Below are 45,280 nucleotides of genomic sequence, written 5' to 3' on the forward strand. Positions count from 1 at the left end.
AGCGCCCGGCCGTCGCCCGTCCACCCGAGCGCCTGATGATCGGCCGTCTCGTCGATCGGAAGCAGCGTCCGCTCCTCTTTGGTGGCCAGATCGAGCACGCCGACGCCTCCGTGGGCGTAGTCCCAGGTCCGCGTCACCGCGAGCCGGCGCCCGTCCGGACTCCAGCGCACGGTGGTGCACTGGCCGCCGTCATGGCCGCCGACACGCTCAACGTCGGCGCCGTCCGGCGCGAGCCGGTAGACGTCGTAGACGCCGGACGCGGCGCGCTCCGCGGCGAACGCAAGCGATCGACCGTCCGGCGACCACCGCATGCTGCGATAGGCGACGCCCTCGGTCGTGGTGATCGGCCGCGGACGGCCGTGGGGGAGGGGCTGGAGGAAGAGGTTCGGCTTTTCGTTGCCGCCCCGATCCTGCGTGAACAACAGCCACCGGCCGTCGGGCGACGGGCGCGCGAGCGCCGTGCGCTCGTCGGACACGGTCAGCTGGACCGGCCAGCCGCCGCGGCGAGGCACCTGCCAGATGTTGAAGCGTCCCGTGACGTTCGTTTCGAAGAAGAGTCCCCCGCCGTTCGCGGACCACTGGACCCCCGCGATCCGCCGGGTGAAGAACAACGTCTCGAGGTCGAGCGGCGCGCCGCGCGGGGGCGGCGGGGTGAGCGGTTCACTGTGCAGACGGGCGGCAGGCGTCGGAATCATGCCGTCGACTTCTTGCCCGGCCCGCGTGCCTTCCTGGTACCGTAGAGGACATGGCGACGCTCCCCCGGACCGCTCCCGACGCCGGCGTCGCGCCCGGCCGCTGGGGCGCCTTGGCGCTGATCGCGGCGGCGCAGATCGGCGCGATGAGCACCTGGTTCAGCGCGGCCGCGGTGGGGCCGTCCCTGGCACGGGATTGGGGGCTCGCGACCGCGCAACTCGCGCTGCTGACCGTGGGTGTGCAACTTGGGTTTGTCGCCGGCGCGCTCGGCCTCGCCGTGAGCGGGCTCAGCGACGTACTGTCGGCACGGACGGTGTTCGTCGCGTCCGCGGCCGGCGCCGCGGCGGCCAACGCGCTGCTGCCGCTCGCGGCGGGACGTCTGCTGCCCGCGGTGTGTCTGCGGATCGCGCTGGGGGTGCTGCTCGCGGGCGTGTATCCGACCGGGATGAAGCTCATGGCCGGCTGGTTTCGGGAGGGCCGCGGGCTCGCGATCGGAACGCTGGTCGGGGCGCTGACCCTCGGATCGGCGCTGCCGCATCTCATCGCCGCGCAGGCGGTCGGGGCCTTGCCCTGGCAGGCGGTCATCGCCGCGACCAGCGCCGGGGCGGTGCTCTCGGCGATGATCGTGGCCGGCTTTGTGCGGCCGGGCCCGTTCGATGCGCCCGCGGCCGCCCTCGACCTTCGCTGGGCCTTGCGTGCCCTCCGCGATCCGGCGCTGCGGCTCGCCAACTTCGGCTACTTCGGCCACATGTGGGAATTGTACGCGATGTGGACCTGGATCCCGGCGTTCCTCGTCGGGAGCTTCCAGGCGTCGGGCGGTCTCGGCGACGCGGACGCGGTGCGCCGCGCGGCCGGCCTCGCGGCATTTGCCGTCATCGGACTCGGTGCGGGCGGCTGCATCGCGGGCGGACTGATGGCGGACCGGATCGGGCGGACGGTGACGACCGCGGGCGCGATGGCGCTCAGCGGAGCCTGTGCGCTGGCCGCGGGTTTCCTGTTCGGCCGGGCCCCCGCGCTCGTCGTCGCGGTCGCGGCGGCCTGGGGGGTGACGGTGATCGCGGATTCCGCGCAGTTCTCCGCGGCAATCAGCGAGCTCGCCGATCCGCGCCGGGTCGGCAGCGCGCTTGCCCTGCAGACGTCGCTCGGGTTTCTTCTGACCGCGGTGAGCATCCAGCTTCTTCCGTTCGTCCTTCGCGCCGGCGGGTGGCGGCTCGCGTTTGCCGTGCTGAGCGTGGGACCGGCGCTGGGCTGCGTCGCGATGCTGAGGCTGCGCGCGCGGCCGGAGGCCGCGCGGCTCGCCGCGGGGCGCCGCTAAGGCCAGGGACCGCGCGCGGTTGTCGTCGAAGAGGTCGCAGCGCTACAATGCTTGGGTCTCCGGCGCCGTTGCGGGGTCGGGGTGCCGGGAGGTACACGGAGTGAACGCAGACATCAAGGACCCCGGCCTGGCGAAGGCCGGCTGGGATCGTATCGCGTGGGCCGACGGCGAGATGCCGGTGTTGAGAGCGATCCGCGAGCGCTTCACGCGCGAGCGGCCGCTCGCGGGGACGCGGATCGCCGCCTGCCTGCACGTCACCACCGAGACCGCGAATCTGATGCGCACGCTGCACGACGGCGGCGCGCAGGTGGCGCTGTGCGCCAGCAATCCGCTCTCTACGCAGGACGATGTGGCCGCGGCGCTCGTATCGGAGTGGCATCTACCGGTGTTCGCCCGCCGCGGCGAGGACCGCGACACGTACTACCGCCACATCAACCAGACGCTGGATACCAAGCCGAACTTCACGATGGACGACGGCGCGGATCTCGTCTCTACCATCCATAACTCGCGGCCGGAGCTGCTGCGCGAGGTCCGCGGCGGCAGCGAGGAGACGACGACCGGGGTGATCCGCCTGCGCAGCATGGCCAAGGCGGGCGTGCTCAAGTATCCGATCGTCGCGGTGAACGACGCGCTGACGAAGCACCTGTTCGACAACCGCTACGGGACCGGCCAATCGACCCTTGACGGACTCCTGCGCGCCACCAACCTGCTGCTCGCCGGCCGCTTGGTCGCGATCGCCGGCTACGGCAACTGCGGCCGCGGGCTCGCCCTGCGGGCGCGCGGGATGGGCGCCCAGGTCATCGTGACGGAGGTCGATCCGGTGCGCGCGCTCGAGGCGCACATGGACGGCCATCGGGTGCTGCCGATGCTGGACGCGGTGCGCGTCGCCGACGTGGTCCTCACCGTGACCGGCAACACGTCGATCGTCCGCCGCGAGCACTTCGAGGTGATGAAGGACCGGGCGATCGTTGCGAACTCGGGGCACTTCGACGTCGAGCTCGATCTCGCCGCGCTCGCGGATCTCGCGGAGTCCCGCCGGTCCGTTCGGCCGAACGTCGAGGAGTTTCGGCTGCGGGACGGCCGCCGGATCTACGTCCTGGCCGAAGGGCGCCTCTTGAACCTGGCCGCGGCGGAGGGGCACCCGGCCGCGGTGATGGACATGAGCTTCGCCAACCAGGCCCTCGTGATGGAGTATCTAGCCAAGCGCGGCGGCACGCTCAGCCCCGACGTCTACGGCGTGCCGGCCGAGATCGACCAGCAGGTCGCGACGCTCAAGCTCGGCGCCGCCGGCGTGGCGATCGACGCGCTGACGCCCGAGCAGTCGCGGTACCTGGCGAGCTGGCAGGAGGGCACTTGATGCCCGGCGCCCCGTTCGCGGACCGGATGGCTCAGCTCGGCACAGAGACGGCGTTCGAGGTGCTGGCGCGCGCCCGCGCGCTCGAAGCGCAGGGGCGCTCGATCATTCACCTCGAGATCGGCGAGCCTGACTTCGACACCCCGGAGCACATCAAGGACGCGGCGATCAAGGCGCTGCGCGACGGCTACACCCATTACACACCGGCGGCCGGGATTCTGGAAGCGCGCGAGGCGATCGCGGAGGACGTCGCCGCGTCGCGCGGCATTCCCGTGCACCCGGACCAGGTCGTCATCACCCCGGGCGCCAAGCCGGTGATGTTCTTTACGATGCTCGCGCTGCTCAACCCCGGCGACGAGGTCATCTTCCCGGATCCCGGGTTTCCGATCTACGAGTCGGTGGCGCGGTTTCTCGGGGCGCGGACGGTGCCGTGGGTGCTGCGCGAGGAGCGCGAGTTTCGCGCGGACCCGGAGGAGCTGCGCGCGCTGATCACCCCGCGCACGCGGCTCATCATTCTCAACTCGCCGCACAACCCCACCGCGGGCGTGCTCTCCCGCGCGGACCTCGAGGCGATCGCGGGCATGGTGCGCGGCCGGCCGATCACCGTGCTGTCGGACGAGATCTACGGACGGATCCTCTACGGCGCACAGTTCGCGAGCATCGCGTCGGTGCCGGGGATGGCCGACCAGACGGTAATTCTGGACGGCCTCAGCAAGACATACGCGATGACGGGATGGCGCATCGGGTACGGCGTCGCGCCCCGCGAGGTGACCGCGCGTCTCGTGCAGCTGATGGTCAACTCCAACTCCTGCACCGCCGCGTCCACACAGATGGCCGCGATCGCGGCGCTGCGCGGGGATCAGGGCTGCGTGGAGCGGATGGTCACGGAGTTTCGCCGGCGCCGGGACGTGATCGTGAAGGGGCTCCGCGCGCTGCCCGGCGTCGGCTGTCTCGTGCCGGCCGGCGCCTTCTACGCTTTCCCGAACGTCCGCGCGATCGATCCGGATGGGGGGGCGCTCGCGGCGCACCTGCTGAACGACGCCGGCGTGGCGGTGCTCGCCGGGACGGCGTTCGGCGCCCACGGCGGGGGATATCTGCGGTTGAGCTACGCGAATTCCGTCGAGGCGATTACCGAGGCGCTGTCGCGGATGCGCGCGGCGCTGGAGCGCTACACGCCCAAGGCCACGGCCTGATCTCCCGTCCTACCGGCGGTCCGCGCGTGGCGTCCCCGCGCCGGCCTGCACCGGCACGTAGGCATAGGCATCGACCGCGCGGCCGTCGCTCGTCTGCACCCGCACGGTGACGCGCCGGTACTCCGGGCCCTCGTAGGCGTCGAGCGCGGCGAGGGCCGTCTGGTCGACGCCGTCGAGGAGCCGCCCGTCTACGCTCGCGCCGGCCAGCGGATGCACGATGGGATAGCCGATCGACGCGTCCAGCGTGCGGCAGTAGCCCTCCAGCACCGCCGGCTGCCACGGCAGCCGGCGTCCGAGCAGCCGCTCGACGAGGTGTTCGTCCCGCAGGGTGCCGTAGGCGAAGAGGCGCGAGGTCATCAGGCGCGGGCGCGCCGGTGCAGCCACTCCCGCAGCGCGCCGAGCGCCGCCTCCCACCCGAGACGGAACGCCTCCTGCGCGGCCGCCTCGCGCGACTCGTCGAGCGGCCGGGGCGGGGGCCCGGAATCGGCGCGCCGGCCGGCGGCGGCCAGGCGGGCCTTCGCGGTCTCCGCGGCTTCCTCGAAGCGCAGGTGCTCGAGCGCGGAGCGCAGTTCCTCGGGCGCGATGCCGCGGCCGACTTCCACGGGCAGATGTTCGAGGCGGTGCAGCAGCTCGAGGTGCCGCTGGACCGCCTTCGCGTCGGCGCCCTCGAACGTCTCGCGCAGGCGGTCGACCGGATCCTTCACCGGCCGGTCGCGGTAGCCGTCGATAAAGAACGCGGGCGGCTGATTCACCGCCTCGCACAGCCGCAGAAAGGTCTCGAATTTCGGCAGCGCCTTGCCGCGCTCCCAGTCGCCGACGGCCACGCCGCTGCGCAGCCCGAGCACGCGCGCGAGCTCGGTCTGGCTCAGGCCCGCGTCGCGCCGGGCGTCGTGCACGCGGCGGCCGAACGCGCGGCGGAGATCGGCGACGGTTCGCTTTTCCATGGGCCCATTATAACCAAGCAACGGGGGGTCAGAACAGCCGCTGCTGCTGGCGCGGCCGGTGCACGCGGCGCACCGCTTCGCGCGCCGCGTCGAACGTCATGCCTTCCACCGTCATCAGCCGGTGCACCATCTTGCCGCTGTGTCCGGGAAGAAACCGCGCGTCCGGCGCGGCGACATGCGCCCCGCACCCGCACAGACACGCGCCGCCCCGGCCGTTGAGCACGGCGCGGCCGTTGCCCGCGCCGCCGTGCCGGTGGCGCCGGATCCAGCGCCGCAGGTCCTCTTCCTCGACGCGCCACGCGCGTCCCACGCGCACCGACGGAAGATCGCCCCGCCGCAGGAGGCGCAGCACCACCGACGGCGACACGCGCAGTTCCGCGGCGACTTCTTCGGGCGTGAGGAAACCCGTCTGGCGCCGCGTCGATCCCGCGGCGGGTGAGACCGGCTTTGATTTCATCGTGGCCGGCGAGTCCGCCGCTAGGCGGCCCGCCGGCGGCCGGGTCGTCATCGTGCCATGTTGTTGGCCTCGGGCGCCACGTCTCCTTCCGACCCGGCGGCCGGAGGTCCCGCATCGGACGGAGCGAATCACGCAGCGATGCGCCGGACGATGCAGACGATCGACTGTCACGCCGCGGGCGAGCCGCTGCGGGTCGTGACCGCGGGCCTGCCGCCGCTGCGGGGCGACACGATTCTCGCCCGGCGCGCGTACATGGCGGAGCACTTCGACCACGTGCGGCGCTTCCTGATGTGGGAGCCGCGCGGACACGCGGACATGTACGGCTGCATCGTCACGCCGCCGGTCTCGCCGGGCGCGTTCTGCGGCGTGCTCTTCATGCACAACGAGGGTTACAGCACGATGTGCGGGCACGGGATCATCGGCCTCGTGACCGTGTTGATCGAGACGGGACAGCTGCCGGCCGCGGAGCGGGAGGTCTCGGTCGCGCTCGACACGCCCGCCGGACTCGTGCGCGCGCGGGCGTCGGTGGAAGGCGGCCGCGTCCGGGAGGTCACGATGCGGAACGTCGCGAGCTTCGTGCTGGACCGGCGCGTCGTGCCGGTCGACGGGCTCGGCGACGTCGCCGCGACCGTGGCCTACGGCGGCGCGTTCTACGCGCTCGTGGACGCGCCGCGCGCCGGGCTCGGTGCACGGCCCGGACCGCTCGGCCGGCTGGTCGAGGCCGCCGCGGCGATCAAAGGGGCCGTGCTCGGCGCCGGGACGATCGCGCATCCGATCGAAGCCGGCATTGACGGGCTCTACGGCGTCGTGATGGGCTGGCCGCCGCAGCGCCCGGGCGCGGATCAGACGAGCCTGACGGTGTTTGCCGACCGCGAAGTCGACCGGTCGCCCTGCGGCACCTGCACCTCGGCGGTGATGGCGGCGCGGTGGGCGGACGGGCGCCTGCCGCTCGGCGCGCCGTTCGTCAACGAGAGCCTAATCGGGACGCGGTTTTCGGGGCGGCTCGTCGAGGAAACGCGGATCGGCGCCCACCGCGCGGTGACCCCGGAGGTGAGCGGCGCCGCGTCGATTACCGGCTATCACACCTTCGTGCTCGACCCCGGCGACCCGCTGCCGGACGGATTTCTCCTGCGCTAGTCCCCAACCTCGCGCTACGGCGCGCCGGTCGCGGCCTGATACGCGCTGACGAGGCGCAGGTTTCCGTCCGCCTGCGTGATCGCCGCGGCGCGGATCGCCGGCGCCAGGTTGGCCACGCCCAGGGTGACGGCGGCGACGTATTCGCTGTGCGCGACGAAACTGGTGTCGGCCAGGCCCTTCGTGGCGATCGTCGCGGTGCCGAAGCCCTCGGTGGGCCCAACCATGCGGAACTCAAGACGCGCGCCGAGATACATGCCGGAAAACAGCAGCGTTGTCTGCCGGCGGTCGGTCGTCATGAGGATCAGGCCGCTCTTGACCGCGCCGGCCGCCGTCCTCAGCGAAAACTCACCGCCGCCCGCGCCCGCGCTCGCGCCCGGATGCAGGGTCACGGTGGCCGATTCGATCGCGAGCCCGCCGAGTGTGCCGCGGATCAGACTCGTATAGAGCAGATGCTTGTCCCCCCGGTCGTCTATCTGGTAGCCGGTCAAGACCGGAGGGATCTCAAGAGAGTAGTAGAGGGGGTACAGGAATGCGGCGCGCGCCGCTCGCGGCGACGCGGCCGCCCCGAGTGCAAGGGCGAGGCAGAGCACGACGGCCGCGGCGCGCCGCGGAGGCCGGCGGCGGAGAGGGGTGTGTATCATCGACGCACCGTTTGTTCGCGCCGCCGGGAACAAGACCCTTTCCGCCGCGGCCGCGCCGGCGCGGCCGCGTAGGCGTATAATCGGCACCACGATGGGCACACGCAGCCGCCTGATGATCGCCGCCGCCGTGTTTGCGGCGGCGGCCTGCGCGCCTCGGGCGGCGGTGCAGAGCACGCCGCCGCTGCCCGCGGCGCCGCATCCTGCCGTCGGGGGCCCGTCGGTGGCCGCGGTGCAGCGCAGCGGCCGCCTTCGGGTCGCCGCCGACCTTTCGGTTCCTCCGCTGGCGTTTCGCGACGCGTCGGGTCCCCGCGGGTTTGACGTGGATCTGGTCGGGCTGGTGGCCCGGGCGCTCGGCGTCCGCGTTGAGATCACCGATACGCCTGCCGCCGCGATGCGCGAGGCGTTTCCGCCGAACGCGGACCTCGCCGCCGGCGCGCTGTTCCACGGCATGACGCCGGGCGTCGCGACCGACCCGTACGGCGACGCCTCGCCGGCCATCGTCTGGGGCGGCAAGACGCCGGGAAGCGGCCTCACCGCGCTGCGCGGGAAGCGGGTCGCGGCCGCCCTCGGCAGTCCGGGAGAACGGCTGGCCCGCGACGCCGGCGCGACGCTCGTGACGACATATCTCACGGAGCAGAGCCTGGCGCTGGTCGCGGATGGGCGGGTCGACGCGGCAATCGCGGATGGACCGCAGGCGCTCGGGTTTGTTTCGGGAAGAGCCGGCCTGCGGACGTCCGCGGCCGGAGGCCCCGCGGTGCCCCTCGTGTTGATCGCGCGCCCGGACGCGGCGGACCTCGCCGCCTACGCGTCGGCGGTGATCCGCGAGTTGCGGTCGGGCGGCGGATTGCAGCAGTTGCGGCTCCGGTGGCATCTGTAGGCGACCGTCGCAACTCGGTGGGGAAGATTCTGCCGAGCGTCCGGAGGAGCGGCGAGGCCGGAGGGCGTACAGTAGCGCCAGACGCGGTCGCCCGGGCGGCGGCCGTCCGGAGAGGCGGGACGGTGTGGCGGAGCAGGTACGGGGAGAGACGCTCGCTCAGCGCGCGGAGGACATCATCCGCAGATTGCGCGGTGTGTCCGCCGTCCGCGTCGATCTGGCGCAGGGTGGGGTGATCGATCGCGTCCACGTGCTGGGCACGGCCGAGCGAAGCCCGCGTGTCATGGCCGCCGAGATCGTCGCCGCGCTGGCCGCGGAGCTCTCCGTTGAGATCGAGCAGAACCAGGTCCGGATTGCGACCAAGCGGTCCGAACAGCCGGATGCCGGCCAGCTCCCGCTCGCCCGCCTGAAGTTCGTCGGCATGACCGTGGCGACGCTGCACGCGACCGCCGAGGTGAAGATTCAGCTCGAGCACGACGGCGCGATCGTCGAGGGAACGGCCGCCGGGCCGAACGCCGCGGCGCACCGCCTGCAGCTCGTCGGCGCGGCGACGCTGCGGGCGGTCGAGGCGCACCTCCGCTCGCAGGGGCTGTTCCTCCTGGAGAGCGCCGCGATCGCCCCGCTCGGCGCGCGACAGGTCGCGCTGGCGGTCGTCGCGTGGCTCGGTCCCGAAGAGGACGTGCTCAGCGGGTCCTCGCTCGTGCGCGACGACCCGCGCGAAGCCGTCGTGCGCGCCGTGCTCGACGCGGTCAACCGTCCGGTTGCGTGGCTGAGTCCCCGCTGATCCCGGCTTCGCGGGACGGTACGGCCCGTCTGCGCTTCGATCCGATGACCGTCCATCGCCCGCACCTCATCCTGCTCGCGGCGGCGCTCGCCCTCGCGCTTGCGCCCACGCCGGCCATGCCCGCGGGATCCGGATCCGCGGGCTGGCGCGTTCCCATCCTGATGTATCACATGGTCGACACGGACGTGTCCGCGCGCGACCTGATCACACTGCACCTCACGGTGATGGCGCCCGCGTTCGAGGCGCAGCTCAAGCTGCTGCGGAGCGCGGGGTACCGGCCGCTCAGCCTCGACGACGTGTGGGCCGGCCTCAACGGCCGCACGCCGCCCGCGCGGGGGGCCGTCCTGACGTTTGACGACGGCTACGAGGACAACTACACGATTGCATTCCCTCTGCTGAGGAAATACGGCTGGACCGGCACATTCTTCGTGGTCACCTCGACGATCGGCACGCGCGGGCACATGACCAAGGCGCAGCTCGACGAGATGTCGCGGGCCGGCATGGCGATCGAATCCCACGGACAGCATCACATCGACTTCTCGCAGCTGCCGCTCGGCGCGGCGAGGACGGAGCTCAGTCAGAGCCGGCAGATCATCGCCGGATGGAGCGGGAAGCCGGTGGAGTTCTTCGCGTATCCGGCCGGGCGGTTCACGCCGGCGCTCGGACGCCTGCTCGGCGACCTGGGATACCACGCGGCCGTCACCGAGGTCCCCGGCTTCGCCACGTCCGCGAGCCGGCCGTTTGCGCTCGAGCGCGTCCGCGTGGATCACGACGACTCGCCGGCCGCGTTCGCCCGCAAGCTGAACATTCCGCTGCCCTAATACTCCGCCCGCGGGGCCGCCGCCGGGCACGAGGGCCCGCCAGAGCCGCCTCGCCGGGGAGTCGGCGCGGTCGATCCCGTCGTTTTCCCCAATGGGGCCGTGTGGTTGCACGACCGCTTATAATGGTAAGAAGATTCTGGGTTGCTCAGGTCCAGTGAGGAGTTCCGAATGCTGAAGCTGTTTCAGGGTCTGCTGGGGGATCACAGCGAGAAGATCGTCAAGCGCTTCCGTGACGATCTCGTCCCCCGGGTCAACGCGCTCGAGGCGGACTTCGCGGGCCTCGACGACGTCCGTCTCCGCGAGAAAATCGACGAACTGCGGGACCGGGCAAAGGGCGGAGAGTCCCTCGACGACCTCATGCCCGAGACGTTCGCGCTCGTGCGCGAGGCGGCCAAGCGGACGCTCGGCCAGCGCCACCACGACGTCCAGTTGATCGGCGGCGCCGTGCTGTTCAGCGGCAAGATCGCCGAGATGAAGACAGGCGAAGGCAAGACCCTCGTCGCGACGCTGCCGCTCGTGCTCAACGCGCTCGAAGGCCGCGGCGGGCACCTCGTCACGCCGAACGACTACCTGTCACGGATCGGCGCCGGGTGGATGGGGCCGATCTATCACCTGCTGGGCCTCCGGGTCGGCGTCATCACCCACGAGTTCGCCGGCCTCTACGACCCCTTGTTCACCGATCCGGCGCACGCGGACGAGCGCCTCAGGCACTTCCGGCCGGTGCCGCGCCGGGAGGCCTATCAGGCGGACATCACCTACGGCACCAACAACGAGTTCGGGTTCGACTATCTGCGCGACAACATGGTGCTCCGCCCCGAGGATCTCGCGCAGCGCGAGCTGCACTACGCGATCGTCGACGAGGTCGACTTCATCCTGATCGACGAGGCCCGCACGCCGCTCATCATCTCGGGCCAGGTGGAGCAGTCCGTCGACCTCTACTACAACTTCGCCAAGCTGATTCCACGGCTTGTCGTGGAGCGCGACTACCACGTCGACGAAAAACTCAAGACCGCCACGCTGACCGAAGAGGGCACGACCGCCTTCGAGGGGATGCTGCGGATCGACAACCTGACGGATCCACGCCACATCGAGCTGATGCACCACGCGCAGCAGGCGCTGCGCGCGCACACGCTCTACCACAAGGACGTCGAGTACGTCGTCAAAGACGGCCAAGTCATCATCGTCGACGAGTTCACGGGGCGTCTGATGTTCGGCCGCCGGTACAGCGACGGACTCCATCAGGCGATCGAGGCGAAAGAGGGCGTCAAGATCGAGAAAGAGAGCCAGACCCTCGCGACGATCACGTTCCAGAACTACTTCCGCATGTACCATAGGCTCGCCGGCATGACCGGCACGGCCAAGACGGAAGAGGCGGAGCTCACGCAGATCTACAACCTGCCCGTCGTGGCCATCCCGACCAACCGGCCGATGATCCGCGAAGATCAGGCCGACCTCGTCTACAAGCACGAGAAGGCGAAGGTCGCGGCGGTCGCCGACGAGATCGCGGAGAGCCACAGGAAGGGACGCCCCGTCCTCGTCGGCACGCGGTCCATCGAGAAGAGCGAGGCGCTCTCGGCGTTGCTGCGCCGGCGCGGCATTCCCCATCAGGTGCTGAACGCGAAGTACCACGAGAAGGAAGCGGAGATCATCGCCCAGGCCGGCCGGGCCGGGGCCGTCACGATCGCGACGAACATGGCGGGCCGCGGCGTGGACATCATCCTCGGCGGCAGCCCGCCGGATTCGCAGAGCGCGGACAAGGTCCGCGCGCTCGGCGGGCTGCACATCGTCGGCACGGAGCGGCACGAGGCCCGCCGGATCGACAACCAGCTGCGCGGCCGCGCGGGCCGGCAGGGCGATCCCGGGTCCTCCCGCTTCTACGTGGCGCTCGACGACGAGCTGATGCGCCTCTTCGCCGGCGAGCGGATTGCCGGCATCATGGAGCGCCTCGGCATCGAGGACGACGTGCCGATCGAGCACGGCCTCGTCACCCGGCAGATCGAGAACGCCCAGAAGAAGGTCGAATCGTATCACTTCGACGTCCGCAAGCATGTGCTCGAATACGACGACGTGATGAACGTGCAGCGGAGGGTGATCTACGCCGAACGGCGCAAGGTGCTGCACGGGGAGGCCCTGCGCGAGAACATCCTGGATTTCATCGAGCGCCTCGTAGCCCGCGTGGTCGAGACGGTCTGCTCCGGCGAGGTGCGGCCCGACGAGTGGGATCTCGACGGCCTGCTCGAGGACGTGCGCACGATTGTGCCGCTGCCGGCCGAGCTGACCGCGGAGTCGCTTCGCGGGTTGTCCGCGGACGAGATCCGGGAGCGGCTCGGCGACGCGGCGATGGGCGCCTACGAGGCGAAGGAGCAGTCGATCGGCCCGGAGACGATGCGGGAACTGGAGCGGCTCATCCTCCTCCAGACGATGGACCGCAAGTGGATCGACCACCTCTACGCGATGGACGCGCTGCGCGAGGGCATCGGGCTCCGCGCCTACGCCCAGGTGAGCCCGCTCATCGAGTATCAAAAGGAAGGGTTCGCGCTGTTCGAGCAGATGAAGGACGAGATCCAGGAAGAGACCGTCAAGTTCCTCTACCTGGTCGAAGTCCAGCCCGCTGCCGCCCCGGCGCTCGCCACGACCGGCCGGCCGGGCTACCGCGTGACCGCCGAGTCCGGCGGGTCGTCCGCGGCGCCGGGACCCGGCGACCGCCGCGCGCGGCCCACTGGGCAGGTGCCCGGCAACCCCGCCTTCGCCGGGCGGGACGGCGGACAGCCCGCGGGCGCCGCTCTCGCACCGATCCGCGTTGCCAAAGTCGGCCGCAACGATCCGTGTCCGTGCGGCAGCGGCAAAAAATTCAAGAAGTGTCACGGCGCTCCCAGCGCCGCGTCGCCGGCGGGCCAGTCCGGACGCGGATAGCCGGTCTTTCGGGGTAAAGATTCCTATGGTCGCGCGCCGACGGGCGGTCTCCTCTGCCCGCGCGCGCGAGCCGTGGAGTGATGCGGACCTTCCACCTTCGCACGGACAGCCAGCCCGAGTCCCTGAGCAGCGCGCGACGACAGGTGCGCCGGGCGTTGGCCGGCGCGGGGCTGAGCGTCGAGGCGGCGCGCGACATCGAAGTTGCCGTCGGCGAGGCGCTGTCCAACACCTACCGGCATGCCTACGCCCGCGGCGTCGGTCCGGTCTCCGTGGACGTCCTTGCCACGCCGGATACGCTCACGGTCGTCGTGGCCGATGAGGGCCCGGCCACCGTACCCCCGGCGATTCCGCTCGACCTTCCTCCCCGATCCGATGCCGGCGGCCACGGCCTCTACGTGGTCGGCCGTCTTGCCGGCAGCGTCGAGGTCGGAATCGGTCCCGCGGGGCACGGCGTGACGGTGTGGATCACAGCGCAACTCCGCGCGCCGGGCGAGCCGCCGCGCGCCCGCCCGGACCTTGAAACGGTGGCCGCGGACTTGCAAACGTCGAGCGCAGAACCGACAGGGCCGAGCGAAGCGATTGCGGACGAGGCGGCGGACAAGAAACCGGAACGGCCCGAGGATTGAGCTGACACGGACGTGGAGGCGCCCGCCGCAGGAGAACTTTTCTTGTGTACGAACGGTCATCGCGGGGCATGGCCGCCGGCACACCTGGGAGTTGTGCGGTGCGCATCTTGGCCGTTCATACCGATAGCCGGCCCGAGTCGTTGGGCATTGCGCGGCGGCAGGTGCGGGACGCGATGACGCGCGCCGGGCTCGGCGATGAGACGGCGCGCGACATGGAAGTGGCGGTCGGCGAAGCCCTGTCCAACATCTATCAGCATGCCTACCCCGGCGGGATCGGCGCGGTCTCGGTCGAGGTGATCGCCACGGCGACCGCGATTACGGTTGTCGTCCGCGACGACGGTGACGCCACCGCCGCGCCGGAGATTCCCCGCCGGCTGCCCCCTCGGACCAGCCCAGGCGGCCGCGGCCTGTACATGATCGGCCGCCTCGCGAACGACGTCGAGTTGCGGGTGAATCCCGCGGGACACGGCGTGACGGCGCGGATCACGGCGCGCTTGAAGACACCCCTCGGGACCGCATGGGGCGGCGAGGGGAACGGGCCCGCGCGCAAGACCGCGCCGCAGTAATCTCACCATGGAACCCGCGACGCGGTACGCCGGACTCCTGAGCCAGGTGCACAGGACGCGGCGGCGCTACGTCTCCTTGTGCTATCAATTCCAGGAGGTCCGGTTCACCTTCGCGCGGCTGCGGAACGATCTTCGACGGACGCGCCTTGCATGTGATCTCGCCGCGCCCTACGCCGCCGTCCCGGATCCGCCAATCTACGCGTTCACCCGCACGGCGGCCGGCGTCGTGTCCATCGTCCGGCGGCCCCGCATCACCGGGGGCGCCGGACCGGCGTTTCTCCACTGCCGGACGGAGCCGGTGCCCGAAGGGTGCGTGCTCTGCGCGGAAGGCGAGGTGGACGTGGCGACGGCGCCGCTGTTCGCGAACGCCGTCGCGGCCGCCTTTCGCGAGAGCCGGCGGGTGATCGTCGATTTGAGCCGGCTGGGGTACCTCGACGGCGCCGGTGTCCACGTGCTCGAGGACGCGGCGCAGGCGCACGGGGGCCGGTTTGTCGTTGTCGGGTCGAGACCGGAGATCCACCGGCTGTTCGACATCCTCGGCCTCACCAACGTGCTGCCCGTCGTGGCCACGGTCGACGCGGCGCGCGCGTACATCCGCGATCAGTAGTATCATTGAGGCGGGAGTACTCCCCGACGGGCGCGCGTCATCGCGTCGTCGATCCGGCACGCACCGAGCGAGGCATCGCAGACGTTGAGCGAGGACCGGCCCTTCCAGATTATTGCCCTGGCCGCCTCGGCGGGCGGCCTGAATGCGCTCAGCCGTATCCTGGGCGCGCTGCCGGCGACTCTTCCGACGCCTCTCGTGGTCGTCCACCACCTCGACCCGCGGCACCGCAGCCTCATCGCCGAAATCCTGAGCCGGCGGACGAAGCTCCAGGTGCAGGAAGCGAAGGAGGGCGACCACCTTCGCGCGCATACGGTCTTCGTCGCGCCGCCGGACTACCATCTGCTCGTCAACCCCGACGGCACGCTGTCGCTGTCCCACTCCGAGCTCGTCCACTTCCTCCGGCCCTCCGCGGACCTGCTCTTTGAGTCGGTGGCCGCGAGCTTCAAGACGCGCGCGATCGCGGTCATCCTGTCGGGAACCGGCACGGACGGCTCGATGGGCCTGCGCGCGATCAAGAAGATGGGGGGGACGGTCATCGCGCAGGATGAGGCGACGTCGGAGTTTTCCGGCATGCCGTCGGCCGCGATCAAGACGAAGTTGGTCGATTTCGTCCTGCCCCTCGATCAGATCGCCGACGCGCTTGTGACGCTGGTCGGGGGCGTCCCCGAATGAGCGAGGAGCTCAATCCGCAGCTCGAGCAGCTGCTCGACTACATCAAGGAGAACCGCGGGTTCGACTTCACCGCCTACAAACGCGCGGGCCTCGGCCGCCGCATCGAGAAGCGGATGCAGATCCTCCACCTCCCCGGGTACGCGGAGTACACCGAGTATCTGAAGGCGCATCCCGACGAGTTCACGCTCCTGTTCAATGTCATCCTGATCAACGTGACGGAGTTCTTCCGGGACGCGCCGGCGTGGGAGTATCTGGCCACGGAGATCATCCCGCGTATTCTCGCGGGGAAGGCGGCGCACGAGCACATCCGGGTGTGGAGCGCCGGCTGCGCGTCGGGCGAAGAGGCGTATTCCGCGGCCATGCTCTTCGCCGAGGCCCTGGGCAAACCGGCGCTGCTCGACCGGGTCAAGGTCTACGCCACGGACGTCGACGACGAGGCGCTGGCGACGGCTCGTCTGGGCCGGTATTCGCAGCAGGCCGTGGAGAGCGTGCCGCGGCCGCTGCTGGAGAAATACTTCGTCCGGGACAACGATCTCTGGGATTTCGACCGCGACGTCCGCCGCGTGGTCATCTTTGGGCGCCACGATCTCCTCGAGGACCCGCCGATTTCCCGGATCGATCTGCTGTTGTGTCGCAACACCTTGATGTACTTCACCAACGAATCCCAGCGGCGCGTGCTCGCGCGCCTGCACTTCGCGGTCAGGGACGGCGGGTATCTGTTACTGGGCCGCGCGGAGATGCTCCTCACGCACGGCAACCTCTTTACCCCCGTGGACCTGAAGCGCCGGTTCTTCGCGAGGGTGCCCCAGATCCAGTATCTCGACCGGATCGCGGTCGCGCAGGCCGGAAACGGCAAAGACAACAGCCACAATGACAACGACGGCGGAATGGCCGACGGCGCGTTCGAGCTCGGCCCCGACGTGCAGATCGTTCTCGACGCGAAAGGGACCCTCGTCCTGGCCAACGAGCGGGCTCGGACGATGCTGCGTCTCGGCCCGCGGGCCCGCGCCCCCCACTTCCGGGAGCTCGACCTGCCGGCCGACGTGCTCGGGCTCGTCGAACAGACCTTTGGCAACGCGTCGGCCACGCGCCTCACGGACATGCGGCTCGCCGAGGTGGTGTGGACGTCGGCGACCGGCGACCCGGCATTCTACAAGGTCACGCTGCGTCCGATCCGCGAGCCGTCGGGCGCCGTCGACGGGGTCAGCATCGTTCTGCAGGACATCACGGACCAGCGCAAGCTTCAGGAGCAGCTGGAGCGCTCGCGTCACGAGCTCGAAACCGTCTCGGAAGAGCTTCAGTCGTCCAACGAGGAGCTCGAAACGACAAACGAAGAGCTGCAGTCCACGGTGGAAGAGCTCGAGACGACGAACGAAGAGCTGCAGTCGACGAACGAGGAGCTCGAGACGATGAACGAGGAGCTCCAGTCGACGAATGAAGAGCTGCATACCATGAACAGCGAGCTGCGGGAGCGCAGCGACGATCTCAACTCCGTGAACGGGTTCCTCGGGTCGGTGCTGTCGGGGATCCGGGACGGTCTCATCGTCGTGAACCGCGGCGGTCAGATCACCGCCTGGAATCCCGCGGCCGAGGAGCTCTGGGGACTGCGCGCAGCGGAGGTGCAGGGCAAGGCGTTCTTCGGGCTCGACATCGGGCTGCCGGTCGATCAGCTCGGCGCGGCGGTTCGCCGCGGGCTGAACGGCGAATCGGGCCTGGTGACGGTGCACGCCGTCAACCGGCGCGGGAAGAACGTGTCCTGCAGCGTGGTCGTGACCCCGCTCAAGTCGTCCACCGGTGAGATCCAAGGCGCCGTGCTGTTGATGCAGGCAAAGGGCGCGTAATTAGGGCGCGGTTGCTCGCCGTGGCGGTCTCCGCCGCGGCGTTCGCGCTCGCGTTTCCTCCCTACGATCTCGGCGCGCTCGCCTGGGTCGCGCTCATCCCCCTCGTCGCGGGGGTGTGGCGCCGCCCGCCGCGGACCGTCTTTTGGACCGGCTACGCCTGGGGCTTCGCCGCGTTCGGCGGGGTCCTGTGGTGGCTCACGGGCTTTGGGTTTCCGGTATGGGTGCTGGCGGCCGCCCTGCTCGCGTTTGCGCCCGCCGTGGCCCTCGGCGCCGCCGCCTGGGCCGGCGCCGGCAGCCCGCGCCGCATGGTGCTGTGGATCCCAGTGACGTGGACCGCCGTCGAGTTTCTGCGCGGGCAGGGCACGCTGGGGCTTCCCTGGGCGCTTCTTGGAGAATCGCAGCACGCCGCGCTCCCCGTGAGCCAAATCGCAGCGCTGACCGGCGTCTACGGCGTGACCTTCCTGGTGACGCTCGCCAACGCCGCCGCAACACTCGTCCTCACACGGTCGGCCGGTCTCGCGCCCATCGCCCTGACCGCGGCGGCCGTGGCGGCCGCCCTCTTTTATGGAAGTACGGCGCTTGCGACCCCGGTCCGCGCCGACACCGCCGTCGCGCTCGTGCAGCCCGGGTACCCGGCCCGGATGACGTGGAACCCCACCCAGGCGGCGCGCGATCTTGCGGCCTTGAACGCGCTGACCCATGATGCCGCGGTGTCGACGGGCTCGGGCCGGAGCGCCGTGCTGGTTGTGTGGCCCGAGACCGCCTCGCCGGTCGGTCTGGCCGGAAATCCACGGATCCGTGCGATCGTGGGGGAGTGGGCCGCCCGCGATCGCATCACCTTGATCGCGACGAGCCTCGAGGGCGGACTCACCAATTCCGCCTTTGCCGTGGCGCCCGACGGCGCCATCATCGGACGGTACGACAAACACCGGCTCGTGCCGTTCGCCGAGGCAGGGGAACAGGCCGGGCGCGGGCCCGCCGTGCTGCCGACGCCGGCCGGCGGCCTCGGGGTCGCGATCTGCTTCGAGAGCGCGTTTCCCGAACACGCGCGGCGGGCCGTACGGGATGGGGCGGCGCTGCTGGCGGTCCTGACGAACGACGCGTGGTTCGACGGCAGCGCGGCCCCGCTTCAGCATGCCGCGATCGCGCCGTTCCGCGCGATCGAGGAGAGGCGGTTTCTCCTGCGCGCGGCCAACGCGGGACCGAGCGAGATTATCGATCCCTACGGCCGCGTGATCGCGAGCCTGCCGCTCGGCGCGAGGGGGGTGCTCACGGGCCGGGTGGCGCCGCGCGGCGGCCTGACGTGGTACGCGCGGTACGGTGACGTGCTCGCCTGGGCCGCCGTCGCCGCGTCCGCGCTCGCCGTTGGTCCGCGGCTCGCCCAGTTCGCCCTCGAAGGGGGGCGCGGCGCCGCGGCCGCGCGCCTCGGCGTCGCGAGCGCCGTCCCTCTCGGCGCACTGTTTGTCACCGAAGCGCTGGCTCGGGACCTCGCCGGCGGGTCCGTCGGCGGGACCGCTTGGTCGCCGGTCCTCGCGGGAGTGCCGATTCCCCTCCCGCCGCTGGCCGTCCTCGTCGCGGCCGCGCTGTTGAGTCTTCGGCGGCCGGCACCGGAGGTTGGGTTCGGGGGCGGGTTCATCCCCGCCGCGGCCGTCTCGCTCGCGGCCGTCGCTGCGCTCGGGGGGGTGGCCGCCCGCGCGTTCACGGCGCACGGGGGCACGATGCCCCTCGTCCCGCCCCCGGGCGGGTGGTGGTGGGGGACGGTGGTACAGGTGCTCGTCGTCGGATTGGGCTTCGAGTGGTGGCTTCGCGGCGTGGTGTTCGCCGCCGCGACGGCATGGCGCGGCCCTGTCTCGGCGGTCGGCTGGCCGGCCGCGCTGGGCGCGCTCGCGCAGATGCCCCGCGGCCCGGAAGCGGTGCTGTGGGGTCTCGCCGCGGGCACGGCCTTCGGTCTCGTGCGGACGCGCTGGCCGCAGGTGCCGGCGCTGGCGATTGCCCACGGCCTCGGCGCGGCGTTTTTTGGTTTTCTCTTCGGCCCGTGGTGAGCGGCGGAATCGTGAGATGCTATAATGGGCGCGTGACACCGGACGAACTGAAGCGCGCACTCGCGACCTACCGTGAACGCCTCGAGGGCATCGGGAGGCATCTTTGACCTTCCCCGCCAGCAGGCCCGCCTGACCGAGCTCGAGCGGCAAATGCAACAGCCCGGGTTCTGGGACACCCCGGAGACGGCACGGCGCGTTTCGCAGGACGTGGCGCGTCTGCGTGAACGCCTCGACGACCTCACACGTCTCGACCGGGAGATCCGGGATCTCGCCGAACTCGCGGCCCTCGCGGCCGGCGACGACGCCGCCCTGGCCGACGTCGAGCGCGAGACGAAGGCGCTCGGCGAAACGCTCGACCGCGTCGAGCTTGCGACGCTGCTCTCCGGCGAGCACGACGGCAGCAATGCGATCCTGTCCGTGCACGCCGGGGCCGGCGGCACGGAGGCGCAGGACTGGGCGGAGATGCTGCTGCGCATGTACATGCGGTGGGCCGAGACCCACGGCTATGCGACGGACGTCGTGGACATGTCGCCGGGCGAGGAAGCGGGGCTGAAGAGCGCGACCGTGATCATCGCCGCCCCCAACGCGTACGGGTACCTGCGAGGCGAGCGGGGGGTGCACCGGCTCGTTCGCATCTCGCCGTTCGACGCGGCGCACCGGCGCCACACCTCCTTTGTGCTGGTCGACGTCATTCCGGAAGTCGAGCCCGAGGAAGTCAGCGTCCGCGAGGACGACCTGCGGATCGACACCTACCGGGCCGGCGGGGCCGGAGGGCAGAACGTCAACAAGGTCGAGACCGCGGTGCGCATCACGCACCTGCCGACCGGCATCGTCGTGCAGTGTCAGAACGAGCGCTCGCAGTATGCCAACAAGCTCACCGCGATGAAGCTGCTGCAGGCGCGGCTGTTCGAGGCGCAAGCGAAGGAACACTCCGAGAGGCTGTCCGCGATCCGCGGCGAGCACCGCGACGCCGCGTGGGGCAACCAGATCCGTTCGTACGTGCTGCACCCGTACACGCTCGTCAAGGACCACCGCACCGGCCTCGAGGTCGGGAACGCGCAGGGCGTGATCGACGGCGGGGTCGACCCGTTCATCGACGCGTATCTGCGCCGCGGGCAGGCCGCGGAGACCGGGGCGGCCGAGCCGCGGTCCGCGCCGCCGGTGGCATGAACCGATCGGCCGAACTCGGACGCACCCCCGCGCAGACGGGCGCGCAGCACGCGGGCCGGACGCCGAAGACCCGGCGCCGGGCGTTCGGCGGGGCGCTTTGGATCGTCCTCGTTGCGGTTCTGTCGCTCGCGCTCGCGGCGAGCCTCGATGCGCCGGACCTGGCGAGGATGGCGATCCGCGCCGCGCTCGTCCGCTCATTCGGCACGCCCGACGTTTCCGTCGCCGTGCAGTCCCGGCCGGCCCCGGCGCTGTGGTGGGGTAACATCGGAGTGCTCTCCGTCGCGGCGCGGTCCCTGCGCATCGGCCGGCTCGACGTGGCGGCGTTCGAGGCGATCCTGACGCGGGTCGCGGTGGACCCGGGCGCGCTCTACGGCCGGCGCGAGCTCGCCGTGCGGTCGGTCGGGTCCGGCACCGCGCGTGTCACCGTGACCGCCGGCAACCTGGCCCGGCTCGTGGGCGAGCAATCGATGGTGCGACAGGTGGTGGTGCGGCTGCGGCCGGGGACGATCATGCTGGATGGCACGGTGGCCGTCTTTGGGACGGAGTTTCCGGCGTCGGTCGCCGGCCACCTCGTCGTGCGTGACGCGAGGCATCTCGATCTCGTCGTCGATCGGGTCACCGTCATGAACGGTCTGCCGATCCCGGCCGACGTATCCTCGCGGCTCGCCGAGTCGATGAATCCGGTCCTCGACGTGGGACAGATGCCGTTCGGCCTGCGGTTGACCAAAGTGACGATTGGTGAGGGCGTGCTGATGCTGCAGGCCGTGGCGGGCCAAGCGCCGGTCGCGGGGCGCGCGCCGTGACGGTCATGTGGCGGAGGCTCTGGACGCGGTTCCCCGCGCTCGTGTTGTGCGTCGCGGCCGGCCTGGCGGCGTCGGCCGTGCTGCTCGCGGGCCGCGTCGCCGTGGAGCGATCGTACCGCACCGTCGAGATCACGGTCGACGGGGACGACTGGGCGACACTCGCCCGGCTCCGCGGCCTCGAGCGGGAGGCGGTGTACGGCGATCTCTACCGGTACGGCGTCCGCAGCGTGACGATCTACGCGGCATCGCTGCGGCGCCTGTCGGACGCGGGCCTCGTCACCTTCAACGCCGGCAGCGACGCGATCGACGCGGCGCGCGCGGAAGCCCTCGCGCCCCCGCTGGCGCGGCTCGCCGGGCGGCTGCGCGCGGACGCGACGTACGTCCAGGGACCGCCCGCACTGCTCGAGCTCGTCCGCAGCGGCTTCGCCCTGCAGCGGGGCGCCGGCGCGGCCAAGATCGTCGGGCCCGGCGTGCTCGAGATCGCCGGCCGCGGCCGGGATCTCGAGGACCTTTCGCTCGGGATGGTGCCGGAGGAAATCGACGCGGCCCGCCGGGCGCACCTTTCGGCCGAGCCGCGGATCCGCAACTTCCGGGAAGTCGCCCCGGGCGGCATCGACGCGTTCTTCGCGTCCCTCGGACAGTTCGGGCAGGCGTTCACGCTGATCTTCGACCGGGATCAGGTCCTCGGGTACGACGCCCTCGTGCCGGACGTCGCGAGCGCGATCAAGTCCCGCGGGTTCGTCTTCGGCCGGATCGAGGCGTTCACGGCCCGCCGCCGCCAAAAGGGCGAGGAACAGCTCGCGCTGCTCGCGGCGCCGCGCGTAATCCGCGTGTTCAGCCTGGCGCCTGAAGAGCTCGCCGGCCTTACGCCGGCGCAGGCCCGCGACAAGTTCGTGCTCGCCGCGCACGAGCGCAACGTCCGGATTCTCTACGTGCGTCCGTTCCTCTCGACCTCGGCCGGGGTGGATCCGATCCAGGCCAACCTGGAATACGTGGGCTCGATCGCCGACGAGCTGACCCGCAGCGGCTACAAGCTCGGCAAAGCGGTGCCGCTGCCTGTGGTCGGGACTCCGGCGCCGTGGTTTGCGCTCGCCGCCCTCGGCGCGCTGGCCGCGGGGGCGCTCGCGGCGGCGGAAACCGGCGGCGCGCTCGGGTACGGTGTACGGCCCGCGTGGCTGTACGCCGGCGTGGCGGCGGGGTTGGCGATCACGCTCGCGACAATGGCGCTGCACCACGTGACGCTGTGGCGCGAGCTCGTCGCGCTGCTGGCTGCGCTCGCGTTTCCGATCCTGGCGATGCTCTGGTTCGTGCCGGGCGCCCGGCGCGAGACGTGGCCGGCACACGTGCGGCTCGGCGGCGGCGCGGTGCTGGCACGGAGCCTTGCGGGACTCTGGGGGATGTCCGCCGCGTCGGCATTGGGCGGTTTCATGGTCGCGGCGCTGCTCGCGGAATGGTCGTTCATGATGGAGGCGCGCCTCTTTCTCGGCGTCAAGGTGCTGATCGTGCTGCCGGTCGTGATCGTCGGCCTCGCCGTCGCCGCGGCCCAGGCTGGGCCGGAGGGCGTGTGGCCGCGGGTGCGGGAGTGGCTGCGGCAGCCGCTGCGGCTCGAGTACGGGATTCTCTTGATCGTCATCGGCGGTGCGGCGCTGTTCGCGCTCGGCCGCACCGGCAACACCGGCCTCCCGGCCCTCGGCGGGCTCGAGGTCAAGGTCCGCACCGTGCTGGAGCGCGTGCTCGTGGCGCGTCCCCGGACCAAGGAGTTTCTGATCGGTCATCCGGCCATGATGCTCGCGCTCGCGCTCGCGTGCCTCGGCGCGCGGCGGTGGGTGCTGCCGCTCGCGATGGCCGGCGCCGTCGGCCAGACGAACCTCGTCGACTCGTTCTCGCACATCCACACGCCGCTCGTGTACGTCGTCGAGCGCACCGTCTACGCGCTCGTCATCGGGTCGGTGATCGGTGCGGTGCTCATCGGCGCGCTGCTGTGGAGCCGCCGGTGGTGGCGTCTGCCGGCCGTCGGGGCCGTCGGGTCCGAGGCGCGGGCCGCGGGCCGGCGCCCCGCGGGCGAGGGCGGGGAACCTGCGGGGATGCCCTCCGGTCCGTTGACCGACTACGGCCGGGGGTAGCCGGCGCGAACGGGATGACGAGCCCGGCGGTATTGCTCCGCAGGTGAGCCGGGTCGTTCTTTCGGGTTATTACGGATTTGGCAATCTCGGCGATGAAGCGGTGCTCGCGGCGACCGTCGCGGAGCTGCGCCGCCGGCGCTCCGACCTCGACATCAGCGTGCTTTCGGCTTCCCCCGTCGCGACGGCCCGCGCGTACGGCGTCGAGGGGGTGCCCCGCGCCCAGCCGCGCGCGGTCGTGCGCGCGCTCCGCGGCTGCGACCTCTTCCTCTCCGGCGGCGGCAGTCTCTTTCAAGACGCGACCAGCTGGCGCAGTCCGTGGTACTACCTTGCGGTCTTGGCCGGCGCACGCCGGTGGTCGCGGCGGACGGCCGTCTACGCGCAGGGTTTCGAGCCGGCGCACCGCGCGTGGATCCGGGCGGGCATCCGATCCGTGCTGAACGGCGTCGATCTCGTGACCGTGCGCGACGCCGCGTCGGCCCGGGTGCTGGCCGAGGCAGGCGTCCGCCGACCGCGAACGGTCGTGAGCGCGGACCCGTCGTTTCTCCTCGATCCGGACCCGACGCCCGCGGTGGACCGGGAGCGCGCGCGGTGGGGCAGCGGTCTGCTCTTCGGGCTGAGCGTGCGGCCGTGGGGCGACGGGCGCGTGCTGGAGGCGGTGGCCGCCGCCGCGCGCGATGCGGGGGCGCGCCTCGGCGCGCGGTGGGTGCTGCTGCCGATGCACCGGCCGCACGACGTGGAGGCCGCCGAGTCGGTGGCGGCGCGCCTCGACGGGGCGGTCGTGGTTCGCGACCCGTTCGAGCCGCGGGAGATGCTGGCGCTGATCGGCGGCCTCGATCTCCTGGTCGCGATGCGGCTTCACGCGCTGATCTTCGCCACCTCCCAGGGTGTTCCGATCGTCCCCGTCGCCTACGACCGCAAGGTCGCGGCGCTCGCCGAGGAGCTCGGGGAGGAGGCGCCGCTGCCGGCACAGGGCCTGGACGCCCGGACGCTCGGGGTTCGCATCGAGACGGCGGCGGCCGACCGGCCCGGCCGCCGCGACCGCCTGCGGCGCGTCGCGGCGGCCCTGCGCGAACGCGCGGCGCTGAGCCCGGCGCTCGCGATGGAGCTGCTGCGGTGAGACGCATCGGCATTCTCGGCGTCGGCTTCGATCCGGTGGATCTCGACGGCGCCGTCGCCCGCGTCGTCCAGCTCGTTGAGGGCGGGGTCCCGTCGCTGGCGATCACGGCGAACACCGAGATGGTCATGACGGCGCGCCACGCGCCCGATCTCGCAAACCTTCTGGCCGGGGCAGCGCTCGTGGTGGCGGACGGCGTCGGAGTCGTCTGGGCGTCGCGGTATCTGCACCGGCCCCTGCCGGCGCGCGTGCCCGGGATCGAGCTCGCCGAGCGGCTTCTCGCGGAAGCGTCGCGGCGCCGCTGGCGCGTCTATCTGCTGGGCGGACGCCGGGGCACCGCGGAATTGGCCGCGGCACGGCTCGGCGCAACCTATCTCGGCCTCGAGATCGCCGGGTTTGCGGACGGATATTTCTCGGCGGCCGACGAGCCGAGGGTCGTGGAGACGATTCGGAGGGCGGCGCCGGCGCTCTTACTGGCCGGGCTCGGCACCCCTCGGCAAGAGCGATGGCTGGCGCGGCACCTCGCGGCGCTGGGGGTGCCGGCCGCGATGGGCATCGGCGGGTCGCTCGACGTCTGGGCCGGCCGGGCCCACCGGGCGCCGCGCGCGATGCAGACGCTCGGCCTGGAATGGCTGTACCGCCTGGCGCGGGAGCCGCGGCGGCTTCGGCGCCAGCTCGCGATCCCGCATTTCATGGGCGTGATCATGGTCACGCGCGCCCGGGACGCGCGCCGGGCACGGCGGGCGCCGACGCCGGGGGGGCCCGGAGAGCGGCCGGAAGTCCTGCCGGCGGACTCGCCGCCGGCCACCATGTCATCAAAGCGCGAGACGGGGCAGGAGTTGCCTCCAAGATGATGGAAATGGGCCCAGCCTGCCGGCTGCGGCAGGGCTGGGGGGGCAGGGACCGCGATGGGCGAAGTCCTCAGAGTCTCCGCTGACTCGAAGCCCAAGGCCGTCGCGGGAGCGCTTGCCGCCGTGCTGCGGGAGCGGGGCGCGGTCGAGCTGCAGGCCGTCGGCGCCGGCGCGGTCAACCAGGCCGTCAAGGCCATCGCGATCACCCGCGGATTTGTGGCACCAAACGGCATCGACCTGATCGCCATTCCCGCGTTCACGAAGGTGGAGATTGACGGGGAAGAGCGGACCGCCATTCGCTTCCTGGTACAAGCCCGCTGAATCCGGCGCGCCGATGGGCCGCCGCGCGCCTGCGTGGGCTGCCACCGCCGAGCGGGAGATGAAGGTCTTTTGCGGCACCGCGAATCGCGGGCTCGGTGAGGAAATCGCCGCGGAACTGGGCTTTCCGCTCGGCCGGGTGACCATCCGGCGCTTCGAGGACGGCGAGATCTACGCACGCTACGACGAGAGCGTCCGCGGCGCCGACGCCTTCGTCATCCAACCCACCTGCCCGCCCGTCAATGAGAACCTGATGGAGTTGCTGGTGATGGTGGACGCGCTGCGGCGGGCGTCCGCGGGCCGGATCACGGCCGTGATCCCGTACTACGGCTACGCGCGGCAGGACAAGAAGCACGGGCCCCGGGAGCCGATCACCGGCCGGCTCGTCGCGGACCTGCTGCAGAGCGCCGGGGTGGACCGCGTCCTTGCGCTGGATCTCGACGCGGATCAGATCGAAGGGTTTTTCAGCATCCCGGTCGACCATCTGCGCGGCCTCGCGCTTTTCGCCGACTACCTTCGGGGACGCGATCTCGGGCCCGGCGTCGTTGTGGCCCCCGACGACGGCGCGGTCAAGACCGCCCACCGGCTGGCCGAGCGGCTGCATCTGCCGCTCGCGGTGGTGTTTCAGCGCCGTGTCGAGGCGGTGAAGCAGGTCGTGCAGGTGGTCGGGGACGTGACAGGCTGCGTCCCGATTCTCATCGATCGCATGATCACGACGGGCGGCACCATCCGTGCCGCGCTCGACGCGCTGGTCGCGGCCGGGGCGAAGCCGGAAGCGTACGTCTGCGCCACGCATCCCGTCTTCATCGAAGGCGCGGCGGGGGCGCTCGCGCGGCCGGACATCCGGGAGCTCGTCGTGACGAACACGATCCCGATCGCGCCCGCGACGCACATCCCGCAGCTGCACGTGCTGTCCGCAGCGCCGCTGTTCGCGCAGGCGATGCGCAGCATTCACCGGAACGAGTCGGTCAGCACGCTGTTCACGTAGCGTTCGCTTCACGGCGGCCGGCCGCTGTGATTTCATCGCGGCCGGCGGCGGAGTCGGCCGGCGCACCGCCGGCCGGCGTTCGATCGGGCGCCGGTGGGGAGCGCGTTTGCGCCGTTCCGGGGACTTTGCTACGCTCAAGATATGGCGGTTCGCACGCGCTACGCTCCCAGCCCCACCGGCTACCTCCACGTCGGGGGCGCCTGGATGGCCTTCTTCACCTGGCTGTTCACCCGCCACGAGGGCGGGCAGTTCGTGCTGCGCATCGAGGACACCGATCGCAGCCGGTCGACCGAGGCGTTCGAGGCCGCGATTCTCGAGGATCTGCGCTGGCTCGGCATCACGTGGGACGAAGGGCCGGACGTCGGCGGGCCCTTCGGTCCCTACCGGCAGACAGAGCGCACCGGCCTGTACCGCGAGCACGCGAAGATCCTGGTGGAGCGGGGCGCGGCCTATCCCTGCTACTGCCTGCCGGAAGAGCTGGAGGCCGAGCGGCAGCGCGCCGGGGCCGAGCACCGGCCGTACCGCTATTCGGGACGCTGTCGCGACCTCACGCCGGCCGGCCGCGCCGAGATGGAAGCGGCGGGACGGCGGGCGACGCTGCGGTTCCGCGTCCCCCCGACCCACGGACCGCTCGTGGTCGACGACCTCGTGCTCGGCCGGGTCGAGTTCGCGGCCGGGGATCTGGACGATTTCATCATTCAGCGCTCGGACGGCACGCCGCTGTACAACTTCGCCAACGTGGTCGACGACCACAGCATGCGGATCACCCACATCACGCGCGGCGCGGAGCATCTCTCCAACACGCCGCGCCAGTTCCTGATGTACGAGGCGTTCGGCTGGGCGCAGCCCCGGGTCGCGCACTTCCCGTCGCTGCTCGGCGTCGACCGCAAGAAGCTCAGCAAGCGCCACGGCGATACCGCCGTGCGGGAGTACAAGGCGCAGGGGTATATGCGCGAGGCGCTGGTGAACTTCTTCGCGCTGATGGGCTGGTACCCGGAGGACGGCCGCGAGATCTTCAGCGTCGAGGAGATGATCGCGCGCTTTCGCATCGAGGACGTCGGGAAGAGCGGCGCCGTCTTCGACGCCCAGAAGCTCACCTGGATGAACGGCGTCTACCTCCAAGAGGCGCTTCGCCGGACGCCCGAGCGCGTCGTCGATCTCGTCGTCGAGGCACTGCGTGACGCCGGGCTGCTCGACGGCGACGCCCGCGCATCCCGCGGGGTAGTCCCCGAGGGGGGCGACGCCCGCGCATCCCTGGGCCTACGGCGTGAGCCACAGACGCGGCTAGTCCCCGAAGGGGGCGATGCGGGTCCGGCACAGCGCGCCTACGTGGCGCGGGTCGTCGCGATCATGGGCGAGCGCCTGCGGCTGCCGAAAGACGTCCTGACCTACGGCGATTTCTTTTTCCGGGATGAGATCGCCTACGATCCGCAGGCGGTGCGCAAGCAGTTCCATGGGGAGGCGACGGTCGCGATGCTCGGCCGCCTGCGGGACGCGCTCGCCCGCGTCGAGCCGTTCGAGGTCGGTGGGATCGAGAAGGCGGTGCGGAATACGGCGGCGGCCCTCGGAGTGGAGAGCAAGGACGTGATCCATCCGGTGCGCGTGGCCCTCACCGGGAAGACGGTCGGGCCGGGCCTGTTCGAGCTGATCGAAGTGCTCGGCAAGGAGCGTGTCCTCGCGCGCCTCGACCGCGCCACGCGCCTCGCGCAGGAGACCGTGCCTCACAGCGACGAGGCGCGCTAGCCGGCCGCAGCCGCGTGGTATAATTGTGGTCGCAGCCGCTGGGGGATCGTCTAGCGGTAGGACGACGGGCTCTGGACCCGTTAGCGGGGGTTCGAATCCTCCTCCCCCAGCCAAATTTTGGGCACTCATTTGAACCCCTCAGGGTGCGCGTCCCGCTGGCGGCCTGAACACCTGGCATCAACGGCACATGAGGGAGGCGGAAGGCCCGTTCTACCGGTGATGCCAAAGGCGTGCGTCTTTTGCGATTCCACAGAATCCAAAATCACCGGGGAACACGTCATCACCGAATGGGTTGCCGGTCTCTTCCCCGAGGAAGACCAAATGAGGTACGGGATTGTCCAGGCGGACGGGTCCATGAAAGACACCCTGGGCACTCGGCTTCAACGCGCACCCCGGGTTTTTGAAGATCACTTACCGAAATCTGGCCAAGGGATCACAGTGTGACATGGCCTCCCAAGTTGATCATCGGGGACACCAGTCCGTTGCGAGATTTCTTTGGCGCGACGGAAAGAAAGACGGAGCAGGAGCCTCCGCCATAGCGGTTGACGAACCTCGATAGTGACGAGGATCGGGTCCCGCTGGCGGCATGACCAGGGTAGGGACGTGGGCGGCGTAAATAATTTCCCACCATGAGCGCGGCCTTGGATAATCGCTGCCCGACGTGTGGTGCCCCCCGCCTCCAGCCGGGCTGCACTGGCACAGGCATCATCGTGACGTTTTCTTTACGAGACAATGTTACTGAAATTGTCTACAGAGGAATTCATCACCTCATGGGGGGGCATGATGCGTCGGTTCTCACATACCGCGTTATTCGTGGCAGTAGGTATCGCGGTCGGGATGCTAAGCAGTCAGGCGCTGCGGGCGCAAACGCAGGCGGTCAGAAACACCCCAGTACTCCGAACGGAACTGACTGATTTTCAGGGCACGGAAGGGTATCTGAATGTGGTACAGCAAGATTCCGGGGCCGTCGGTCGCAAACAGTATCACACAGGCGATGTGTTCTTCTATGTCATTTCGGGCTCGATGAAGTTGGAGATGGACGGCAAACCCACGGTCACCATTGCCCAAGGTCAAGCATACCACCTTGTGCCAAAGACTGTGATCACTCCAGGAAATTCCAGTTCAACGGCTCCCGTCACATTCTTGGTCTTCGGGTTAGTCGGCAAGGGCCAAGCGCCGTCCGTACAAGTACCCTAGTTGAAAAAACGGCGTCCCCGCCGGTGACACGCGAAATCCACCGGATGTGCCCGAGGCACGGGTCAAGGCACGCCCGAAACATAACCTAACGCCCGGCCGTCGCCGGAATCGAGCCCTGATCGCTTCCTGCGTGCCACGGGAACGAGCACGTGCATTTTCGTGCCCGCGCCCTCCCTCAGCCATGTATCTGATTGCGCCGAACTGCACGCCGCTGCAAACTCCGCATTTTTCAAGGGTTCGGAGGGTTGCCCAGACTGCACGGGACTGCGTGTCGTGGCACCCTGCGGAGCGCCGGACAAGTGCAAATTGAGTGCAGTCTCGAAGCCCTCCGGGAACACCAACTCGTCGATCCACTCGACCTGCTGGCGAGGAAGCGATTCCATTAGGTGTCCGTAGACCGTGAACGAAAATGCCGGGCTATGGTGTCCCATCTGACGGGAGACGTACAGCGGATTCTTACCCGCCGTGATGGGCGCGACCTCCCTCTCACCGATGAACCGGCCGCTCACGCGCTTAGCGATGGCATAGGAGACCTTTGCGAGCCGAGGCCGACGCGGAATATGCGGAGACTCCGCACGATGTCCAAGGGACCGCTGCTCGTTCGAACACTCGGCTGAGTGCCTGAGTCCGGTCTGGGCACCGTGCGTTCGTGGGCATGATCGGATACGCACGGTGCGAAGACTCGCGACGAGGGAGGGACCGTGAAATGTTCCTGCTCCTGGTGCTCATCGGCGTAGTGTTGTGGGCAACGGGCCACATGCTCTTGCGCTGAAGTAATCCTGTACCTTCGAATGGTCGGAAGTGAAGAGAGGCCAGGGACGACCCGGGCCTCTCTATTTTCGAAAGGAAATCTGCCGCTACACTACGCTGTGCCGTCGGGCCACCCGCCGAAAGACGTGCCCGTTTCGGACCGTGCCGGACCTGCGGGACGATTTCCGGGACCTGCCCAACGTGTCACCCGTGTGGGTGCGGCCGGCCGTGGTCGTCCCGATCGGTTACCGTCAGCGCCTGCGGCACGCGATATCGTCCGGCGGTCTGTGGGCGAAAAGTCTATTACGACAGCGAACCTCTGACGCTTGATTTACGCTATCGCGGCTGCCCGTCGCGCGGGTCTCCACTCACTCGTACTTGATCACGGATTTGGTGCGCAAATTCTGCCGCTCCATAGCAGCGGAACTTGAACTCCGCGCCATCCCGAAGTGCCACGGTCACGATGCGCATGGCGACTCCGAAGTGATCGATGACCGCCGCAATGTCGGCCAAAGGTACGCGACGGCTCATATCGCCTTTGTGCGTGAATCGGTTCAGTGCATTTGGTCGGAAATCGAGACAATCGGGCAAGAGATACATGGTGCCACCGACCCATAAGCCCCTGTTACGTGCTTTGATGAATTTGAGAGCGATCCCCACCTCCGCGTCCATTGGAAATCCTAACTCTGCAGATGCGATAAGGGCGTTTACCGCCCTCTTGGCAATAATGTTCCCTGCCGCGTCCATTGAAGAGCCGATCCCTATCCTCGTGACGAACTAGTAATTCGCATCGAGGTTGTACCTGCAGGTGTCCAGATCTCGACGGGTGCTGCGGTGCTCGTTCGTGTAGACGAGCCTAATATCTTCGGCACAGCCCTCACGAATAGTGAAGGTTTGATAATGCCCCGGGGTGATGTAGTAGTCACCGAGAAGATTTCGCCCCCAACTGTCTCGATCCACCCCGCTGATGTAGACCGCGCTGATCGTGTGGTCACCGTAGTTGTTGATCCTGAATGAATGCTCAGCGAACGCCGGAGAAGGCCGGGTGAAGATTGTCGCAGCGGCAACGATGAACGCTGCGGTAGTAACCTTGGCCAACCAGCCTTGGCGAAGCCGATACATACCTGCCCCCTTTTTGACCCAGTGATTCCACCCTGTAGGGTCCCCCCTCGGATTTTCAGTTTGACGTGTGCATTCCCCTTTTCTCTGCGGACCACATGGCTTGGTGGGCAGGCCGGTGGCGACCGAGAGCAGAGGCTCACCCGTCCAGCCGCTCACCTATCCCGGCGTACGCGTTCGGCATCAGGCGCCCGTACCGATTCAGTGGTGTCATTATGGATGTGTGACCGCACCGAGCCTGGATGGCCTTGGGGTGCACCCCGGCGGCTATGAGCAAGGCGACGTGCGTATGTCTAAGATCGTGAAACCGAACGTCCTGCGGCAAGCCTGCGAGGGTCAGGTGCCGCTTGAACGCCGGGGCAATGTTGTCCGGTTCTAGGGTGTCCAGTATGGACGAGGTGTTGACACTTTTGTCCTCCAACCGTCGTCCTCAATTGCTCTCAGCTGGCCTTGCAAGCCATGTCGTCTGAGGATCGCGTAGACGCCCGAGGCGCTGTTGTGCCAGCCACCCCACAGGGCTACCGCAATTGCATCGCGATCAGCGCCGGGCCGTGCGCCGGCCACAGCAGAGCGTAGGCCAAGACTTGGTGCTCCAGGGCCGGGGATCGCTTGCCGCGGCCAGTGGGTCGGCTGGCTGGGCCGCGGCCGCAGTCCGACGGCACCGTAGCGCAGATACCGTCGGCGCCATTCGGTAGGAGAGCGTCCGGGAGATCCCGGCTTCCCGACAGGCCTGGGTCACATTGCCGAGCAGGGCGGCGTGTTGCAAGATCGCCACGCGATGACGGCGAACGCTGTCCTCGAGGGTCACGCTGTTCCTCCTCCTCTTTCCGACACCCGCCAGGTATCGGTTGGAGGATTCGGAGGCTGGGGCGTCCATGAAGATGGCCGCCCGTATTACGGCGGGCCCTACCACCCGAGTGTGTTCAAGAGCCACAGACGGCCGATCAACGAGCATCTGAGCGAGTGGGGCATGGAGCGAGTCGAAGAGATCGGCTTTGTCGTCGCTCACCACTCGGGCGGCTTCGTAAACGGCATCGTCGTGCGGCTCCTGAGGGGCGAAGAAGACGTCGAGGCATTGGTGGCGCGGGTGATCGAGGCCCGGGCGCACCTGGCGAAGACGGACGGGCCGCTGAGCGTCATCGTGTCGGGCTGGCGGAGGCGGAGGCCGCCGGAGCCGACCGCAAGCGTATCGCCACCTGCAGACGACTACGAGGGAAGGTGATCCACGTCCCGCAGAATCGCAACAGCAAACGGAAGCGGCCGACAGGCACATTATCGCCACTAGGGGTCCGGGGTCCGTTCGGCGGCTGGCGTGTCGTCGATCGGACGCAGGAGGCCATCGAGAGGGGCGTCGCCTACATCCTTACGGGGCAGCACCTGGGGCCAGCGCGGCGAGTCCGACAAGCCGGTCGCCAGGCGCTATGACGGCTTGCCCTCGACGTGACGTTCCCCGGTAGGATCGCCTTCGGCCACGGGATAGACAGTCACTTGGTGGTGGCCCGTGGATTTCTCGTGGTCACGTTTGCCTTGGTCGGCCTGCGCCCGATGAACGGCATGCATATTCCACTGGCACTGCACGCAGGTGACCTGCCAGCCTCGTAGGGACATAGAGTCGTCACCCTTCCACGGCGGGGGCTTTCCCGTCGATTTGGCCTTCGGGTGCCAACGGGTACTCGCACGATCATGTGGCACAGGGCGGACTCGGCGGAGTCCACGGCCGCACCGTGATGACTTCGGCTCCCTCAACTTCGACCCGAATCTTCCGTGTCGCCTCTTCGGGAGACTCCGCCTCCACGACCATGGCGTTGGGACCATCAATGTTGGCCGGACCGATAGGATCGCCCGGCATCCTGAACGTGACGGTCCAACTGCTACTACCCCGCCCCTGCCGCTCCGTGCTGAGTCGCGTCATCGTTGCGCCTCCGATAGTATTGTACACTCGCCGGAGGCGGAACTATGCCGAGGTGCATGCCGTGGCGCAGGAAGACGACCGCAAGCGTGACCAGCCGACCGACGACCCGTCGCCCGCTGGCGATGATACCCGCCGCAGGACGAGCCGATCTTCGAGGAGATCTACGGCACCGGCGCAATCATCATCGCGCCCGCGAGGCGTCCGACATCCGCGAGGGGCGGACCGGAGTCGCGCATGATGAGCCGCGAGGAGTGGCGGAAGGAGATCGGGCCGTTCTGGGAGGACGCGATGGACGAGGCGATGGAGCGGGGGCTGGCGTTCGTGATCCTCGGCGGGCGCGCACCGTCGCGGAAGCCGCCGAAGGGAGGGAGCGATGACTGGCAACGGGCTGGGCGAGTGGGAGGACGAGCCGTACCCGAGTAAGCCTTCGCGCTCCATGGACGAAACTACGTCCCGGGACGCCGAGGACGACATCTTCGATGATGTGACGGATGACGTTGGCGGGATCATCACCTCCGGGATGCGACCGGGCGCGTCGTTCCCGAAGAAACCGACGGCGACGAGCCGGAACCGACACCGGTGAAGTGATCGCGTTCCAGAATGCGGGGATTGTTTGCTTGGAAAGGTCTCAACGGGGCGGCTGGTTGGTTCGGTGGATACTAACGCCGGAGATCGTGTGAATCGCCCGGAGCCGCCTTTCGCATTTCGGCGGCTTACGGAGGACGACTTGCCGCTGCTTCACCGCTGGCTGAATACAGCGCACGTGCTGGAGTGGTGGGACCGACCGGGACCGACGCTCGGCCAGGTGCAGGCCAAATATCTCCCCCGGGTGACCGGGGCGTCCGATGTCACATCGTATGTCATCTATCGCGGCGAGGTGCCTATCGGCTACATTCAACTCTATCCCGTTCGCACTGGAGCGTGGGGTCTTCACAGCATAGGTGCCGGTGAGGGACTCGATCTCTTCATCGGCGAGGCTCTCTACGTGCATCGAGGACTCGGCGCGGGCATCCTCAGACAATTCCTGACAGATGTCGTGTTCCGGGACGCGGCCGTCAACGTGTGTTTCGTAGACCCTTCGCCACGTAATCGCGGCGCGCTTCGCGCTTATGAGAAGGCGGGTTTTCGCTATCTCGGGACTGGCACCGACCCGGACAGCGGAATGCCGGTGCATCTAATGGAGATCAACCGACATGATTTGGTGAATTGAGGATACCTCCGCGCGACGAAGTCGCGTTTGTACAGGAGGAACGGCCGCCGCAGGCGTCGCCCAAGGGGACGGCAGCCTTGATGTCGTGCAGGCGCTCGACGTCGGTCACGCCGTTCCCGATTGTTTGGTAGACGCCTCCTACCGAACAGAATACGGTCGAGCCATCTGATCCTGGGCCAGTTCAACCGGCAGGGAACCTTTACGTACGCCGGGTTTTGCGGCACGGGTCTGTCCGAGACGACGCGCGCGGTGCTGCTGGAAGAACTCCAGGGCACGCGCCGGAAGACGTGCCCGTTCCGCGCCGTGCCGGACCTGCGGGACGATTTCCGGGAACTCCCGGACACGCCGCCCCAATGGGTCCGGCCGACCGTGGTCGTCCAGGTCGAGTGCCGCCAGCGTTTGAAGGACGGGCCGCGGCACGCGGCGCTGAAGGGCGTCCGGCCGGACAAACGGCCGAGGCTGATCCGGGTACGGTCAAAGTGAGCCGGGAGGGCTAAATGGCAGGAGAGAATCGGCTTTCGGAAGCCCAAGTCCGGAGTCGGATTGAATCAGAACGCTACGGTCGTCCCGACGGCCGGCTGCACAAACGCGGACGGCATGGCGCGCGCGAGTGCATGCACAGCCCTCCATCCAGTGCAGTGCGCCGGCAACAGCCGTTCAACCCCGGCCTCGCGAAAGGCGTTCACGGTCGGCTCGATGATCGGCTCGAAGAGACCGCCGGTGAGATGAAAACCGCCGATGAAACCCGCGATGCGGGTGACGCCGGTCAGGCGCTGCGCGTTCCGCAGCACGTTCACGGCGCCCGCGTGCGAGCAGCCGGAGACGATCACAAGACCCTTGCCCTTCACGTTCAGCACGACATTCTGGTCGTCGACGATGAGCGGATCGGGCTCCCACCCCGCCAGCGTCTGCGCGTAATGGATCGGAAAGCCCTTTTCGAACTCGTTTGTCCGCTCGACCTGTCCTGAAACGAGCACAGCACCGTCGAGAAGGAGCGTTTGCCCGCGCTCCTCGATTACTTGGAGGCCTTCCGCCTCGAGATCGCGGCGGCTCGGCGGCGGCAGACGCAGTTCGGTCCCCGTGGGAAAGACGACTTTGCGCTCGCGCCACGCCTCCGGGTGGATCACGAGCGGCAGGCGGCACCGGCCGTACCGTTTGAACAGTCCTTCGAGCCCGCCGTGGTGGTCCGCATGTCCGTGGGAAATGACAATCGCACGCAAGTCGCGGACCCTCACGCCGAGGACGTCGAGGTTGCGGCCAAGGCCGCTCGGCGTGAGTCCGCCGTCGTACAACAGGGACTCCCGATTCGGGCCGGAGTGCACGCTAATAAGCGCGGAGAAGCCGTGCTCGGCGACGAGTTGATCGCGGTCGGAAAAATCGCGCGCGGCGTATCGCCGGACGCCCTCCGAACCGGCCATAAGCACGTCTACGAAATTGTCCATGACGATCGTGACGTCGACTCGGTCGACGGTTCGCAGCGTTGCGCGCGGCGTGCTGCCGGTCACGGTTTGCGCGCGGTCACGACGTGCGCCCGAAGCGGTGTCCGGACGGGATCGCCCAATTCGGCCTCGACGTTCTTCGCCATCGCCGCCTTGATCTCGAGAAACCGCATCCGGCTAGCGGTTCATAATGTGGAGCATTGAGCGACTCGGTCCCTCAAGACGCGCCGAACAACGCGGTCACAAGCGACATCCGGTAGACCAAGCCCAGCGCGGCCAAGATCAACACCAGCCCGAGCGGTACCGTGAGATGCTGGCCCCAGCGGAATGATCGTTCCGCCGACATGATCGCGCCGAGCGCCAGCATCCAGCCCAGGTTAACTCCGCCGACGGCAAACATGAGCAGCATCAGTGTCCAGCAGCAGCCGACGCAGAACAGCCCGTGCCGCGCGCCAGTGCGTCTCGGGCAGGGTTCTTGCCACGCCAATGTTCGGCGAGAAACAGGTAGGGCGACCGGCACTTGGTCAGACACATGTCCTTGAGCGGTGTGACCTGGTAGACGCCGGCCAGAAGCAGGATCGCCACTCCGATCCACTGGGTGGCATCGGCCACCGCAGGAAAGCGTGCTACTGCGGCGTGCACGTAGGCGTCGCCTCGAAACGCCGCCCCGCCGAAGATCGCCCACACGCCGAGATAGCCAACGATCAGACGCACCACGAACCCTGTTCGGCCAGGCCGACCCCCGACCATTCGGGAGAAGAGGTTGATCAGCGGCAGGCTCCCCGGCAGCATCATCGCAATCACCATGAGCGTCCACCCGACGACAAAGACGACCACGCGGGAGATGGGGAGGACCCCCTCCCCGATCCCCCGGTGGTCGAGCAGACCTGCGAACGGCGATGCGCCCCACGCGATGAGGGCGGCCCAGGCCAATAGGACCAACGAGGCAGCCGCCAGAGTGTACCAGCGGATATCATCGACCGTGCGCATGGTGCCGATCACCGCCGCAGCGTTGCTGACGTCACGGGCGCTCGCCGCTCAGGCCGAAACGCCTGTGCCCGCTATGCCTCGAACCGGAATGTTCCCAACACGGCATTGCGCCCGTTGAACTCCCACTTCATGTCGTGCTTTGGCAGATTGACCTTGTAGGACATCGCCTTGCCGAGGAACGCAGGCGATCCTGGAATCGTGCTGAAAATGCTGTCGACCAACTTCGTCGGACGCCCCTGAGAGTCGGTATACGGCTGCATTTCGGCCGACACGGTGTCTCCGATGCGGATCGTTCCTTTGCCTTCCGTGAAGTTGAAATCGATCGGCGCGTCGTAGACGCCCATAACCTCCCCGATCAGCGACGCCAATTCCGCGAGCGGACCTCCTAGTTTGCCCGTGTGCATGGCCAGGATCGCCTGTTTCTGCTCGGGCCGGGCCTTGCTGTCTACGAGCGCCGCGACCTTCCAATTGCCCTTCAGGATGTTGCCGGGAATCAGCGCGACGAAGGCCGCCGTAAGACCGCTTACGTTGACGCCGTTAATTTCGCCCTTGTCGTAGTGATAACAGAGCATCCCGTCACACTTGCCGCCGTCGGGATCGTCACCCACCCAGCACGGACATGGCCCCCCGCACGAGCAGGCTTCGAGCAAACGCCCTTCCACACTGTATGCCATCGTCACACCCCCTCATCGCGTTGAACCACCAATCGTCGCGGTGCCTGTGCATTGGTAGCCTGATTCGTTCGGACCCCGTCCCGCCACTCCTGCGCGAAAATTTGCTCGTTTTTGCCACGATTACGAGGGTACTACCGGTACCCTTGGGGGCGCAGCGTTCTCATACCATCACGGGGGGCGACCGGCCCGGTCGAGGCCGCAGCGGGCCCGTCACGACGCACGCCGACCGACGGTATCCATATTAGGTTCGGGGGCACTGTAGGTCGCTGCATCTCAGGGTAGCCGTAGCGCCCACTTATTCAGCCGTGAGAAGCGAGGCGCCGCATCTAAGCCTCGGTCAATTGGAAAAATCCGCTCGGCACGGGCGTCGGTCACGGCGGGCGGAATTGGAGCTCTCGATTCGGCCATGGAGCTTTCCTTGACGCCGCCTTTTTACAACACCAGGGCCGTGAAGTACAGGCCCTCCCACCCGAAGGAGGCCGAAAATGTCTTGTCTGATGTTTCGATTTTGGCGCCTGCACCCCTTCCGTCGGTTGGTGTATGTGGATTAGTACGGAGGGACTACCGCGTCTGCTACGCAATCCAAGGCCCTACGGTGACGGTGTGGGCGATTCGCAACCGACGGGATGTCTACGCGATTCTACGGCGCCGAGGTCCGGCTTGATTCTTCCAGCCACGCAGATGACGGTAGTTGGTTGACGCCGCACGGGCGCTGTTCTTTCCGGCGCTGCTGGCCGGTGCGGTGTGCGTTCTGCTGTGGCGCCGGCTGCGGGGCCGGAATCGGCCGGCCGGACTGCTTTCCGCCGGGATCGGACTGCTGGCGGTGCCCCAGTTTCTCATGCTCATCATGGGCACCATGGCCACCGAACTCCTGCTCTACCGGCAAATTGTGCTCGCGACCTGGCTCTCGGCGTTTGGACTCTTTGGGGTTTGGCAGTTTCTCCGCGCCGTTCAGGGCCGCTCAATTCCCGTTTCCGATCGCGGCCTCGGCCGGAAGATGAACACCGTCATTCTGGGTCTTCTCGCGCTGGTGTTCGGGCTGGTGTTCGGCGGTTTCGGGCTGTACCTGGCGGCGCTCAGCGCGGAAGATTTGTTGTTGCCCCATCAGGTTTTCGAAGGCACGATCGCCCGGAAGTGGGTGACACGCGGCACGCGGGGGATTCCGGAGTACCATCTCAGGCTCGACGGTCACAGCGTCCGGATCGGCCGAGACTTGTACGTGCGGGTCCGGCCGGGAGAAACGGTCCGGCTGGAGGTGACCGCGGGGTCACACACGGTCGCGAAAGCCGATCGGCTCGGCCGGGCCTACTGAACTGCGGAAGCGACGGCTCGACACCGCGTGATTACGCGGTCTCCCCGGCCATACACCCGACGGTCTTGAGGAAGCTTTCTACCAACTTTAGGGACACCTCATCGGAGATCTCACGCTTAAAGAGAGAGGTTAGCCCTCGACGGTAAGCCCGACCGTAGGGGTCTATCCTCTTGGTCTCGGCCGGGCTTAGGTTTACGATTCGCCCATGTCGCGAGGTCAATCGTCACGCGACGCTGGTTGCTTGAGGTGATTGCCATGCCGTGGAAACGGTGGATGTTCATGGTGGCCTCGCTGGGATTCATCGTGACCGTCGGCCACGTGGGCCGGTTCGACGTGTACGCGGCACGCCTTGATACCGAACGATTCACGCATCACGCGACCACGGGCTCCGCGCCGGTCGCTCTGGGGTTTGGGGAGATGATCTACCTCACACACCCGGAAGACATTGTGGAGGCCATCCACCACGCCGAACAGGTGCCGTCGTTCGGCAACGAAGCCCTGGCGCGGGCTTACGGTGGGCATGGGGCCGTGCCGGAGAACGTGGCGCGGGTGGCCACGGCCGATCTGGTACACGAATGGTACGCCGAGTGGGTGCGCCGGGGCCGCCCCGGGGACTTCCTGGTGTTCGTCCGGGACCGGTATGCGCCGCTGCTGGCGGCGAACGATCCAACGCACTTGAATCAGGCATGGTTGCCCAATGTGACGCAGTACCTGCGTGCGCATTACCGGTACCTGCCGGCGCTTTCCGCGGGGGTGGCGCCGTTTACCAGCGCCTGCGCCGCGCGATAGGACGTTTTCCAGCCCGTAGGGGAACTTGTGAAAAGAACCGGTGAGAAGCCTCCGCGCTTCCTTCAGCGTACGACCGTGAAGAAGTCCTGAGACGTTCTGTAATCGAATCTTGGGATCGCGCTCCACCGGGGGGAGGCGAGCATGCACCGCCGCGTCATTCTACGGTTCTTGTGGCGAACCGCCGTGCCGGTACTCATCAGCGCGCGGGCGCCCCGGTCGAATTCAAGGTCTATCCGGGCGCGACGCACGCCTTCGACGCGCCCGGGCGCGCCCGCACCCGCAACGTGCCCAACATTGGGCTGGTCCACCTCGCGTATGATCCCGCGGCGGCGGCCGACGCGCACACGCAGGTGCAGCGCTTCCTTAAGGCGCACCTGCAGTGAGACGGTAGCGCGGGGCTCTCAGCGGTCCGACGAGGGATCCAGGGCGTCGCGGAGGCCGTCGCCCACGAAGTTGAGGCTGAGGAGCGTCGCGGCGAGCACCAGCGCCGGCGCGATCACCAGGCGCGGATACGATTCGATCGCGTCGACGCCTTCCGCGATCATGAGGCCCCAGCTGGGCGTCGGCGGCTGGACGCCGAGGCCGAGGAAGCTCAGCCCGGCCTCGGCGATGATGAAGGTCGGCACGAGCAGCGTCGTCATAATGATGAGCGGGGCGACGATGTTCGGCAGCAGATGCGTGACGACGACGTGCCCCTCGGAGGCCCCCAGACTCTTCGCCGCCTGAACGAACTCCCGATGCCGCAGCATGAGGGTCTGCCCCCGCGCGACGCGGGCGACGTCCAGCCAGCCCACCAGCGACAACGCGAGGATGATCGCGGCGACGCCGCCGGTCGCCTGGTTCAGCGAGTGCAGCCAGACCAACGGGCCGGAGCGGATCGACGGCAGAAACGCCGTGAAGAACGTCTGCAGCAGCACGACGAGCAGCAGGTACGGGATGGCGTACACGATGTCCACGACGCGCATCAGCAGCAGGTCGAAGGTGCCCCCGAAGTAGCCAGCGGCGAGGCCGGTGGGCACGCCCACCGACAGGACGATCGCGGCGCTCGCCAGGCCGACGCTCATGGAGACGCGCGCGCCGTAAATCAGGCGGCTCAGCAGATCGCGGCCGAGCGCGTCGGTCCCGGCGAGGTGGCGGGCATCCGGGGATCCGTAGGTGGTCAGGAGATCCTGCTTGTCGTAGCGGTACGGGGAGAGGGTCTGGGCGGCGGCGCCGGTCAGGGCCACGACCGCCAGAAACGCCGCGCCCACCACTGCCATGCGGTGACGGGCGAAGCGCGCGAGGGCGCGGCGGGCGCGCCGGCGCGGATCGGCGGCGAGCACCGCCCGCTCGGCCTGCAGGAGCGAGCTAGCCGTACCGCACCTGCGGGTCCAGCAGCGCGTAGGACAGATCGACCAGGATGTTCATCGTGATGATGATGATCGCGAACAAGAGCGCGAGCGCGAGCAGCACCGGGTAGTCCCGGCCCGTCGTCGCGGTGACGAAGTAGCGCCCGATGCCCGGCACGCGCGTGATCGTCTCGACGAAGAACGAGCCCGTCACGACGTCCGCGACGAGGATGCCGGACACGGTGGCGATCGGCGTCAGCGCGTTGCGGAGGGCATGGCGGACGATGACGCGCGCACCGGCGAGGCCCTTCGCGCGCGCCGTGCGGATGTAATCCTGGTGGAGCACTTCGAGCAGCGACGTGCGCAGGTAGCGCGCAAGCGTGGTCGCCGGCCGGAAGCCGATGGCCGTCATGGGAATCAGCACCCGCACGTCCAGCAGGCCGCGCCAGCCGCCGGTCGGCACCCAGTGGAGCACGACCGCGAAGATCGTGACAAGCAGCGTCGCCATCACGTAGTTCGGGATCGAGATGCCGAGGACCACGATCCCCGTCGCCGCGTAGTCCACCACGGTGTTGCGGTAGACGGCCGCGAGCGTGCCGAGCGGAATCCCGACCACGATCGCGAACAGCATCGCCGCCGCGCCGAGCTGCATCGAAACCGGGAAAAATGCCGCGATGATATCCGAGACGTCCTGCGAGGTGTTGACGTACGAGGGACCGAGCGAGCCGTGCAGCGCGTTGCCGAGGTAGAGCGCGTACTGCGTCCACAGCGGCGCGTCCATGTGGTATTTAGCCTTGAGGTTGGCGATCACCTGGGGCGCGAGCGGTTTTTCGGCATTGTCCCAGGGCCCGCCCGGCGTGGCGTGGATCAGCACGAACGCGAGCGTGTAGACGATAACCATGGTCGGGACGGCGAGGAGAAGCCGCCGGACGAGATAGGCGCCCATGGCGGAGGGGGCGGGGGCCGCGCGGCCGCGGCCCCCGCCCGGCGACGGCTAGTGGTCCAGGATCTTGACGCGCCCGAAGGTGCCGTACCACGCGGTCGCGGCCGGCGGCAGCGCGAACCCCTGCACCCACGGTTTGATCGCGACGATGACGCCGAGGTGGAATAGAGGGACGGCCGGCAGCGCGGTGTTCAGAATCTTCTCCGCCGACTCGTAGAGCTGTTTGCGCTTCGCCGGATTCTGCTCCGCCGACCCGCTTCGGACCGCCGCGTCGTACTGCGCGTCGTGCCACTTCGTGTGGAAGAAGTCCTGGTCGGACTCGAACAGGATGTTCGCCCAGTTGGCGGGATCCTCGTAGTCCGAGCCCCACCGGTCGATGAACGCGTCGTACGGCTGCGTCGCGTACGAATTGAACGCGGCGTTGTACTCCTTCGACTCCATGCGTTGCAGCGTGACGTTGATCTTGAGGGATTCCTGCCACATCTGCTGCAGCGCCTGCGCGACCAGATCGAAGGTCACGAGCTTGCCCCAGGCGATCTTGAAGCCCGGGAAGCCCTTCCCGTCCGGATACCCCGCCTCCGCGAGCAGCTGCTTCGCGCGCGCCACCCCGCCCGTCAGCGGCGGCGTGGCGAGGTAGCCGATCGTGCCGGGCGGCGTGATGGTGGTGGCCGGGTCGTAGATGCCGCGGAGCACGTTGTTGGAGATCCGATTGTGATCGATCGCGAGGTACAGCGCCTGGCGGACCTTCGCGTTGCTGAGCGGCGACTTGGTGTTCGTGGTGTCGCAGAACATCATGGCCGTGCCGGACCAGCGGTACTTGTGCAGTTGCTTGCCGAGGGTGGCGTCGCTCCGCACCCGCGCGATGTCGGCCGGTTGGATCTGGTCCGTCACGTCGAGCTCGTTGTTCTCGAAGGCCGGCAGGCTGGTCCGGAACGGATCGTCCGTGAGGGTGAAGACAACCTTCTGCAGCGTGGGCTTCGGCCCCCAATACCGCGGGTTCGCGACGATCACGAGTTCCTTGTCGTGCTGCCACGACTGTACTTTGAACATGCCGTTGCCGACGTGGTTGCCGGCCTCGACCCACTTCTTATCGTACTTTTCCACCTGCCAGCGGGGCACCGGCATGTAGTTCCAGGTCGAGACGAGCCGCGGGAAGTACGCCGCGGGCTCGGTGAGGACGGCCCGGAGGGTGAGGGCATCCACCGCCTTGACCGCCACGCCGTCCGCGGTCTTCACCTTGCCCTTGTTGTAATCCAACGCGCCTTTGATCGGATAGAACGCGGATGCGTAGTCGCTCGCAATGGCGGGATCGAGCACACGCTTCCATGCGTACTCGTAATCGGCCGCCGTGACGGGATGCCCGTCCGACCACTGCATGCCGGGCCGGAGGCGGAAGGTGTAGGTGAGCCCGTCGGCGGACACGCTCCACGACCGCGCGGCGACCGGGACCGCGGTCCCGGCGGCGTCGAACGTGATCAGCGGATCGAACAGCGCCATCCCGATCAGGATCTCGGGCCGTGCCTCCATGGTGGCGGGATCGAAGTGAAGCGGCTCCCTGTCCGGGTAGCGGAGGACCTGCTTCGCCGGCGCGGCGAGCGCGGCTTCGGCCGGAGCAGGGCGGACCAGCGTTTCCGTCGTCGCGCCGATCGCCGCGACGCTGCCGAGCATTGCGGTGAGCTTCACGAACTGACGGCGAGAGATCAACCCGGACCGGTAATACGATTCCCAGGGAAGCCGTGCCACGCCGTTCGCCACCGTCTCACCCCCACGCTAAGATGATGTTTCAGGCAACCACTTCGGTCGGCCGCGCGGCGGCACCTTTTGTGCCGGCGGACCGCGGCGATGTGCGGGCAGGCTTGTTACGGCTTCGGATCCGGCAGCACCCCGGTCAGCAGCCACCGTACTTTCGCGTGAAGGTCGTCCTGGTTCGGGACCCAGAAATCGAGGCGCTGGCGCGCCAGCGTGTCGTAGAGGACCGCCGGACGGCCGTCGATCGACTCGGTGCTGATTTGCTCCGGCTTGATCGGCTGCACGCGTTGGAGCCATCCGAGCAGCTGCGAGGCGGTCAAGTCCGTCTCGACGTCGCCCCGCGCCGTTTGAATGATCTGCGGCATGCGGAGCATGACCGAGGGCCTGTGGGTCTGCGCCACGGCGGCGCGCAGAAAGACCTGCTGGCGGCGGATGCGGCCGATGTCGCCTTCGGGGTCGTTGCGGAACCGGAGATACTGCTCGGCGTGGGCGCCGTCGAGCACCTGATACCCGGGGGACAGGTTGATGAAGAGGCCCTGCAGCCGATCCGTATAGACCATCCGCTTTTCCACGTTGACGGGCACGCCGCCGATCAGGTCCACGATGTGGCGCATCGCCGGCAGGCTGAACACCACGTAATGCGCGATCGGCACGTTCAGCAGCCGCACCGTCGCGGCCCGCGCGCGGCCGATGCCGCCGGTGGAGTAGGCATGCACGAGTTTGGTATTGCTGATGCCCGGCAGGGTCACGTTGATGTCGCGTGGGACGCCGAGAATGCGCACGCGGTGATGCACGTCGTCCCAGTGGATCACCTCGATCGTATCCGTGCGCAGGCGGTCCTGGGTCAGGCCGACCACGAGAAACCGGGTGTCGCCCCGCGGAATGGCCGCCGGCTGGAGGGGCGAGACCGGGGCCTGCGTCGTCGCCGAGGGCGGAACCCGCGGGGCAAAGAGCACGGCCAGAACCACGATCGACGCCGCAACGCGGGCAGACCACCGCGCGAGAGCCTTCATCGGGGGAGTCTTCACGAGTGTATGGTCACGTTGAGCGACGTCCTGATTGGTTCATCGAGATTCGCCCGCCCGTCGACGATACCCTGCGCCCTCGCCGGAAGGAATTATTCCCATGGGGTCGCCGCCGATGCGGGGGGTAGTGTCAAGAGGTTTGTGTAGTTTGCCATAGCACGGGGCGGCCGGCCTGCCGGAGATTGAACGCCTGGACGACGGCGTAGATGATGCGATCGCAGCTGGCGAGGTTCGTGAAGCAGGTCATGGGGCG

45 protein-coding genes and 1 tRNA gene (1 of these 46 running past the window's edge) are annotated in these 45,280 nt (G+C 68.7%); 31 read left to right on the top strand and 15 right to left on the bottom strand.

All coding sequences use genetic code 11. The features are described 5' to 3' along the window. Positions 1-695, bottom strand: the beginning of a protein-coding gene (locus VKT83_18630) for an alpha/beta fold hydrolase (GenBank protein HLY24488.1). Its footprint begins 1,216 nt before the window's first position; 695 of the gene's 1,911 nt are visible here — the first part of the coding sequence; it begins with the start codon at positions 693-695; the stop codon falls past the left edge of the window. A gap of 50 nt (positions 696-745) precedes the next feature. Here VKT83_18630 and VKT83_18635 point away from each other — a divergent pair, with 50 nt between their 5' ends. The 3 genes from VKT83_18635 to VKT83_18645 all read left to right on the top strand — a co-directional run bounded on the left by VKT83_18635 (position 746) and on the right by VKT83_18645 (position 4,555). Continuing rightward, a complete protein-coding gene (locus VKT83_18635; GenBank protein HLY24489.1) occupies positions 746-2,008 on the top strand; it encodes an MFS transporter in 1,263 nt (420 codons plus the stop codon). Positions 2,009-2,108: 100 nt separating this feature from the next. After that, positions 2,109-3,365, top strand: a complete 1,257-nt coding sequence (gene ahcY / locus VKT83_18640; GenBank protein ID HLY24490.1) for an adenosylhomocysteinase — start codon at positions 2,109-2,111, stop codon at positions 3,363-3,365. Then, positions 3,365-4,555 (top strand): pyridoxal phosphate-dependent aminotransferase, encoded by a 1,191-nt coding sequence (locus VKT83_18645; GenBank protein ID HLY24491.1) that lies wholly within the window; start codon positions 3,365-3,367, stop codon positions 4,553-4,555. Before ahcY ends, VKT83_18645 begins: the two co-directional genes overlap by 1 nt. Positions 4,556-4,564: 9 nt before the next feature. On the opposite strand, the gene VKT83_18650 is transcribed toward VKT83_18645, so the two are convergent. Genes VKT83_18650 through VKT83_18660 form a run of 3 tightly spaced genes read right to left on the bottom strand, consistent with a single transcriptional unit; the run spans position 4,565 to position 6,007 of the window. Next, complete coding sequence (locus VKT83_18650; GenBank protein ID HLY24492.1) at positions 4,565-4,912, bottom strand: gamma-glutamylcyclotransferase family protein; 348 nt, start codon at positions 4,910-4,912, stop codon at positions 4,565-4,567. Next, positions 4,912-5,499: a helix-turn-helix transcriptional regulator gene (locus VKT83_18655; protein HLY24493.1), complete on the bottom strand. Its 588-nt coding sequence runs from the start codon at positions 5,497-5,499 to the stop codon at positions 4,912-4,914. The genes VKT83_18650 and VKT83_18655 overlap by 1 nt, the downstream gene beginning before the upstream one ends. A 28-nt stretch (positions 5,500-5,527) precedes the next feature. Further along, a complete protein-coding gene (locus VKT83_18660) occupies positions 5,528-6,007 on the bottom strand; it encodes a helix-turn-helix domain-containing protein (protein ID HLY24494.1) in 480 nt (159 codons plus the stop codon). A gap of 87 nt (positions 6,008-6,094) precedes the next feature. Between VKT83_18660 and VKT83_18665 the strand changes: the two genes are divergently transcribed. Continuing rightward, positions 6,095-7,093, top strand: coding sequence for a proline racemase family protein (locus tag VKT83_18665; GenBank protein ID HLY24495.1), 999 nt, complete (start codon positions 6,095-6,097; stop codon positions 7,091-7,093). Positions 7,094-7,107: 14 nt separating this feature from the next. Here the strand turns inward: VKT83_18665 and VKT83_18670 are convergent, their stop codons facing one another. After that, positions 7,108-7,734: a hypothetical protein gene (locus VKT83_18670; protein ID HLY24496.1), complete on the bottom strand. Its 627-nt coding sequence runs from the start codon at positions 7,732-7,734 to the stop codon at positions 7,108-7,110. Positions 7,735-7,825: 91 nt separating this feature from the next. On the opposite strand from VKT83_18670, the gene VKT83_18675 reads away from it, so the two are divergent. From VKT83_18675 to VKT83_18770, 20 genes are all read left to right on the top strand, one after another. Further along, positions 7,826-8,611, top strand: coding sequence for a transporter substrate-binding domain-containing protein (locus VKT83_18675; GenBank protein HLY24497.1), 786 nt, complete (start codon positions 7,826-7,828; stop codon positions 8,609-8,611). A 124-nt stretch (positions 8,612-8,735) separates the two neighbouring features. Then, positions 8,736-9,392 carry a hypothetical protein gene (locus VKT83_18680; GenBank protein ID HLY24498.1) on the top strand — a complete coding sequence of 219 codons (657 nt, stop codon included), beginning with the start codon at positions 8,736-8,738 and terminating at the stop codon, positions 9,390-9,392. A 44-nt stretch (positions 9,393-9,436) separates the two neighbouring features. Continuing rightward, positions 9,437-10,213, top strand: a complete 777-nt coding sequence (locus VKT83_18685) for a polysaccharide deacetylase family protein (protein HLY24499.1) — start codon at positions 9,437-9,439, stop codon at positions 10,211-10,213. A 168-nt stretch (positions 10,214-10,381) separates the two neighbouring features. Next, a complete protein-coding gene (gene secA / locus VKT83_18690; GenBank protein HLY24500.1) occupies positions 10,382-13,126 on the top strand; it encodes a preprotein translocase subunit SecA in 2,745 nt (914 codons plus the stop codon). 80 nt (positions 13,127-13,206) lie between these two features. Next, the gene (locus VKT83_18695) at positions 13,207-13,752 is read left to right on the top strand and encodes an ATP-binding protein (GenBank protein ID HLY24501.1); all 546 of its coding nucleotides are present in this window, start codon (positions 13,207-13,209) and stop codon (positions 13,750-13,752) included. 98 nt (positions 13,753-13,850) lie between these two features. Beyond that, positions 13,851-14,318, top strand: a complete 468-nt coding sequence (locus VKT83_18700) for an ATP-binding protein (GenBank protein HLY24502.1) — start codon at positions 13,851-13,853, stop codon at positions 14,316-14,318. 7 nt (positions 14,319-14,325) lie between these two features. Then, complete coding sequence (locus tag VKT83_18705) at positions 14,326-14,925, top strand: STAS domain-containing protein (GenBank protein ID HLY24503.1); 600 nt, start codon at positions 14,326-14,328, stop codon at positions 14,923-14,925. 84 nt (positions 14,926-15,009) lie between these two features. Continuing rightward, complete coding sequence (locus VKT83_18710; GenBank protein ID HLY24504.1) at positions 15,010-15,597, top strand: chemotaxis protein CheB; 588 nt, start codon at positions 15,010-15,012, stop codon at positions 15,595-15,597. Further along, a complete protein-coding gene (locus VKT83_18715) occupies positions 15,594-17,438 on the top strand; it encodes a CheR family methyltransferase (GenBank protein ID HLY24505.1) in 1,845 nt (614 codons plus the stop codon). Before VKT83_18710 ends, VKT83_18715 begins: the two co-directional genes overlap by 4 nt. A 20-nt stretch (positions 17,439-17,458) precedes the next feature. Continuing rightward, positions 17,459-19,480 carry an apolipoprotein N-acyltransferase gene (gene lnt, locus VKT83_18720; GenBank protein ID HLY24506.1) on the top strand — a complete coding sequence of 674 codons (2,022 nt, stop codon included), beginning with the start codon at positions 17,459-17,461 and terminating at the stop codon, positions 19,478-19,480. 32 nt (positions 19,481-19,512) lie between these two features. After that, a protein-coding gene (prfB, locus tag VKT83_18725; GenBank protein HLY24507.1) for a peptide chain release factor 2 occupies positions 19,513-20,650 on the top strand; the annotation gives its coding sequence in 2 pieces (ribosomal slippage) (positions 19,513-19,584 and positions 19,586-20,650; 1,137 coding nt in all). Continuing rightward, positions 20,647-21,453 carry a DUF2993 domain-containing protein gene (locus VKT83_18730; protein HLY24508.1) on the top strand — a complete coding sequence of 269 codons (807 nt, stop codon included), beginning with the start codon at positions 20,647-20,649 and terminating at the stop codon, positions 21,451-21,453. The genes prfB and VKT83_18730 overlap by 4 nt, the downstream gene beginning before the upstream one ends. Positions 21,454-21,458: 5 nt before the next feature. Further along, positions 21,459-23,576, top strand: a complete 2,118-nt coding sequence (locus VKT83_18735) for a DUF5693 family protein (protein ID HLY24509.1) — start codon at positions 21,459-21,461, stop codon at positions 23,574-23,576. A 43-nt stretch (positions 23,577-23,619) separates the two neighbouring features. Beyond that, entirely contained in the window at positions 23,620-24,693 is a 1,074-nt protein-coding gene (gene csaB, locus VKT83_18740) for a polysaccharide pyruvyl transferase CsaB (protein ID HLY24510.1), read from the top strand. After that, positions 24,690-25,544, top strand: coding sequence for a WecB/TagA/CpsF family glycosyltransferase (locus VKT83_18745; protein HLY24511.1), 855 nt, complete (start codon positions 24,690-24,692; stop codon positions 25,542-25,544). Before csaB ends, VKT83_18745 begins: the two co-directional genes overlap by 4 nt. A gap of 54 nt (positions 25,545-25,598) precedes the next feature. Next, a complete protein-coding gene (locus tag VKT83_18750; GenBank protein ID HLY24512.1) occupies positions 25,599-25,862 on the top strand; it encodes a stage V sporulation protein S in 264 nt (87 codons plus the stop codon). 58 nt (positions 25,863-25,920) lie between these two features. After that, positions 25,921-26,847, top strand: coding sequence for a ribose-phosphate pyrophosphokinase (locus tag VKT83_18755; protein ID HLY24513.1), 927 nt, complete (start codon positions 25,921-25,923; stop codon positions 26,845-26,847). Between the two features lie 141 nt (positions 26,848-26,988). Beyond that, the gene (gltX, locus tag VKT83_18760) at positions 26,989-28,590 is read left to right on the top strand and encodes a glutamate--tRNA ligase (protein HLY24514.1); all 1,602 of its coding nucleotides are present in this window, start codon (positions 26,989-26,991) and stop codon (positions 28,588-28,590) included. A 39-nt stretch (positions 28,591-28,629) separates the two neighbouring features. Further along, a tRNA-Gln gene (locus tag VKT83_18765) sits at positions 28,630-28,703 on the top strand. A 619-nt stretch (positions 28,704-29,322) separates the two neighbouring features. Next, positions 29,323-29,787 (top strand): cupin domain-containing protein, encoded by a 465-nt coding sequence (locus VKT83_18770; protein ID HLY24515.1) that lies wholly within the window; start codon positions 29,323-29,325, stop codon positions 29,785-29,787. Between the two features lie 1,086 nt (positions 29,788-30,873). Here VKT83_18770 and VKT83_18775 read toward each other — a convergent pair. Both VKT83_18775 and VKT83_18780 read right to left on the bottom strand, forming a co-directional pair. Next, the gene (locus VKT83_18775) at positions 30,874-31,284 is read right to left on the bottom strand and encodes a hypothetical protein (protein ID HLY24516.1); all 411 of its coding nucleotides are present in this window, start codon (positions 31,282-31,284) and stop codon (positions 30,874-30,876) included. Positions 31,285-31,314: 30 nt separating this feature from the next. Then, positions 31,315-31,659: a hypothetical protein gene (locus VKT83_18780; GenBank protein HLY24517.1), complete on the bottom strand. Its 345-nt coding sequence runs from the start codon at positions 31,657-31,659 to the stop codon at positions 31,315-31,317. 754 nt (positions 31,660-32,413) lie between these two features. Here VKT83_18780 and VKT83_18785 point away from each other — a divergent pair. The 4 genes from VKT83_18785 (at position 32,414) to VKT83_18800 (ending at position 35,261) form a co-directional block, all read left to right on the top strand. Further along, positions 32,414-32,878: a hypothetical protein gene (locus VKT83_18785; protein HLY24518.1), complete on the top strand. Its 465-nt coding sequence runs from the start codon at positions 32,414-32,416 to the stop codon at positions 32,876-32,878. 924 nt (positions 32,879-33,802) lie between these two features. Beyond that, positions 33,803-33,991 carry a hypothetical protein gene (locus tag VKT83_18790; protein HLY24519.1) on the top strand — a complete coding sequence of 63 codons (189 nt, stop codon included), beginning with the start codon at positions 33,803-33,805 and terminating at the stop codon, positions 33,989-33,991. Positions 33,992-34,244: 253 nt separating this feature from the next. Beyond that, positions 34,245-34,778 (top strand): GNAT family N-acetyltransferase, encoded by a 534-nt coding sequence (locus tag VKT83_18795; GenBank protein ID HLY24520.1) that lies wholly within the window; start codon positions 34,245-34,247, stop codon positions 34,776-34,778. A 120-nt stretch (positions 34,779-34,898) separates the two neighbouring features. Further along, positions 34,899-35,261 carry a hypothetical protein gene (locus tag VKT83_18800; GenBank protein ID HLY24521.1) on the top strand — a complete coding sequence of 121 codons (363 nt, stop codon included), beginning with the start codon at positions 34,899-34,901 and terminating at the stop codon, positions 35,259-35,261. A gap of 65 nt (positions 35,262-35,326) precedes the next feature. Here VKT83_18800 and VKT83_18805 read toward each other — a convergent pair whose 3' ends face one another. The 4 genes from VKT83_18805 to VKT83_18820 form a co-directional block, all read right to left on the bottom strand. Beyond that, positions 35,327-36,283 carry an MBL fold metallo-hydrolase gene (locus VKT83_18805; protein HLY24522.1) on the bottom strand — a complete coding sequence of 319 codons (957 nt, stop codon included), beginning with the start codon at positions 36,281-36,283 and terminating at the stop codon, positions 35,327-35,329. A 151-nt stretch (positions 36,284-36,434) separates the two neighbouring features. Next, complete coding sequence (locus VKT83_18810; protein ID HLY24523.1) at positions 36,435-36,626, bottom strand: DUF2182 domain-containing protein; 192 nt, start codon at positions 36,624-36,626, stop codon at positions 36,435-36,437. Beyond that, entirely contained in the window at positions 36,626-37,219 is a 594-nt protein-coding gene (locus tag VKT83_18815; protein ID HLY24524.1) for a DUF2182 domain-containing protein, read from the bottom strand. The genes VKT83_18810 and VKT83_18815 overlap by 1 nt, the downstream gene beginning before the upstream one ends. 59 nt (positions 37,220-37,278) lie before the next feature. Beyond that, entirely contained in the window at positions 37,279-37,881 is a 603-nt protein-coding gene (locus VKT83_18820; GenBank protein HLY24525.1) for a DUF1326 domain-containing protein, read from the bottom strand. A gap of 691 nt (positions 37,882-38,572) precedes the next feature. On the opposite strand from VKT83_18820, the gene VKT83_18825 reads away from it, so the two are divergent. The 3 genes from VKT83_18825 (at position 38,573) to VKT83_18835 (ending at position 40,365) form a co-directional block, all read left to right on the top strand. Further along, positions 38,573-39,193, top strand: coding sequence for a hypothetical protein (locus VKT83_18825; GenBank protein HLY24526.1), 621 nt, complete (start codon positions 38,573-38,575; stop codon positions 39,191-39,193). Positions 39,194-39,448: 255 nt separating this feature from the next. After that, a complete protein-coding gene (locus tag VKT83_18830) occupies positions 39,449-39,982 on the top strand; it encodes a hypothetical protein (GenBank protein ID HLY24527.1) in 534 nt (177 codons plus the stop codon). 170 nt (positions 39,983-40,152) lie between these two features. After that, positions 40,153-40,365, top strand: coding sequence for a dienelactone hydrolase family protein (locus VKT83_18835; GenBank protein HLY24528.1), 213 nt, complete (start codon positions 40,153-40,155; stop codon positions 40,363-40,365). An 18-nt stretch (positions 40,366-40,383) separates the two neighbouring features. On the opposite strand, the gene VKT83_18840 is transcribed toward VKT83_18835, so the two are convergent. From VKT83_18840 to VKT83_18855, 4 genes are all read right to left on the bottom strand, one after another. Further along, the gene (locus VKT83_18840; protein ID HLY24529.1) at positions 40,384-41,304 is read right to left on the bottom strand and encodes an ABC transporter permease; all 921 of its coding nucleotides are present in this window, start codon (positions 41,302-41,304) and stop codon (positions 40,384-40,386) included. Positions 41,305-41,329: 25 nt separating this feature from the next. Beyond that, on the bottom strand, positions 41,330-42,256 hold the full coding sequence (locus tag VKT83_18845; protein ID HLY24530.1) for an ABC transporter permease: 927 nt from the start codon (positions 42,254-42,256) through the stop codon (positions 41,330-41,332). Positions 42,257-42,304: 48 nt separating this feature from the next. Further along, positions 42,305-43,996: a peptide ABC transporter substrate-binding protein gene (locus tag VKT83_18850; protein HLY24531.1), complete on the bottom strand. Its 1,692-nt coding sequence runs from the start codon at positions 43,994-43,996 to the stop codon at positions 42,305-42,307. Between the two features lie 116 nt (positions 43,997-44,112). Further along, entirely contained in the window at positions 44,113-45,015 is a 903-nt protein-coding gene (locus VKT83_18855; protein ID HLY24532.1) for an LCP family protein, read from the bottom strand. Positions 45,016-45,280 lie beyond the last annotated feature (265 nt).

This window comes from bacterium (assembly GCA_035308905.1).
Taxonomy (GTDB): domain Bacteria; phylum Sysuimicrobiota; class Sysuimicrobiia; order Sysuimicrobiales; family Segetimicrobiaceae; genus DASSJF01.

Excerpts from the sequence above, each read along its gene's own strand:
- VKT83_18705 (HLY24503.1), top strand. The coding sequence starts at position 14,326 with ATGGAACCCGCGACGCGGTACGCCGGACTCCTGAGCCAGGTGCACAGG.
- VKT83_18820 (HLY24525.1), bottom strand. The coding sequence starts at position 37,881 with ATGGCATACAGTGTGGAAGGGCGTTTGCTCGAAGCCTGCTCGTGCGGG.
- VKT83_18810 (HLY24523.1), bottom strand. The coding sequence starts at position 36,626 with ATGCTGCTCATGTTTGCCGTCGGCGGAGTTAACCTGGGCTGGATGCTG.
- VKT83_18675 (HLY24497.1), top strand. The coding sequence starts at position 7,826 with ATGGGCACACGCAGCCGCCTGATGATCGCCGCCGCCGTGTTTGCGGCG.
- VKT83_18730 (HLY24508.1), top strand. The coding sequence starts at position 20,647 with ATGAACCGATCGGCCGAACTCGGACGCACCCCCGCGCAGACGGGCGCG.
- secA (HLY24500.1), top strand. The coding sequence starts at position 10,382 with ATGCTGAAGCTGTTTCAGGGTCTGCTGGGGGATCACAGCGAGAAGATC.
- VKT83_18645 (HLY24491.1), top strand. The coding sequence starts at position 3,365 with ATGCCCGGCGCCCCGTTCGCGGACCGGATGGCTCAGCTCGGCACAGAG.
- VKT83_18735 (HLY24509.1), top strand. The coding sequence starts at position 21,459 with ATGTGGCGGAGGCTCTGGACGCGGTTCCCCGCGCTCGTGTTGTGCGTC.
- VKT83_18845 (HLY24530.1), bottom strand. The coding sequence starts at position 42,256 with ATGGGCGCCTATCTCGTCCGGCGGCTTCTCCTCGCCGTCCCGACCATG.
- VKT83_18830 (HLY24527.1), top strand. The coding sequence starts at position 39,449 with ATGCCGTGGAAACGGTGGATGTTCATGGTGGCCTCGCTGGGATTCATC.
- VKT83_18855 (HLY24532.1), bottom strand. The coding sequence starts at position 45,015 with ATGAAGGCTCTCGCGCGGTGGTCTGCCCGCGTTGCGGCGTCGATCGTG.
- VKT83_18780 (HLY24517.1), bottom strand. The coding sequence starts at position 31,659 with ATGTATCGGCTTCGCCAAGGCTGGTTGGCCAAGGTTACTACCGCAGCG.
- gltX (HLY24514.1), top strand. The coding sequence starts at position 26,989 with ATGGCGGTTCGCACGCGCTACGCTCCCAGCCCCACCGGCTACCTCCAC.
- VKT83_18665 (HLY24495.1), top strand. The coding sequence starts at position 6,095 with ATGCGCCGGACGATGCAGACGATCGACTGTCACGCCGCGGGCGAGCCG.
- VKT83_18715 (HLY24505.1), top strand. The coding sequence starts at position 15,594 with ATGAGCGAGGAGCTCAATCCGCAGCTCGAGCAGCTGCTCGACTACATC.
- VKT83_18755 (HLY24513.1), top strand. The coding sequence starts at position 25,921 with ATGAAGGTCTTTTGCGGCACCGCGAATCGCGGGCTCGGTGAGGAAATC.
- VKT83_18695 (HLY24501.1), top strand. The coding sequence starts at position 13,207 with ATGCGGACCTTCCACCTTCGCACGGACAGCCAGCCCGAGTCCCTGAGC.
- VKT83_18660 (HLY24494.1), bottom strand. The coding sequence starts at position 6,007 with ATGACGACCCGGCCGCCGGCGGGCCGCCTAGCGGCGGACTCGCCGGCC.
- VKT83_18670 (HLY24496.1), bottom strand. The coding sequence starts at position 7,734 with ATGATACACACCCCTCTCCGCCGCCGGCCTCCGCGGCGCGCCGCGGCC.
- VKT83_18790 (HLY24519.1), top strand. The coding sequence starts at position 33,803 with ATGATGAGCCGCGAGGAGTGGCGGAAGGAGATCGGGCCGTTCTGGGAG.
- VKT83_18775 (HLY24516.1), bottom strand. The coding sequence starts at position 31,284 with ATGGACGCGGCAGGGAACATTATTGCCAAGAGGGCGGTAAACGCCCTT.
- VKT83_18635 (HLY24489.1), top strand. The coding sequence starts at position 746 with ATGGCGACGCTCCCCCGGACCGCTCCCGACGCCGGCGTCGCGCCCGGC.
- VKT83_18650 (HLY24492.1), bottom strand. The coding sequence starts at position 4,912 with ATGACCTCGCGCCTCTTCGCCTACGGCACCCTGCGGGACGAACACCTC.
- VKT83_18750 (HLY24512.1), top strand. The coding sequence starts at position 25,599 with ATGGGCGAAGTCCTCAGAGTCTCCGCTGACTCGAAGCCCAAGGCCGTC.
- VKT83_18770 (HLY24515.1), top strand. The coding sequence starts at position 29,323 with ATGTTACTGAAATTGTCTACAGAGGAATTCATCACCTCATGGGGGGGC.
- VKT83_18655 (HLY24493.1), bottom strand. The coding sequence starts at position 5,499 with ATGGAAAAGCGAACCGTCGCCGATCTCCGCCGCGCGTTCGGCCGCCGC.
- VKT83_18685 (HLY24499.1), top strand. The coding sequence starts at position 9,437 with ATGACCGTCCATCGCCCGCACCTCATCCTGCTCGCGGCGGCGCTCGCC.